We start from the raw sequence: 57,671 nt of genomic DNA on the forward strand, positions 1-57,671 counted from the left end.
CCAAGGATTCCGCGGGCGTTAGCAACGTGATGACGCATTTTGACAAGAAGGAACTGGAAAAGCAGATGGTATCCGCGGACGGGAAAACCGTGCTCGTGCTGGTGAATACGGCCAAAGACGGCCGGGAAGCCAAAGAAATCCGCGATGCGCTGTACGGCACGGTTTCCGACGTTAAGGTGGAGCACTATTTCACCGGAAACTGGCTGATCCAGGAGGATGTCATGGCAAGCTCGCAGGATGGGCTTAAGAAAACGGAGTACATCACCGTTATTTTCATTCTGGCCATCCTCTTTGTCGTATTCCGCTCGGCGGTAGCGCCTTTTATTCCGCTTTTGACGGTGGGCTTCAGCTACCTGGTCTCGCAATCCGTCGTGGCTTTTCTTGTGAAATATGCGGATTTTCCGCTGTCGAACTTTACGCAGATATTCCTGGTCGCCGTCTTATTCGGGATCGGGACCGACTATTGCATTCTGCTCATTTCCCGGTTTAAGGAAGAGCTTGCCCATTCGGGAGATAAAACGGAGGCGATTCTCGCCACGTACCGGACGGCGGGACGGACCGTATTTTTCTCGGGTCTGGCGGTCCTGGTCGGGTTCGCTTCCATCGGCCTCTCGACCTTCGTCCTGTACCGGTCGGCGGTTGCCGTTGCGGTCGGCGTAGCCGTGATGCTGCTTGCGCTGGTCACGCTCGTGCCGTTCTTTATGGCCGTTCTGGGCAAAGTGATTTTCTGGCCGGCCAAAGGCTCCCTGGAGCATAAACCGAGCCGCCTGTGGGGCGCCGTAGGTTCTTTTTCGTTAAAAAAACCGCTTTGGTCCCTAGTGATTCTCGCGGTCATTATCGTCCCTTTCCTGGTCGCGTACAAGGGATCGACCTCGTTTAACTCCCTGGATGAAATCGGGGAGAAATACGATTCGGTCAAAGCGTTTAACCTGATCTCCTCCAGCTTCGGCCCCGGAGATACGCTTCCTTCGACCGTCGTCGTGAAAACCGACAAGCCGCTCGACAACTCGGAAGGGCTGGCGGCCGTCGAGCAGATCACGCGCGAGCTGGCGAAGGTAGACGGCGTCAAGAACGTCCGCAGCGTAACCCGCCCGACGGGAGAAGCGCTTGACGATCTGCAGGTAGCCACCCAGGTCGACAAGCTTGAGGGCGGCATCGGCCAAAGCGGCGACGGCCTCGGAGAGATCGGCAAAGGTCTCTCCGAAGCGAGCGGCGCGCTAAGCGCCAATGCGCCTAAGCTCAACGAGGCCGTGAGCGGCGCGAAGCAGCTCGTGGACGGCACGAACGCCCTCAAGACGGGCGTTGTGCAGCTCGGCGACGGGCTGGAGCGTCTCGAGGCGGGCCTGCGCAGCGGTTCCGCCGGTGCGGGAGAGCTCCGCGCGGGGCTCGCGCAGGCCAAGGCAAGCGCGGATCAGCTCGCGGCGGCGAGCAGTGACCTGCTTGCTGGTTACAAGCAGGTCGGCGGCGGCCTCGGCCAGCTGACCCAAGCTTACGGCGACGTCGCCTCGCAGGCTTCCGGCCTGGCCCAAGGGCTCGGCGATGTCGGCCAGGGGCTGAGCGGTCTCGCGCAGAAGTACCCCGAGCTGAAGTCGGACCCCGACTTCCTCAAGACGCAGGGCGCGGTGACCCAGCTTCAGACGGGCGCGGCGCAGCTCGGCGAAGGGCTGAAGCAGCTGAACCAGCAGCTTGCCGGTGCCAGCCAGGGCCTTCAGCAGGCCAACGCGGGCTTCGAGAAAGCCGCCGCCGGGCAGGCCGCACTCGCGCAGGGGCTGGCTCAGCTCTCCGATGGCATCGCCAAGCTGCAGGCCGGCATCGATCAGGCGGCCGACGGCCAGGGCCAGATCGTCGCGAAGCTGCCCGAGCTGACCAAGGGCTTCGACAAGCTGAGCAGCGGGCAGAAAGAGCTTCAGCAGGGCTTCGCCCAACTGAACGGCCAGCTCGGCGAGCTGACGGGCGGCCTCGACAAGAGCGTAAACGGCTTGTCGCAGGTATCCGGCGGCCTGAAATCCGCTCAGGACTACCTGAAGGAGCTGTCGGCCGCGCCGAACAAGCAGATCAGCGGCTGGTTTATGCCGCAGGACGTCATCTCCGGAGCGGACTTCCAGCCTTCGCTGGATGCGTACATGTCCAAGGACCGCAAGATCGCGAAGTTCGAAGTCATCTTCGAAGGCAACCCGTACGAAGTCGAGACGCTGGAGCAGTCCGGCGAGCTTACGGCAGCCGTGGAACGCGCCGTTAAAGGCACTCCGCTCCAGAATGCGACTTATGCCGTAGACGGTGTTACGAGCATGAACAACGACTTGAAAAACATCTCCGCAGCGGATTACTCGCGTACCGCGATGCTCATGCTGATCGGGATTGCGCTTATATTGATCGTCTTGTTCCGTTCGATTGTCATTCCGATCTATCTGATTCTTTCGCTCCTGCTGACGTATTACACGTCCATGGCGATTACGGAAGTGATTTTCGTACGGATGCTCGGATACTCCGGGATTTCCTGGGCCGTTCCGTTCTTCGGTTTCGTGATGCTGATGGCGCTCGGAATCGACTACAGCATTTTCCTCATGGACCGGTTCAAAGAATACCGCCATCTGTCCCCGCAGCAGGCGATTCTGGAAGCGATGAAAAACATGGGGACGGTCATTATGTCCGCCGCCCTCATCCTGGGCGGAACCTTTGCGGCCATGCTGCCTTCGGGCGTCATGTCCCTGCTGCAGATCGCCACGATTGTGCTGTGCGGACTGTTCCTGTACGCGCTCATCATGCTGCCGCTGTTTATCCCGGTCATGGTGCGGATGTTCGGACCGGCCAACTGGTGGCCGTTTATGGGCCGCAAAGAACGCGGAGAAGACGCTTCTTACAGCGCCGATTCGGCTTCACACAGCTTGCATTAACCTAAGGAATGCAAAGAACCTCCGGATTCGCTTTATTGAAGCGAGCCGGAGGTTTTTTATAGATTTAAGATACGCACGACCAGCGCGTAGTCAATGCTCGATCCGTCATCGTTGTGCATATGCACCGTATAGACCCCGTGTACCGGCAGGTCCGGACTGCTTTTTTGATAAGTAAAAGAATGGGACTCTCCGGGTTGAAGAATCGTCTTTTCTACCTGATTTTGTCCGCTTGGATAGTTCACGCGATAAAACAGGCGTTGGGTGCCTTTGTTCTCCAGATAAAACTGAAAGCCGTCCCCGGCTTTAAAATCGAAGGCCGTCATACCATCGCCGGCAATAGATCCGCTCGCGTCTGCAAGTGTTCCGGACTTGCCCTTTTCCTCTTGAGTCGGAGGCTTCGCCGGGATAGAAGACACCGGGGTGACGGATGGAAGCTCCACGGGCGTTGGGGTGGGCGCAGAAGTGCCTGCAATGCGGGATGAGGGCGTAACGGGTGCAGACGTTTCGCCCGTCCCGGACGAGGACGTTACGGCTGTAGAAACCGGAGCCCCCGCGGTTTCAATTTTCTCTCCCGTGCCCGGGCTATCGCAGCCCGCAAGCAGAATAAGCGCAGAGGTCAGCATAAAAACCTGTTTTTTCATCTTTAAACCAATCCTTTATCGAAATAACGTTTCTCTATCTTGAAGTCATTCCTATTCATCCTATAACTTTCCAGAAGGTTTTGTCCAGCTTCCGGTCTTCAATATATTGGAGAAAAAAATCTGTTTTTTTAGGCCCGAGAAATGAAACCATAAGGCTGGAGTCCACGTAAGGAATGGTTATCTTTATATTAAGGGAGTAGATTACCGAAATGGAAAGTGACAGTTATTTGTTAAACCTTTTTATGATTGCCTTATTGATTGGACTCTCCGCGTTTTTCGTGGCAGTGGAATTCGCCGTCGTACGGCTCCGGGGCAGCCGGGTGGATCAGCTGATCGCCGAAGGCAAAAGCAACGCGAGGGCCGTGAAGCAGGTGCTTACCAATCTGGACGGATATTTGTCCGCGTGTCAGCTCGGCATTACCATTACGTCTCTGGGTTTAGGCTGGTTGGGTGAACCGACGGTGGAGAAAATTTTACATCCCGTTTTCGAATCCTTGCATCTGCACGAATCGTTAACCGGACTGCTTTCGTTTCTTATCGCCTTCATTATTATCACCTTCCTTCACGTCGTAATCGGCGAATTGGCTCCGAAAACAATTGCTATCCGCAAAACAGAGGCTGTGGCGCTGCTTACCGCACGTCCGATCATCTGGTTTAACAAAGTCATGTATCCTTTTATCTGGGTGCTGAACGGTTCCGCCAACCAGCTTGTCAAGCTATTCGGCATTAAGCCGGCAACGGAGCATGAAGAAGCGCACTCGGAAGAAGAGCTTCAGATTATTATTAACGAAAGTTTTGAAAGCGGTAAAATTAACCAGGCCGAGTACGGCTACGTCAGCCGGATCTTTGCTTTTGACAATATGCTCGCCAAAGATATTATGGTGCCCCGCACCGATATGATCTGTCTGTACGCGAATAAATCCCGGGAAGAGAACCTGGCGATTATCAAAGAACAGCAGTATACCCGTTTTCCCGTTGTCGAAGAGAGCAAGGATAACGTGATCGGGATTGTGAACACGAAGAAATTCTTCCTGGCTTACGAGGATGACGAGGAGCTTGATGTCACCACGCTGATTCAGCCGGTTATGGCGGTTTCCGAGGTCATTCCCGTCAATGCGCTCTTGAAAAGGATGCAGAAGGAAGGCACGCATATCGCGATTCTTATCGATGAATACGGCGGCACCTCGGGTATGGTTACCATCGAGGACATTCTGGAGGAAATCGTCGGCGAAATCCGTGACGAATTCGATATGAAGGAAGAGCCGGAGATTCTGGTAAAAGGCGAGGGGCACCTCGTATTGGACGGTAAAGTGTCCATTCCTATCGTGAACGACCGACTGCTTGTGGAGCTTGAAACCGAAAGATGGGATACTATCGGCGGATGGCTGTACGGTCACCGCGACGACCTTTCCGAAGGAGAATCCCTGACCTACGAGAACGTGAAGTTCACGGTGCTGGAGCGGGAGAAGAACCGGTACCTGAAGCTCGAAGTGGTGCGTATAGACGATTAACGGCAAGTCAGACTTTAACCGATACATGCCTGAAAGCATTCAGCTGCCGATTAAGGGCTTGCGTAAAGAGTTGGATTGCTGCATGGAAGCATAGACCGGCCTCCACGGCCGCCATCATTCCAGTACCCCATGAGGGGACGAGAATGACCGCGGCTGCGGGGGCTTTTTATTGTTTACATGGCCCCGCAAAAAACCTCCGGTCTCACTTCCATAAGTGAGCCGGAGGTTTTTTTGTCGTGCTTGCGGGTTACACCACGTCGCGGAATTGGCTGCTGTACAGCTCGTAATAGAACCCTCTGGCGGCCAAAAGCTCTTCGTGCGTTCCGCGTTCGAGAATCTTTCCTCCGTTCAGGACGAGGATAAGATCGGCGTCGCGTATCGTACTGAGACGGTGCGCAATGACGAAGCTGGTCCGCCCTTTCATCAGCAGGTTCATCGCCTCCTGGATATGCATCTCCGTCCGGGTATCGACGCTGCTGGTAGCTTCGTCCAGAACGAGCACGGCCGGATCGGCGAGAATGGCGCGGGCAATCGTGATCAGCTGCCGCTGGCCGTGGCTGAGATTGCCGCCCTCGGAGGACATCAGCGTGCCGTAGCCTTGAGGAAGCTTGCGGATGAAGCTGTCGGCGTTCGCCAGTCTGGCCGCAGCCTCTACTTCCTCGTCGGTGGCGTCCAGCCGCCCGTACCGGATGTTCTCGCGGAGTGTATCCGAGAACAGGTAGGCGTCCTGGAGAACGATACCGAGCTGGCCGCGGAGGCTGTCCTTGTCGAGCTCCCGGATATCGGTTCCGTCGATCCGGATCTCCCCTCCGTCAATCTCATAGAACCGGGTGAGCAGGTTGACGATGGTCGTTTTGCCGGCTCCGGTCGGTCCCACGAGAGCAATCGTATCCCCCGGCTTCGCGGTAAAAGAGATATCCGTAAGAATAGGGGAACCCGGCTTGTAAGAGAAGGAGACATCCTCGAAAACAACTTCTCCCGCCACATTCAAAGGCCGGCCGTCAGCGGAGTTGTCCTTTTTCTGCTGCGGGGTGTCCGGATACTCCGTTGTCGCATCGAGCACTTCGAATACCCGCTCGGCACCGGCAATCCCGGACTGGATCAGATTATACTGATTCGCCAGATCGTTGATCGGGCGCGTGAACTGCTTGGAATAATTCAGGAAGCTGACAATGACCCCGAGAGTCGTCCAGCCGCTGATCACGAGCCATCCGCCGATTGCAGCGATAAGAGCGAAGCTGAAGTTGTTGACCACGTTGTTGAAGGGGCCTACCATACCCGAATAGATCTGAGCCTTCGTCCCGGCTTCCCGCAGCTCGGCGTTGATCTCCTTGAACCGGGCGGCTGTCTGGCGTTCCCGGCGCAGCACTTGAACCACTTTCTGGCCCGATATCGTTTCCTGGATAAATCCGTTCAGCTCGCCCAGGCTTTTCTGCTGGCCCTTGAAATGAGTGCGGGTCCGCCTGGAGATCTGTCCGGTTAAATAAATGGTCACCGGCACGGAAAGAAGCGTGACCAGCGTGAGCCAGATGTTCATGGTCAGCATAAGCACAAGCGAGCCTGCAATCGTAATCACGCTGGTCATGAGCTGAATGACACTTTGATTTAACGTGTTCGAGACGTTCTCGATATCGTTGGTCGTGCGGCTCATCAGCTCTCCGTGAGTCCGGCTGTCGAAGAAATTCAGCGGCAGCTTCTGCAGATGGGCGAATAAGTCATGGCGCAGATTCTGCACCGTGCGTTGAGAGACGGCGGCCATAACGTACGTCTGAAACCAGGTCATTACGGAGCTGAACAGATAAATGCCAAGCAGAAGAAGGCAGAGTTTCAGAAGGCCGCCGTAATCCCGCGGGAGAATGTAGTCATCGACGGCCCGTCCGAGCAGGTAAGGGGCGATCAGCCCGGCACCGGCACTGAGCACGGTCAGCAGGACGACCGCGGCCAGTCCCTTGCGCTGGCGTCCGAGGTACCGGCTCAGCCTGCCGAGCGTAGCGCCCGTGTTCTTGGCGCGTACTTTCTGCGTCATGCGCGGGCCCCCGGGACCCGGACCCCGGCCGGCAGGACCGCCTAAGCCCATCGGGGGTTCCGGTGCGGAGGAACCGTTGTCTTGGGGTTTATGCGCCATGGATGACTTCCTCCCTTCCCTGTTGGGATTTGTAAATGTCCCGGTAAACGGGGCTTCCCGCCAGAAGCTCGGCGTGCGTGCCCCTGGCGGCGATACGGCCGTCTTCCAGCACAAGAATCTGATCGGCGTCGACGACCGACGAGATGCGCTGTGCGATAAGCAGGCACGTACTGTGCGCCATCCGCTCTTTCAGCGCCTGCTGGATGCGGGCTTCGGTCGCCAGGTCCACCGCGCTCGTGGAATCGTCGAGGATGAGGACCGCCGGCCGGACCAGCAGGGCGCGGGCGATCGAGATGCGCTGCTTCTGGCCCCCGGAGAGATTGACGCCTCTCTGGCCGAGCAGGGTATCATAGCCTTCCGGCAGACCGGCGATAAACGCATGAATCTCGGCTGCGCGGGCTGCCGCTTCGATTTCCTCCTGTGTGGCATCCGGCCTGCCGTAGGAAATATTCTCGCGGATGGTGCCGCTGAACAGGATGGCCTGCTGGAGGACCATGCCTACACGGCTGCGCAGGTGCGCCAGAGCGATGTCCTTCACGTCAGTTCCGTCAATAAGGACACGTCCGGCCGCCGGGTCGTACAACCGCGGAATGAGATGGACGAGGGAGGTTTTGCCGGAACCCGTCGCGCCCAGAATGGCCAGCGTTTGGCCCGGTTCGACCGTGAAGCTGATGTCTCTCAGGGCAAGCTCTTTGCCGTCTTCGTCGTAAGCGAAAGAAACGCGGTCGAAGACGATACGGCCCGCACCGATGGCATTGGCGGAAGCGCCCGGTTTGTCCGCGATTTCCGGCTCTGCTTCGAGCACTTCATTGATACGCCCTGCGGAAGCTCTCGCTCTCGTAACAAACATCATCATCATGCCTACGGTAAGCAGGGAAGTGAGAACCTGGGTTACATAGTTGAGAAAGGCGATAAGGTCTCCCACGGGAAAAGAAAGATTCCAAGTCTGGGCGCCGCCGTACCAGAGCACGGCTACCAGACTGACGTTCATGATGAACGTCATAATAGGGGCGTTCAAAGCGATCGTCCGCGCCGCCTTCAGGGCGATATCCGTGAAATCCCGGTTTGCTTCGCCGAAGCGTTTGCGCTCGAAATCGGAACGTACGAAAGCCTTCACCACACGGATTCCGCTCAGATTTTCCTGGAGGACCGTATTCACCCGGTCGAGTTTTTCCTGAACCTTTAAGAAGAGGGGCTGGGACACGCGGATGAGCAAATACAGCACGAGAAAAAGAACGGGAATGGCCGCGGCCAGAATCAAAGCAAGCCGCGGATTCAGCATAAACGACATAATGACGCCGCCTATGGCGAGAAAAGGCGCCCTGACGAGGACCCGCAGGGTCATCTGAACCAGGGTCTGGACCTGCACGATGTCTCCGGTCAGCCGCGTAATGAGCGACCCCGATTTGAACTTGTCCAGATTCCGGAAAGAGAATGTCTGGGTTTTCCGGAAAAGATCGTCCCGCAGATCGGCGCCGAAATTTTGCGAGGCGATGCTGGAGTATACGGTGCATCCGGCCCCGCCGATCAGTCCGATCAACGCCACGCCGAGCATAAGCAGCCCGGTGTTTCGTATCGTGGCGAGATCCCCGTCCGCTACGCCTTGATTTACGATGTCGGCCATCAGCTTGGGCTGGAGCAGGTCCATGTAGACTTCAAGAAGCATCAGAAGCGGAGCGAGAACGGCCGCTTTCCAGTAAGGTTTTAAATATCGGCTCAAAGCTAACAGAGCGGTCACCTCCTTTTAATTTGCCGGCTAATCGAATTGTTCCTCGATATCTTTCAAGTTTTCATACATTTGGAGCAGAAGGCGGCGGAAAAGAAGCTTCTCTTCCGTCAGAAAGCCCTTCAGGCACGTTTCCTCGATTTCGCGGAGGGCTTTTTTCACGGCGGTCGTTGCCTGATGCCCTTTATCGGTCAGATAGACACGCGATACCCGTTGGTCCTTGCTGTCGGCTCCGCGCCGGAGAAGTCCGGTTTTCTCCATCCGGGTAATCATGACGGTAAGCGTGGCGGGCTTTACGCGCATTTGAGCGGCCAGTTCGTGCTGGCTCTGGCCGTCTCTCTCGGACAAGCGGATCAGCAGAGGCGGCTGCCCCGGGTAAACCTCGTAATTCTGCAGCAGCTCGTGCAGGTGACGGCGGTGAAGCTTGAATACCCGAGACAAGATCTGCATGATGGAATCCGATTGGTAAATATCCATGATGGCTTCTGTTCCTTCCTTTATTAGTTAGTCGGCTAATGATTAGTGTACGGCCATTTCCGAAACGGGTCAATGGACAGAATCCTTGAAAATGAACTGTCGCGGGTATACATGTGAAAAAAGACCTGCCCGAAGGCAGGTCCCGCTTCTAATGAATAAGCTTGCTTTCTTTGGCGCGGCTCACGAATTTGGCGCTGGATTTGTTGATCACTTTTTTAAGCGCAAGTCCGATCAGCAGGGTAATTCCGATGTAGATAGCCATCATGATCAGGTCTTCCATAATGATGTCCCAAAGGATGCCTCCGACGGCTTCCCGCATCATGCTGATCCCGTACGTGAAGGGCAGATAAGGGTGGATCGCCTGGAAGAACGGAGGGGTCACCTGGATCGGGAACGTACCCCCGGAACCTGCCAGCTGCAGCACGAGAAGCACGATGGCCATCGCTTTGCCGACATTGCCGAATACGGAGACGAGCGTGTATACGATCAGCATAAAGACCGCGCTGAGCACCATTCCGAACAGGACAAACCACAGTTTGTCAACGACATAGGTTTTCAGGATGAACATATCACCCAGCGTGACCATCAGCGACTGCATAACGGCCAGCGTACCGAACGTCAAATAGCGGCCGAAAAATACCTGGTAGCTCTTGTAGCCCGGCTCGTGCACGTCTACCGTCAGCAGCGACACGAGAAGCAGAGCGCCTACCCACAGGGAAAGCGTCGTAAAGAACGGCGACATGGCCGAACCGTAATTCGGAATCGGGAACAGCTTGTTTTCTTTGAGCTGTACCGGCTCCGAGAAGAACTCGCTTTCCTTCTCGAAGTTGTTCTTCAGAAGGTCGATCAGCTCCGTCAGGTTGCCTTCCTTCTCGAAGGCGCGGATTTTATCGGCCAGATCCTTGATTCTCGTCTCTACCTCCGGCAGGCGGGCCTGGATCTCTTTGAGCTCCTTGTCCCCGACGGCCAGTCCTTTCGCCGCATCCCCGAGAATTTTCTGCAGATCGGGGATGCTTTTGACGGCTTCGCTCAGCACGGTATGGGCGTTCTGGGCGGTCTTCTTCGCCTTGGCGATTCCCTGGAGAATCTGGGGCTGAATTTCGCTGTCGTACCGGCCCAGAATGTCGCCGATGAAGCCGGCTGTTTCCTTCGAGAGACGGTTCAGGTTGTCGACCAGCTCTTGCGCCGGTTTCTCGCCTTTATCGATCGCGTCCCTGATCTTGCCGACCGTGGTCAGCTGCTGCTGGAAGCGGTCCTTGACCGACTTCAGCCGGTCGATCACCAGCGGCATCACCTTGCCGCCGGTGTACTTGTTCAGCTGTTCGAACAAGCCGATCATCCGGTCCGTCACATCGACCGCAACCGTGAGACGCTGCGAAACCCGGTCGATCGCGGCCTTGGCGACGGCTGGGTCGAAGTTGGCGTCCTTCAGAATGCCGGTCAGCTCCTGCGTGGCCGTTGCTGTCTGCTGGAGCAGCAGGAGGTCCTGCTTGATGTTCGGACCGAGCGCTTCGACGGCTTCCGAGCCTTTGCCGAGGAAGTCGCCCAGCTTGTTGGTGAATGCTTCCCCGTCTTTGGCAAGCTGGGTCACGATCGGCAGGTTATCCTGCGCTTTTTTTACAATGTCATTCGACTTATGTACATCTTCAAGTGCAACGCCGACAGCCTGATTGAGCTCCGGGAACATCGTTTCGAGTTTGAAAACGAGCGTTTTCACTTTCTCGATTGTCGGCAATTCATTTTGGAGCTCGACGCCGATCTCATTGAAGATCTGAAAGATCGTTCCGTTTGCCACTTTGATAAAGTTGCGGCTGACCTCGTCAATGACGCCCGTGGCCCCTTTGGACGTGATTTTTGGCGAGACGGCGTTGATTTTCTCGTTCACGTAGTAGAGAATGTCCGCTTTTTGCGGATCATCGGTCAACACGGTAGCGATTTTGGCGGAAAAATCGGCGGGAATGATAATGCTGGCGTAATACTCCCCGTGGTTAACGCCTTGCATCGCTTCTTTCTCGTCGACGAAGGTCCAGCCGATCTTTTCGTTTTTTTTGAGCGAGGCTACGATTTCGTTCCCCAGATTCAACTGCTTGCCGCGCAGTGTGGCCCCCTCGTCGTTGTTGGCGACCGCGATGGCAATGCCCCCGGTCTGACCGTACGGATCCCAAGAAGCTTCGATATTAAACCACGCGTAAAGCGAGGGCAGAAATACAAGTCCCAAAATAATGACAGCGGCCACCCAATTGGTCGCGATGTTTCGGATGTCACGGGCGTAGATGGACCCAATTTTTCTCATAAGCGTTTCTGTGTCTCCTGTCTCTATACAGAGTTGATGTTAGTATTGCTTAGCTGCCTCCCAGACATACCCATTATCGGTCGAAGGCCCCCTCTTTTGTATATTTAAACAGGGAATTACGATGTTAACAACACCGGGGGGGTTTTGCAAGCAGCCAAGAGGAACACAGGGGGACAAAAAAGAACCGGGCGGAGGCCGTCCTCTCTCGATTTCATGCGCTATGGGCAAATAAAAAAAGAGCAGACCGGAGTCTGCCCTTCATTAACGTCCCGCTTAAGCGGGATTCAATTCCAATTCGTCTTCTTCATCGCGGTCAAAGGACGCGCGGTCGAATTCGCCTTCGGAGTTGGCCACGATCAGCGTGGATACCGTAGTACCCGTCGCGTTCACAGCCGTGCGGCCCATGTCGACGATGGCGTCGATAGCCAGGGTCAGGCCCAGACCTTCGAGCGGCAGACCGAGAGCGGTCAGAACGACCGTCGTCGAGATGGCAGCCGGTCCGGGTACGCCGGCAACGCCGACGGAGGAGATCATGCTGACGAGCACGATCAGAATGTAATCGGACACGGTCAGCGGAATGTGGTAGACGCCTGCGACGAAGATCGCAACGACAGCGGGCCATACGCCGCCGCAGCCGTTCATGTTGATCGTCGCGCCGAGCGGTGCCACGAAGCTGGCGATACGCGGAGATACGCGCAGTCTTTTCGTCAGGACTTCCAGGTTAACCGGGAGTGTCGCGTAGCTGCTGCGGGTCGTGAAAGCAACGGCGATCGTCGGGTAAGCCTTGCGGAAGAACTTGAACGGGTTGACCTTGGCTACGAACGTAACCAGACCGCCGAACGTAATGATGAAGTGAAGCAGAAGCGCCGTGTACGTGGCCAGAATGAGCATGATCATCGGCTTGAGGGTATCCACGCCGTATTTGGCGGCCATAGCTGCGATCAGCGCATATACGCCGTATGGAGTCAGGCGGATGACGTACTTGATCACCTGGTGAAGCACTTGAGCCAGAGAAGCGATCAGGTCCTTCACGGGCTTGACGGCGTCGGGCTTCTTGGAACCGATATGGACGATGGCAACGGCGACGAAGATCGCGAAGACCAGAACCGGAACGACTTTGCCGGTCGCCATTTCATTGAAAGGATTCGACGGGACGAGATCCAGGATAACCTGGGAGAACGTCGGGATTTCTTTCGGTTTGAAATCTTTAAGCGTGCCTTGCGGAATGCCGGAACCCGGATCGAACACGAGTGCGACAAGCAGCCCGATCAAGGCGGCGATACCGGTGGTCGCCAGGAACAGCCCGATCGTTTTCAGCCCGATTTTGCGGAGCTGTCCGAGGTTGGAAAGACCGGCGATGCTGTTGATGACGAGCACGACTACGAGCGGAATCACCATCATTTTGATGAGATTGACGTAGATCGTACCGATCGTGCTGACGCTTTTCGCGTCGAGTTTGTAGGTGTTGAAAATGAACCCTACGATAAGACCGATACCAAGACCGATCAGGACGCGGTAGCCGAAGCTGACGCGTTTTTTGGCCAAGAAATAAAGGAAGCCGATAATAACAAGAGAAACAACCAGGGAAATCCAGTTGGTCTCGAAAGCTTTGATCAAGTTGTTATTCATGGAGCCTGTTCCCCCTTAATGCTCATAAGTTTAGTCGGGATTAATGATATGTATCGTACTACCGGATCTTCTAAACGTCAAGCGTCAATTTTCAAGCTGTTTTTCACATCTATGTAAAGGTTCATCGGAATAGAAGAGGGTAGAGAGCGTCGGGCGGGGGAAAATATTTTGTGGGGTTTAAGGTAATGCGGAGCCAATGCCAAAAAAGGCTAGATTTCATTTCATCTTTTGTAAATAAATTCTAGTATCCATTATAATGAAGAAAAGAGTTCAAAGGAGACCGCGAACATGTCCTTCTTATCTAGCGATAAATGGAGACAAAGTGCGCTGCTGGGCCTGCTGGTTCTGACGTTGGGAGTGTCCGCGTGTGAGTCGGCCGGTTCTTCCGAGCCGACTGCCAAGCAGGCGGGGAAAGAGGTTGGGAGCAATAAATCCGCAGCCGGACAGAAGGCCGCAAAGAACGCCGCGATCGTGACGCCCGAAGGCGTTACTTTACAGGAACGGTTCAAAGCGCCGAAGGGATTTGAACGCACGGCGGCCGAGCGGGGAAGCTTTGCGGCGTTTTTACGCGGACTGAAGCTGAAGCCGGCCGGTTCGGTCGTTCATCTTTTCGACGGGCGTGAGAAAAACAAGCCGGGGGTCTACGAGGCCGTGGTCGATATCCCGATCGGCAGCCGCGATCTTCATCAGTGCGCCGATGCGGTCATGCTGCTGCGGGCTCAATATTTCTTCGACCGGAAGCAGTACGGGAAGATTCATTTTAACTTTGTGAACGGGTTCAAGGCCGAATATTCAAAATGGATGAACGGATATCGAATTAAGATGAATGGAAATCAGGCATCGTGGGTAAAAAATGCTGGAGCCGATAACAGCCAGGAGGGATTCCGCAAGTTTATGGATGTGGTTTTCGCCTATGCGGGAACGTTGTCGTTGGAAAAAGAGCTGATGCCGGTCAAAAAAAGCGAAGTGAAGCCGGGAGATGTGTTCATTATCGGGGGATCGCCGGGACATGCGGTCATTGTCGTGGATACAGCGGTGAATAAGTCGACGGGGGAGACCTTGTTTATGCTGGCGCAAAGCTACACGCCCGCCCAGGAGACGCAAATTCTGGCGAATCCGGCAAATCCCGCTCAAAGCCCGTGGTACACGCTTAAAGAAGGAGGCGGTCTGAAAACGCCGGAGTGGGAATTCGGTGAAAATAGCTTAAGGAGATTTCAGGAGAATTAGGAACTTAAAACCGTTTTCAGGTCTGAATTACTCAATAAAATGAAATTTTATCCTTAAAGGTTGTAAATTAGAACCTTTATTAAGTAAGATAGACGTAAATCCATCCATTATGCGACATAGGGAGCGCTTTTCATGCAAAACTTTTGTTCGAAATGCTTCGTTGGGGAGCGCGGCTACACGGTCTATTTTGGCGGAAGCGAAACTTCCTCGTTTCTGGATGCCTATTTGCCGGAATACCCGGCGGATCAGTGGGATAAAATCGATTCACGGCTGTACTGGATGCACGAATCTCTGTTCAACGCCATGCTCGATTATGTGACCGCGCATCTGGAATATGCCAATATCCGGGCCGTGCGGGCGGACAAGCATGATCCCTTGCAGGGGCTGGACAAGCTCAAGCCCGTCCAATTTTTCAAGGAAGAACGAGACGCCCATTGGATTGACGATGTCATTACGAACCGCTCTATCCGGACTTTTTACCAGCCGATCGTTTCTTTTGACGGCGTGGATAGCTCCATCATCGGTTACGAGCTGCTGTCGCGGGGAGCCGGGCGGGACGGCGGGCTGATTCCGCCGGTTCAACTGTTTCAGGCCGCTAAAGCGAGAGACCGCCTGTTCGCGCTGGACCGCACATGCCGTCTGGAAGCTGTCCGGAACGCCGGCGGTCTGGATGACGGGCTGATTTTCATCAACTTCCTCCCGACGTCCATCTATAATCCCGTTCATTGTCTTAAATCGACGGTTGAGATGGTGGAGAGAACGGGCGTAAACCCCGAATCGATCGTTTTCGAAGTGGTGGAGAGCGAAGAAATCAACAATATGGACCACATGAGAAGCATCTTGGCTTTTTACAAAAAACATGGCTTCCGCTATGCACTGGATGATGTCGGAACGGGTTTTAACAGCTTGCAGGTTCTTTCCGAGCTGGAACCCGACGTCGTGAAACTGGCGCTTGAATTTTGCCGGGGCGTCAGTAAGGACAAAAGAAAACAGCGCGTGGCACGCGCTGTGGCAAGAATGACCCAGGAGCTCAATTCCCGTGCGCTCGCGGAAGGAATCGAAGACCGCGACGATCTGGAATGTCTCCGGGATCTCGGTTATGAATGGTTTCAGGGCTACTACTTCGGCAAGCCGGAGCCGCAGCCGCTGAGGGTTCTGCCGTCTTGGCCTGCATAAATATACAGGCTTTCTTCTAAAAAACAGGCATCCCGCCTTAGTCCATCTCGTAGATCGAGCCGGACTTGCTCGCGTAAAGCTCGGCGGCGACTTTCTCCGCGTACGCGTCGGTCATGCCGGAGATATAATCGGCGACCAGACGGGGCCAAGACCATACGGAGCGATGCCGCTCGTAGTTCTCGATCCAGTCCGGCGGAATAATGAGCTGTCCGTGATCCGGCACTTTAAAGCTGTCCCACAACCGGCGGATGATGATTTCGCTGCGCTTTTGAAGCCGCTGGACGCGGAAGTCCTTGACGAGCGTAACCCAGGCCAGCTTCTTGATAATCTCCATCGTACGGAGAAGATCCAGGTCCTGGCGGCCTTCGCGCACGAACGTGACGCGCTTCCAGCCTTTGTCCGGGTCGTCGATGATGCCGACTTTGCCGGCGAAGGAACTGACCCAGCGGGCTTTCATCTCTCTGCGCGTGCGCGAGGCTTCCCGGTCGCACTGGGCGTAGATGAGCTCCCACTGCTCGAGGTAAGAGGCAAGCACCTGCTTTACCATCGCAGCGATGTCCACCTGCTCCCAGCCGACCTCGAGGTTGCCCTGATCGTTCACGATTTCCTGAACGAGGTGCCCGATCAGCCGGTCGTCTTCGAAGAAGGAGCGGTTCATCTGGATTTTGCCGGCGCGGATGCCGTCCTCGATATCGTGCGTGGAGTAGGCGATGTCGTCGCACAAATCCATCAGTTGGGCTTCCAGCGTCGGACAGCTTTCCGGCATGTTCCACATGTCCCGGAGCTGCCGGATGCCCTCCCATTCCATCCCGTACACGCCTTTGAGCCGTCCCGGCTCTTCGAGGCTGTACGGGTATTTGTTGATGGCCAGAAGCACGGCGGCCGTCAAATCCAGGCCGCTGTCGCTGCCGGCGCGTTTCTCCAGAAACGTCAGAATCCTGAAATTCTGCGCGTTTCCTTCGTAGGAGAGGCCGTGCTCTTCCCCGAGAAGATGATTGAGCACTTCCTCGCCTTTGTGGCCGAACGGAGGATGCCCCAAATCGTGCGCGAGCGATGCGCACTCCACGACGGCAGGGTCGATCATCAAGCCGGGATGCTCCCCGCCGATGCAAAACGTGTATTGTTTTCTCATACGCCGGGCAACCTCGCGGGCAATCTGCGAAACCTCTATGGAATGGGTAAGCCGCGTCCGGTAATAATCCCCGGTCCCCGCACCGAACACCTGCGATTTGCCCTGCAGCCGGCGGAACACCGGAGACTGAATAAGACGGGCGTAATCGCGCTCGTATTCGTCCCGTTCCTCGCTGAATGTACCCAGTGCGGGTTCATCCAAACGGTACTTGCGCATATCCATCCGTTTCCCCCCCTTCTACCTTCTCTATATGTGAGTAATCCTAACACGTGAAGACGTTTTGCAAATTGTAGCACATCCGGTCCCCGCGGGAAAAGAGGACAAAGATTCAGGAGAACATTTGTCCAAGCCGGCGGGCGGGGCAAAGGCAGTTGCTGACGGGACTCCCGGGGGAAAATGTCCGTATCCGTTTTTATTTATAAAGGATATCGCCCCTCAGGGATTCCACCTTCTCCGTGATTTGACGAATATCGTCTCCCGTGACTCCGAAATGCGCCAAGGAGGCTTCCAAATGGTTGACGATGCTGTCGAAATGCTCGGGCTGCAGGTTCAGTCCCGTATGGGCCGCAGCCATCGACCTGCCGGTGTAGGGAGCGCCGCCGAGCGCATAGCTGATGAAAGCCGTCTGATGACGCAGCTGTTTCGCCATATCCGTATCCCGGAAGAAATGATTGACCGATTCGTCCTCTATGACACGCTTGTAAAACTCCTCTACGACTTTTCCGATTGCGTTTTTTCCGCCAAGTTTTTCGTATAAGCTGGTTTCCATGGTTTATCGGCCTCCTAGGTATGGGGTCCTGCTCTTTTATATTACCCTCCGGAACGCTAAAATCTCAAAAAATCCCTGTCCGCTAATCAGGGACAGGGATTAAAGTCGTGCAGACCCGGCGTTCTTCCCGATTGTAACGGAAACAGAGAAAAGCAGCCTCCATTTGAGAGGCTGCCGCTTCGTCCGATAACCGGCCGGGGGCTTACTAGCTGACGTCTACCGCAAGGATGTCTAGGGGACCTCCTTCTGCCGCGATGGGAAGCAGATCGTACACCGAGATCGGAAACATGGGAAATCCGACGTAATAGGGAGTGATTTCAAGAAGATCGAAATACAGCACCAGCGCTTTGTCCGCCAGATAGAAGTTCTGATCGGGCCAGACGGATTTGAACGGAGGGTTCAGCAGGGGCAGTTTCCGCCGGTGAAGCTGTGCCCTTACGTGCTGCGAAAGCAGTTCCACGTAGCCGCTTCCGGACTTGAAAAGCTGTGAAAGGGTGAAAAAATTCCCGGAATTCACATCGCATGTAAGAGATTCTGCAACGGTATACCCGTGGGCCATGGGGGCCGAATAGGCATAGTTGGTGGCGATCAGACTGAGCAGCCCTCTTTGGTTCGTTTTCACCTCATAATGACCCGTCATCTCACGGAGAGTGCCGGTCTGGTATTTCTTCTGTTCGTTAACGAGCGAAGCCGTAAGGCCGGAGAATGCTGCGTTTAGCTCTTTCTGAACCGCAGGGCTCTGAAGACCCGAAAGTCTCGGCGTATAGATCGTCACACCCGGAGATGTGACGGTTTCGGTTTCCACCTGCACGGGAAGCTGAAATAAGGAGGTCATGCTCTTCTTCCTTTCCGGATGTCGTCTCATGCTTAACCTATTGCGGGAAAAAGGTTTTTAGACGTCCGGTCCGGCAAACCGGCTCTATAGTCCGGCATCCCGGCATTCTGTCAGCGGGCAAGCCGGCGGATAAGAGCGGAGAGCCTCTGCAGCCCATTTTCCAAATCCTCGAGCGAAGCGTAGGAGTACGAAAGTCTGAGATAAGGACCGGGGAGAGGGTCGTACAGGCTTCCCGGATTCAGAAGGATGCCTGCCTGGAGCCCTTTCTCAAACAATTCTCTCATGGAGAGAGAACGGGTAAGCTTCAGCCAGATGTAAAAGCCCCCGGACGGGACTCTCCAGGAGGCGATATCCTTGAACCCGCTGTCCAGCAGCTCCAGGGTCCGGTCGCGGCGCCTCCGCATCTCCGTACGGACCGTCTCCAGATGCCGCAGGTACAACCCGCCGGAGAGAAGTTCGGTGGCCGCCCACTGCGACAGCGAGCTGGAGCCGTAATCCGTCTGCATCTTGAGGTCGGCCAGCCGGTCGATGACGGCTTCGGGTCCGACCACCCAGCCGATGCGCAGGCCGGGGCTCCATGTCTTGGACAAGCTTCCGAGGTGCAGGACAAGCCCGTTCTTGTCCATCGCTTTCAGCGGCGGAGGCGGGGGCTCGTCGAGCCACAGCTCGCGGTACACGTCATCCTCGATGACGGGAAGCTGCGCTGTCTCGCACACCTCCAGCAGCTCTTTTCTCCGGTCCTCCGGCATCAGGATGCCGGTCGGGTTATGAAAAGAGGGGATCGTGTAGAGCATGGCTCCCTTGGCGCGCTTGGCCAGCTCCGGAATGCGTCCGGTCACCACTCCGCGCTCATCCATCGGAATACCGCACAGGCGGACCCCGGCGGATTGGAACATATGGAGCGAGAACAAGTAAGACGGCTTCTCCAGCAGCAGGGTGGAGCCAGGCTGCGCCAGGCCGAGGGAAATGAGCTGGAGCGCCTGCAGCGCTCCCGAGACGATCATAATGGACGAAGGTGAGGCATGGATGCCGCTTGTGCTCAGATAGGCGCTAATCCTCTCCCGGAGAGGGAGAAGCCCCTTCGGCTCCTCGTAGCCGAGCGAAGTCATGCGGCCCGGCAGCCTCTCGAGCACTTCTCTCGTCATTTCATGGGGGTGAAGAGCGGGAGAAAGCTCTCCGGTTCCCAGCCTGATCATGCCCGGGGTGAACTCCGCCCGGTTGATCTCCTGGATCATCGCCTGGTTGGGCCGGTGGACGCCCGACTGCACGTAAGAGGTCCAGTCCGGAGCGGCCGACGGCGTGAGCAGCGTCCAGGAATTGTTGACGACCCGTGTGCCGCTTCCGCTGCGGCCCTCCAGGATTCCGTCGGCGATCAGCTCGTCAACGGCGGCTACGACGGTGCTGCGGTTGACTTCGAAGACGGCGGCCATAGCGCGCTGGGGAGGGATTTTCGTGCCTACGGGCCACTCGCCGTTTTCGATTTTGCTTTTGATATACTGTTTGATTTGAACGGATAAGGGGATGGAGGAAGCCTTGTCGGGTTTCCAGCTGCTGTCCTGCATGGAGGGTTCCTGCTTTCTTGGAGTATGTCCGGCTTTCTGAACGGTCCTCTGCATTTAGCCGGTCCTGGGTCGCTTGTTTCAGTATAACGTTTGGTTGGCCCACGATCCATCCAAATGGATGGAGACAAACGGTTATCTTTCTATATCATGAGGAAGTAAGACAAGAGACTAACGGCAGAGAGATGGAGGAACCTGCATGATGTTAACGGCTGCGGCCGCCCTGCACGGCCTAATTCTGGCTATGGGGCTTATTTTGCCTCTCGGGGTGCAGAACGTATTTATTTTCAATCAAGGGGCTTTGCACAAAACATATACCCGGGCGCTTCCGGCCGTTCTGACGGCTTCGTTTTGCGACACGCTTCTGATCGGTTTGGCGGTTTTCGGCGTTTCCGTTCTCGTACTGAAAATCTGGTGGATCAAAACCGTGCTCATGACGGCAGGCGTAATTTTTCTCGCTTATATGGGCTGGACAACGTGGAAGAGCGCTTCACGCAAGGACGCGGACGAACCCGCAACGGGTGATGAAACACGTTACCCCGCACACAAACAGATCGCATTCGCCGCTTCGGTTTCCCTGCTGAATCCTCATGCCATCCTGGATACGGTCGGTGTAATCGGCACGAGCTCCTTGCAGTACAGCGGAACGCATAAATGGGTGTTCGCCCTGGCGTGCATCCTTGTTTCCTGGCTTTGGTTCTTCGGTTTGGCCGCGCTGGGCTGGCTGACGTGCCGGATAAGCGGGTCCGCCCGGTTTACGGCGGTTCTGGGCAAGGTGTCGGCGATTGTGATGTGGCTGTCGGCTGGCTATATCGCGTTTTCCCTTTAATGTTCGTGTTTTGGTGGATAAAACGCTTGATTTTTATATAAATTCTTCTTTTACAAAAAATAAACCGAATATTTAATGGGGTTTAGGTTGACTTCGAACATAATTTTCGTTAACCTGTTTAAGGGGCGAACGTCTCCGTTAACAACTAAATTTGCGTTTTACCTATTCGTATATCTTTGGCAATACGGGCCAGAGGTCTCTACAAGGAACCGAAAATTCCTGGCTACGAATGGACGGTTTTACCGTACCATTCGAAGGCCGGGATTTTTTTGCGTGCCCGGCTCAAGCCTGATACCTTTCATAACTGACTGGGGGATACGATCATGAGCAACCGTTACGATGTCATTATTGTGGGGGCCGGACCGGCCGGGATATTCGCTGCCTATGAATTTTCGTTAAAATCACCGCACCTTAAAGTGCTGCTTGTAGATAAAGGGCATGACATCGACAGCCGCCGCTGTCCGATTCTGGAAGAGAAAATCAAGCTGTGTCCGCCTGCCGCGGGACGCAAGGAATTTGCGGGCTGCCTGCCCGCCTGCTCGATAACCGCCGGTTTCGGCGGAGCGGGAGCTTACAGTGACGGCAAGTTCAACATCACGACGGAATTCGGAGGCTGGCTGACGGACTATCTGCCGCCTTCGCGCGTGCTGGATCTCATCCGGTATGTGGATGACATCAACTTGAAGCACGGTGCCCAGCAGACGCTGACGGATCCGCTGACGGACGTCGTGTCCTCCATTGAAAACCGCGCTTACGCGGCGGGACTCAAGCTATTAAGGGCGCAGGTCCGCCATCTGGGGACGGAGCAGAATCTTGAAATTCTCCGCTCGATCAACACGTACCTGAAAACGAAAGTGGACATGCGTTTCAAAACGGAAGTAGCCGACCTGCTGACAAGCAAAACGGCCGAGGGCCATAAAATCCGGGGCATTGTGCTAAACAGCGGGGAAGAGATCGAAGCCGATTCCGTAATCGTGGCGCCCGGCCGCGACGGTTCCGCTTGGTTGACGAGCGTTCTGCGCAAACGCCGCCTGAAAATGTACAACAACCAGGTCGACGTTGGGGTCCGCGTGGAAACATCCGATGTCGTGATGCAGGAAATCAACAAGCATCTGTACGAAGGCAAGTTTATTTTCAACACGTCGGTCGGCACCCGCGTCCGCACCTTCTGCAGCAATCCTTCGGGACATGTTGTCGTGGAAAATCACAGCGGCGTCATGGCGGCCAACGGCCATGCGTACAAAGACCCGGCGCTCGGTTCGCGGAACACGAACTTCGCCCTGCTTGTCTCGCACCAGTTTACGGAGCCGTTCGATAAACCGAACGAATACGCCCGCGAGATTTGCAAACGCGCCAACGATCTCTCAAACGGCGGCGTCATCGTTCAGAAATACGGCGACATCATCCGCGGACGCCGCTCTACGGAAGGCCGGATCAAGGAAGGATTTCTTGAGCCTACATTGAAAGAAGCCGTTCCCGGCGATCTGGGGCTCGTTCTCCCTTACAACACGATGAAGAGCCTAGTGGAGATGGTGGAGGCGCTGGAAAAAGTAACGCCGGGCATCGCTTCCGAGCACACGCTGTTTTACGGCGTGGAAGCGAAGTTCTACTCCGCCCGTCCCAAGCTCACCGAGCAGCTTGAAACCGAAATCGCGGGCCTGTACTGCGGCGGGGACGGCGCCGGCGTAACGCGTGGACTGGCCCAGGCGGGGGCGGCGGGCGTATGGATCGCCCGCGCTGTGGCGGAACGGGCTCAGGGCTAGCCGAGCTTTATGCCGACCGAAGCTGCTGGGCCGGCCGTAATCGAGCCGCTTCAACCGGGAAGCATCGTGCTCCGCTAAACTGCTGGGGCGCACGACGCGCGAATCGCACGATCCGGGGCTGGACTTGGCGCGTGCGTTCTCCAGATTGTGCGGCTTTCTGTGTTTAACGAAGTAAGCCCTGCAGACGGAACATCGTCTGCAGGGCTTTTTGGTGCGCCCGCTGCCGGGCTATTGGTCCGGGGATGGCTGCCGCCGGCAACGCCGCGCACACTGGACGCACCGCCGAAAACCGCCGGTTCTCGGGGAATAAGCGGAGGCAGACAGCTTCAAGCGTGGGACGCGACGGTTTACGTTCCCGTTATGCTCCCACCGGCATATGCAGCCACCAGACCCCGGCGCACTCCGGCAGGGTGACCCAGTTGTTCCGCGTTGTTTTGGCCGCCAGATCTTCTCCGAAGAAGAAGCGTGCCATTTCCTCGGCTTCCTTCAGCGACGCGAAGGTGTAATCCAGGCGGAACGTCTCGTGGGCAAAGCCGTATTTTTGCGTCAGCAGCGCGTAGTAAGGCTTCAGGAACGCGGGAGGGTCCGGAACCTCCGTGCCGGTGCCCATCGTTTCCAGCAGGATGAGAGTTCCGCCGGGACGCAGAATCCGTCTCATCTCGGCAAGAGCTTGCGCCACATTGGCTTCCCAGCCCGGGACGTCCGAGCCGGCGAGGTAGCAGAGGCTCCAGCCGCAGACGAGAAGATCGGCGGAGTCATCCGCCAGAGGGAGGCTGCGGTGGTCGGCAGCTGTGCAGCGCCAGTTCGTCAGCCCCGCCTGCCGGAGCTTGGAGACGGTGACCTCCAGCATGCCGGACGAGGCGTCCAGGGCGGTGACCGATGCGGCCTTCGGCGCCAAAACGGCCGTCAGGCGGCCCGTCCCCGCTCCAAGGTCCACGATATCCAGCCCTTCATGCGGGCGGATGCGGTCAATCCTTTCCGCCAGACCGGGTTGTCTGGAGATCATCCGGTCGTACAGATGAGTCTGATTGCGGTAAATATCGGTATGGTCGGGCATGCGGATCTTACCTCCATTTTGCGGAATTAAAATGTGAAATCGGTTCTCCCTCCATACCCTAAGCGTTAACGCAGCGGCAAGGTCAAGCGGATTTTAAGTTTCCTGATCAAGCGAAAAACTCATCGGGCGTTCTCACGCGAACAGTCCTGTCCGTAGTCCACGCAATGCTTTTTCTGCCGTTCCGCAAAACCGGTCCATACCTTCTCCTCTTCATTCTCTAGCAATTCATTTCAGGCAAAGCTCTCTAAGCAAAGCTCTCCAAGCAAAGCTCTCTAAACAAAACCTTCTCCGCTTCGGCAAACCGAAGGCCGCTAATTGCACTCCCAGGTATGCTGATGCAAGATACCGGTATCCCGGTACAGGCCGGGAAGATGCTGGATCGTACAGCGTTTCCGGCGAAGCCCCTGTTTTACGGAAGCCCGCGCCGGGCGGCAGCCAGATAAAGCTCGGGCGAAAGCCTAAGGCACTTGCTTTCAAACCCGTTTGGACCAAACCAGTCCAAAAAATCCAACACACCGGCCGGTGAATCCGAACGATGCTTGTCGGCCGGGGCTCTTTCATCGGCATTCCGGTTTATAAAACCCGCAATCGCGATGCGGCCCTGCGGTTTCAGCACCCGTGCCATTTCGTTCAGCGCCAATTTCTGCTGCCTGCCGGATAAATGGTGAAACGCAAAGCTGGTCACCACGAAATCGAACTGTCCGTCCGTATAGGGAACGGCAAGGAAGTTGCCGATTTTGGCCGTCATGCCCGGGAATTTGGACCGGCAGATACGGAGCATCTCCTTGGACTGGTCGACTCCGTTCATAACCGCTCCGCGTTCCATAAACAAACCGGCCAGATTGCCGGTCCCGGTGCCCAGATCAAGTCCCGTTTCTCCGGGTGCCGGATTTATTTCCTCCACGGTCCGCTCAAGCGCTTCGCGGTAACCGGGATAGGCCGAATCCCCGCTCCATACCCGCTCGTCATGAGAAGAAGCCAGCTCGTCGAAGTTCCAGCGGTCCTCCCAGTTGCGGAGCTCCCGGACCTCTCTGGAATCCTGCGCAAGCCGGTAAAAGTCCTCCAAGGGAAGCCCGCGGCTCCCCTGCAAAAGTCCGATCATATGGTCGGTCGTTTGCAGCGTTTGCCTGGTCTCCAGCATACGGGCGTAGAGGACAGAACGCTGCAGCTCCAGATAATGGAGCAGTTCATCGTGCTCGCCCCGTTCCACTTGCTCCAGGGCGGCCTGAATACCGCTGACGGACATGCCGGATTCGCGCAGGGCGACGATCGTCCGCAGCCTCCAGATTTCTTGTTCGGTAAAAGAGCGGTACCCGCTGGAGAGTTCCTTACCCGGTGCGATCAGCCCTTTTTCTTCGTAAAAGCGGATAGCCCGGGCCGATATTCCCAGCCGTTTGGCTGCTTCTTTAATGTGCATAGCGGCCTTCCTCCCGTAATTCAGCCGGCAGCGCGCCGGAATTTCGTCTTTCTCCGCTTCTAGCTTAAACCTTTCCGTAACGGAAAGGTAAACCCTTCTTTTTGCCGGGCAGTCCGTTGCTCTGGTCCAAAAGTTTAATTCTGCGGTTCAGCCTCTTATACTGGTTAGTAGAGGGTTAAATAGAATAAGAGAGTAAGACCGGATTTTTCTTCCGAACCGAACCCACCGTTTAAGGAGGTCCAAACGATGCGAATCGTATCAGGCGAAGACATGTACGAAATCGACCGCCAAACCGTGAACCTCATCGGAATAAGCGCCGACACGCCGATGGAAAGCGCGGGGAGGGCGGCCGCATCCCTTCTGCTGGAGCGGATTCCGCCGGAGGCGGAGGTTGTCGTGCTTTCCGGTGCGGGAAGCAACGGCGGGGACGGAATCGTGCTCGCCCGAGTCCTGAAAGCGTACGGCCGACGGGTTTCGCTGTGGCTGATTCCGCCGCGGGACAAAATCAGGGGCGCCGCCGCGGCCGCGTTGTCCGTCTATGAAAAGTCGGGCTATGCCGCCGCCGATTACATAGGTTCGGAGGCTGAGCTGGAACGCCGGCTTGAGCGGGCGGACGCGATTGTCGATGCGCTTCTCGGCATCGGAGTGAAGGGCCCTCTCCGCGAGCCGTACCGGAACCTGATCGGGAAGATCAACGGGCAGCGTGCGGCCGTTTACGCGATCGATCTTCCGAGCGGAGTTCCCGCGGACGGGGGCCCAGTCGAAGCGGCCGTCCGGGCGGATGTCACCGTGACGATCCAGTACCCGAAGCTCGGTACGTTCACGCACCCGGCCGCTTCTTACTGCGGCGAGCTGCTCGTCGCCGATATCGGCATCCCGCCTGCCGCCGCCGCGGGCTTGTCCCGCCGCTCCCTGTGGACGCTGCCGGATGTGCGGAGGACGCTGTCGCGCCGGAAAGCGTCCTCGCACAAGGGGACGCACGGCAGGCTGCTGGTGGCCGGCGGGTCCCTGCGGATGCCCGGAGCCGTCGTCCTCGCGTCCCGTGCGGCGCTCCGAAGCGGAGCCGGGCTCGTGACGGCGGTGGTGCCGGACTGCATCCACGCGATTGCGGCGGGCCATTACCCGGAGGCGATGTACCTGCCTTCACCGTCGGAGGCGGGTCACTTCCGGGGCGAGCTGCCTCTGGAAGGCGCCTCCTTCGGCGCCATCGCCGCAGGGCCCGGCCTGGGCCGCACGCCGGGCGGCCGGGCTGTCGTGGAACAAGTGCTGCGCCAGGACGTGCCCGTCCTGCTTGATGCGGACGCCTTGTTCCACGCCGCAGAGCTTCTGCCGCTGCTGCGGAAGCGCCGCAAGCCGACGGTGCTGACGCCGCATCCGGGCGAGATGGCCCGGCTTACGGGAAGCACCGCCGCGGCGGTAGAGGACGACAGGTTCGGCGTGTCCGCCCGCTTTGCGGCCGAGACCGGCGCCTATGTCGTCCTGAAGGGGCCGCATACGATCGTCGCGGCCCCGGACGGCACGCAGCACGTCAACACGACGGGCAGCGCCGCATTGGCCAAGGGCGGCTCCGGCGACGTGCTGACAGGCATCGCGGCGGCGTTTCTCCTGCAGCACGAGGACGTTCTGCAGGCGGTCAGCAATGCCGTGTACATCCATGGCCTGGCTGCAAGTCTGCTGACGGAGGAACGCCACTCCCTTGCGGATGTTCTGGCCAGCGACGTAATCGAAAGCATCCCGGCATATTTATGGAGATGAGGGAGGCGCGGAAGGGAAGGCGCCGAAGCCCGACGACCGTTTCTTTTAACCGTTATCCCGCAGCTTTCAGAAACTTTGTTGCGGATTGTCGGCCTCAGGTCCGGATGAGACGGCTGAGACACTCGGCATACCGTTATCTGTACTTCGCGAGCTGTCCGCGCGCGGTGCGGCGCTGTATGGCGATAGCCGGCACATGCCGGCCGTGTACCAAAGGCTGAGGAAGAGCGGAAGAACTTTTTATGCAAAACAGGATGTAACTTCTGGAGAATATCCCCATAATGATGTCTCTATAGAGAGATTGCATGGTTTTCAGCAAGATTCAGGGAGGATTCTTTTTTAAATATTCCGTTTATTTACAAAAGTGGGTATGCGGCAGGAATTCGGGAACCGGAAGCGAATGCCTAATAAGGATCGCGATGTGAGGTTTGGAGGTTTTTTGTATGCGAAAAATAAGTCTGCTGGTGCTGGCCGCGCTATTGGCCTTGAGTCTGTCTGTCCCGGCGTTCGGAGCGGAGCCTTCGCTTTTTTTGAAGAAAAACGGTTCGACTCCCCGATATGAAAGACCGCAGGCTTTGAAAGACGCGCTGCCCGGACAGGTTATCGTCAAATACAAAGAAAAAGCGGATACGATGAGTATGCAGGGACTGATGGGTCCCGAGAAGAAAGCGGACCTTCCCGATCCGCCGAGTTCGAAATACAAACAGCGTGTAGGATCGAAGGGTCTGGTCACGATGGAATTTCCCAAGTCCGAGCCGGTTTCGGACGTGCTTGAGGAACTGGAGAACGACCCCGACGTGGATTTCGTCGAACCCGTTTATCCCGTATGGGCCGCCGAGACGAAGGCTGCCGTACGGAACGGTCGCGCCGGGCAGGGAGCGGCGGCGCGGTCAACGACCGGCGCCGCAGGCGCGGCGGATTCGCCCGCTAAAGCGGCCTCCTTGCCGAACGACCCTTATGTGGAGCAGCAGTGGTGGTACCGGGCGATCCAGTCGGATCTTGCGGATACGAGTACGGTGGACGCCAAACTGCCCGGTGTTGTGATCGCCGTTGTCGATACGGGCGTGGATTCTTCCCATGACGATCTGAAAGGGAGCATTGTGGACGGGTACAATTTCGTCAGCAACACGCCGAACACCCGGGATGACAACGGCCACGGTACGAATGTGGCGGGCATTGCGGCGGCACGGAAAGACAACGGAGTCGGTATCGCCGGAGTGGCCAGCGGAGCCAAAATTATGCCCGTTAAGGTACTCGACAGCGAAGGCTACGGAAGAACGGACGTGATAACCGAAGGCATCTATTGGGCCGTAGATCACGGAGCGGATGTGTTAAATCTCAGCCTGACGTCGGCAAGCTCCTCCCGGGTCATGGAGGAAGCGGTCCAATACGCCCTGCAAAGAGGCGTGATCGTCGTTTCCGCCGCAGGCAACGAAAGCAACCACTGGACGGGCAACGATACGGGAGAACTGGACCAGGTAAAAGGCAGCGAAGATCCGTTGGCCCACCGGTTCGTGAAGGATGTGGCCTTTCCGGCCAAGCTGCCGGGAGTCCTTGCGGTAGGCGCCGTCGACTGGTATCCGCAAACGGGATTTATCGTAGCGGATTTCTCCAATTCCGGCAGCAGCCTGAGCGTAGTCGCACCGGGCGTGGACATATACAGCACGGACAAAGGCAACGGATATACGAGACGCAACGGCACTTCGATGGCGGCCCCGATGGTGTCCGGCCTTGCCGCTCTAATTCTCGCGGGGGATGCCGGTCTGGATGATCTTTCTACTTCCGAAAGGGTGGAGCGAGTAGGCCGTATCATTTCCGAAACCGCCCAGGACCTGGGTCCTTCCGGCTTTGACGATGAATACGGGTCCGGGCTGATCGATGTCAAGAAAGCCATGGAAACACCGCGTGTAAGTATCCAAGCGGCTAACGGCAGCACGAATTTGACCGGAACGGGCGAGCTTCAGGCTGACATTCGGCTTCTTGACAAAGACGGTTCTCTCGCATCGGGCGCCGGCGGTGCCGGTAAGGCGGATTTGTTCGCTTACACGTCGAACGGCACGGAGCCCCAGTTCGTTAAAACGTTAACGTTTCAAGCCAGTCAGGGAAAAGCTTTTCTTACATACAAACCGGATAAAGCCGGTAAATACATATTGGTTGCCTACAACGATGAGAAAAGTCCGCTTTGGGTGAGCGGCGAGCTTGCGTTCCAGATGAAGCCTCAAGCTCCTCAGGCCAGCCTCCGGAGCGGAAGCTACACGGGTACACAGAAAGTCACGCTGACCGCATCCGACCCCGGCGCCAAAATGTACTACACCTTAACCGGAGCGGTGCCTACCGTACAGTCCGCCGTCTATACCGGCCCTATCGAGATCTCCCGGACACAAACGCTGAGAGTTATCTCGGCCGCAGGCGGAGCCGTCAGCGAAGTCCAGACCTACCGCTATGAAATCGCGGCAAGCGGCGGGAATACCGGAGGCGGGGACGGCACCGGGCAGCCCTCGGAAGAAACCGTTACCCCCGTTAAGGCGGACTCAACCGTAATCAAGGAAAAAGGCTATGCCATGCTGGATGTGAAGGTTGCCGACGAGAATTTGCAGCCGCTGCTTAAAAATCCGGATGTGACCCTGATCGGGGTACAGGCCGTTTCTTCCGGAAAAGACAACACCGCAGGAGCGAAAGTTCATCTTCCGGCATCCTTCTTCGGCGGGGGCCAGTCCAAAGGGCTGCTCATTACGACGAGTGAAGGCACCTTAAGGCTGGAACCGGGCTCTCTTCAAGTGGACGGCAGCGAGGAAGCGGTTATTTCTCTCCGCCGGACGCATGCCACCGAGAGCCTGACGTCGGCTTATCCTGAAGGCGCGTCGCCTATGTCTTCTATCCTGGAGATTAAAATAATGGCCGGAAGCCGGATGATCGGCAATCTCCAAAAGCCCGCGACCGTGACTCTCACTCACGCTGCGGCGTCCGATTTGGGAGTCGACCCGGAGAAAATGGGCGCCTTCGTTTACTCGGAGGACGATTCTGAGTGGGAGTATGTGAAGGGCGCCCAAAACGAGGGCAGCATGACGTTTGCCGTCGGCGGCTCCTCGTACGCGGCTGTCTTCGCGGTCGCCCGCACGTTCGCCGATATGAGCACCCACTGGGCGAAACGACCCGTGGAAGTTCTCGCCGCCCGGCAGATCGTGGACGGCATGGCCGCCAGCCGCTTCGTTCCTCAGGCGGGCGTGACACGGGCCCAGTTCGCGGCGATGCTGGCCCGCCTGCTGCAGCTTCCGGCGGCTGCGGACGGCAAGCAGCAGTTCCGTGACGTCGCGAAGGGCGCTTGGTACGCCGATGTCGTCGCCCGCTCCTACAGCGCGGGGCTCGTCTCCGGCGTCACGGACGACCGCTTCATGCCGGAGGAGCCCATCACGCGTGAGCAGATGGCCGCCATGCTGGTTCGCGCCTTCGCTTACGGCAGCGGCATAGCGCCGGACGAGCTTCCCGTGCCGAAGACGGCTTCTTTCGCCGACGAAGGCACGGCGGGGACCTGGGCGGTGCCGTTTATGCGGAAGGCCGCCGGGCTCGGTCTGATCGACGGCTATGAAGACGGCACCTTTAAGCCGTTGAACGGCGCCACGAGGGCGGAATCGGCAAGCGTGATTTACAAGCTGAGCGCGCGCGAGTACTGATTTTTCACATGCTGAACGTTGAATGTGCTGTTAATAACCCCCTGTAACTTTCTTTTAGAACCGTCTCGGGCTTCGGCCCGTGGCGGTTTTTTGGTTCTTGGACACTGTGGGAAGCCGGGGCGGCACCGGCGGTATTTTTAAGGGGAAGCGATATTTAAAGCGCAGTCAGGTTATACGGGTTGGCAAAAGAAAAACGGGGAATTTACGCGGGAACGGTCCTAAGAGGGAATAAAGAGCGAGGAAGACGCAAAGGGCAGGAAAAAGGCTGGGGGCTTTTCGGGGCGCCGATCGTCTTTTGCAGGTTGAACTCTCCGTTTGTTATGGGTATGATGGAATACAAATACCGAATTGGACTGCGGCAACGATTTCCGATAAGAAAGAAAGGTTGATCCGGATGGAGAACAAAAGCGCCACAACAAATACAACCAACACCAATTTCATTAAAAACATCGTGATCGAAGATCTTAACGAAGGCCGTGTAGATACGGTCGTCACGCGTTTTCCGCCCGAACCGAACGGGTATCTGCATATCGGGCACGCCAAGTCGATCTGCCTGAATTTCGAGCTTGCGGACGAATTCAACGGTAAGACGAACCTGCGTTTCGACGATACGAATCCGGCCAAGGAAGACGAGGAGTTCGTCAGAGCGATCAAGGAAGACGTGCAGTGGCTGGGCTTCGAATGGGACGGCCTCTTTTTCGCTTCCGATTATTTCGACTATATGTATGAAAAAGCGCAGCTTCTGATCCGCAAAGGAAAAGCGTACGTGTGCCAGCTTAATGCGGATCAAATCCGCGAAGGCCGCGGAACGCTTACGGAGCCGGGCAAGGAGAGCCCGCACCGGGACCGTCCGGCGGAAGAAAGCCTGGATTTGTTCGAGCGCATGCGCAAAGGCGAGTTTAAGGACGGGGAAATGGTCCTCCGTGCGAAAATCAACATGGCTTCGCCGAATATCAACCTGCGCGATCCGGTCATTTACCGCATTTCGCACGCGCACCATCACCGTACGGGAGATGCCTGGTGCATCTATCCGATGTATGCTTTCGCGCATCCGCTGGAGGATGCCTACGAAGCGGTTACCCACTCCATCTGTACCCTGGAGTTCGAGGATCAGCGTCCGCTGTACGACTGGGTCATCCAGGAATGCGAAACGGAACATGTGCCGCATCAATACGAATTCGCCAAGCTGAAGCTGACGGATACGATCATGGGCAAACGCTACCTGAAGCAGATGGTGGACGAAGGGGTTGTGGACGGCTGGGACGATCCCCGTATGCCGACGGTGTCGGGCTTGCGCCGCCGGGGTTTTACGCCGGAATCTATCCGCAATTTCTGCCGCGAAATCGGCGTGACGAAGAGCGACAGTACGGTCGATGTGAAATACCTGGATCATTTTATCCGGGAAGATTTGAAATTAAAGGCTCCGCGCACGATGGGTATTCTGAAACCGCTCAAGGTGGTCATTACGAATTATCCCGAAGGCCAGGTGGAGATGCTGGATGCGGAAATCAACTCGGAGAACCCGGAGATGGGCATCCGCCAAATTCCGTTTTCACGGGAGATTTATATCGAGCAGGACGATTTCATGGAAAATCCGCCGAGCAAATATTTCCGCTTATTTCCCGGCAACGAAGTGCGTCTGAAGCACGCCTACTTCATCAAATGCGAAGAAGCGGTTAAGGATGAAGCGGGCAACGTGATCGAGCTCCGCTGCACTTACGATCCCGAAACGAAGAGCGGAAGCGGGTTTACCGGCCGTAAAGTGAAGGGAACGATCCACTGGGTGGAAGCGAGCCGCGCCGTGCCGGCGGAGTTCCGGCTCTACGAGCCTCTAGTCCTTCCCGAGCGGGAGGAGAAGGAAGAAGGAAGCACGTTCCTCGACCGGATCAATCCGAATTCTCTGGAGGTTCTGAGCGGATTTGTGGAGGAGAACATGAAGGATGCCGAGGGTAACGACAAGTTCCAATTTTTCCGCCACGGGTACTTCAATGTAGACCCTAAAGCGTCCACGAAAGATCATCTGGTCTTCAATCTGACCGTATCGCTGAAAAGCTCTTTCGATATCAAGCAAGCTTAAAAATCGGGAACAACAGGCGGTCCCGGGTTTGCCGGGCTTGGCCCCTCGAGCGGGCTCTGTCCGTCCGAGTTCGTCGCTTAACACACAAAAAAGCAGGTCCAGGAGAAATTCCTGACCTGCTTTTTTGTGTGGGCTTCAAGCGCCTAGCTCTTCGCGGCCGCCGCTTGAAGCCGGGCCGCGAGCAGCTCCCCGAAGGCGTCGGCGCTCCTCGGAGGGTCGATGCCTTCCCGCAGCGCACGGGGAAGGGAGCGCCACAGCCGGAGGAGCATGGGCAGCTCCAGACCGATGCGTTCGATGGTGTCCGTCTCCGCGAAAACCCGCTCGGGCGTCCCCTGCAGCAGACAGGCGCCCTGGGCCATGACCAGGACTTCGTCCGCCCACGTGTAGGCCAGGTCCATGTCGTGGGTCGCCATGACCACGGTGACGCCGCTCTGCCGGATGTCCGCCAGCTCATCCAGCAGAAGCCGCTCCGACGCACGGTCGAGATACGCCGTCGGCTCGTCGAGCAGCAGCAGGCTCGGCTCCAGCACGAGAACGCCGGCCAGGGTGACGCGCTTCTTCTGCCCGAGGCTCAGGTGATGGATAGGGGTATGGGCGAGCTGCTCCAGGCCCATTCTCTCCAGTACCGCTTCGGTCCGGGCGCGGATTTCGGGCTCGGAAACGCCGGCGTTCCGCAAGCCGTAGGAGACGTCCTCATACGGCGTACCGAGAATGAGCTGCTGCTCGGGGTCCTGGAACACGAGTCCTACCTGCCTGCGCAGTTCCTGCAGATCCTGGCGCTTGTAGGACACAGGGGCGCCCTTCCAGTACACGGTCCCCGATTGCGGCCGGTGAATGCCGACGGCATGCAGGAAAAACGTCGATTTTCCGGAGCCGTTTTGTCCGCAAAGCGCAATGTTCCGGCCGGACGGAAGCGTGAGACTGAGTCCGGCCAGGGCCTTTTTTCCGGTACCGGGATAGCTGTAGACGACGTCCGCCAGTTCCATGATCGGATTCATGCGAATCCCCTCCATTTCAGCCAAATCTGTGCTGCCGTCAGCATAAAGATCCCGGTCACGCCTTCGGCTTTGTAGCGAGGCGGGACGGGGGCCGCTTCATAGGGGGCAAGTTCGATCCGTTCCGTGAAGCCGCGGGAGGTTAGCCCGTAGGCCAGACCGCGGTAACGCTGCATCGTCCGGCCGAACAGATGAACGATCAGCAGAGCGGTATCGCGCAGCCCGCCTGCGAATCCGTTCTGTCCGCCCCGGCAGCGCTGGGCGGTCCGCATGGCGTGAGCCGTATCGGCGAGCAAAAAAATAAAGCGGTACATAATCAGGGTCAGCTCAATCACGATCTGAGGAATGCGGATTTTTTTCATCACCTGAAGAATTTCCAGCAAGGGCGTCGTGAACAACACAAATTGTAGACAAGCGAGGCAGGCGGAGACCCGCATAAACAGCTCTGCTGTACGGGATAAAGATTCTCCCGTGACATAAACGGTCCATGGACCGGCCGTTCCGATGATCCATCCCGAAGAAAGGGGAACCCCGGTCCCTGTATTTCTTCCGAATTCCAGCAGGAGAGCAGGCAGGCTGGCCGCGAAGAACAGCAGCGAGCCGCCGTATACGAGCCAGTAAAGTTTGCCCGGGACACGTGCGTAAAGCAGGGTCCAAAGCGTCATCCATCCGAAAACGGCCGCTTGAACGGGCGGAGCGCCGGCATAGGACAGGATAAAGAGACAGCCGGCAAATCCGCATTTCCAGACGGGGGAGATTCCCCGGAAAGCATTGGCATAGGAAATCGTGTCGATCCGCTTGAGCATCATGCTTTGGGCTTCGGTTTGGAGGCTTTCCCCTTATACAGGCCGATCACATACCCGATAAAACCGGCACCGAGCGCGGCTTGCAGCGCGAAAAGCATGCTTTCGGTTTCAGCCGGAGGCTCCATCAGCGACGCGAACCAAGGCTCGTAAGTCGGAGCGATTTCCTGAATCGCTTCCTCCGCGGCTCCGTCCGCTCCTCCGAACTCTCCTTTAACGAAAATGAGCGGCAGCACGGCAAGCAGGACGACCGCGACCAGAATCCAGACATTCTTCTTCCACGTTTTCACGAACGGTCAGCTCCCTTCAAATTGCGCTGCAGAGCGGAAATTTCATGCGGCGTATAGGCTTGCAGCCAGCCTAGAACCAGAACGGTTAGCAGCCCTTCGCTGATCGCGAGCGGAATTTGGGTGACGGCGAAAATACCCGCAAATTTGGCAAAAGACGCGAGCATGCCCCCGTCGGCTGCGGGAAATGCCACCGCCAGCTGTACGGAGGTGACCAGATAGGTGGTCAGATCGGCGAGCGCGGCGCCCGTAAAGACGGAGAGCTTCTGCCTGCCCGTCGATTTGATCATGAGTTTGTACACGGCATAGCCGACAAACGGTCCCGCAACGGCCATCGAGAATGCGTTGGCGCCTAGTGTCGTAAGCCCGCCGTGGGCGAGGAGAAGAGCCTGAAAGAGAAGGACAACGGAGCCGAGGACGCTCATGGGAAGCGGTCCGAACAGGATGGCTCCGAGTCCGGTACCCGTCGGGTGGGAGCTGCTTCCCGTAACCGAAGGAATTTTCAGGGCGGACAGGACGAACGTAAAGGCTCCGGCCAGACCCAGCATAAGCTTGAGCTCCGGCGTTTCTTTTGTAATTCGGATCAGAGCGCGGACGCCCAGGATGAAGAATGGCAGGAAGACCACCCACCAGAATAAGGCCCAGAAGGGCGGCAAAAAGCCCTCCATGATATGCATGGCGTAAGCCGACTCCGGCTCGTTTACCAGAAAGAAGCAGACGATTCCGGCTATAAGCAGAAAAGACGCCAGGGTTTTACGGATATTCATCGGAAATCCTCCTTCATAAATGTGGGTCCGCCGTAAGCGGCGGCCAGTGCGGCAGAACGGGGCCATGCCCCTGCTGTGCTTTCGGACGCGGATTCGTTAAACCGGCCGCCCGGCTGCCAGTTCCGCAAGCTCTTTCCGATGATTCCGATGCCGCAATTCCCGGCTCCGAACCTCTTCTCCGCACACAAAAAAAGACATCCTTCCCTTCGCACGGGAACACGATGTCTTATGCACGCAACAAAAAAAGTTTGCGATCTCAAACACCTCCCTATTCCTCGTAGGTCGTATCAGTGCTGTCAAAACAGGCAGGTCTCCTGGCTCGGGGCGTCCATACCGGCTCCTTCCCGGAACGTCTTAGTTCCAGTGGCTTCGTGCCGGATGTGAATGAGAGTGTTTCCCCTTACAGTGGCGGGACCGCGACGGCATTTCACCGTTCTTCCCTTTTAAATTTTAGAGTGGCTCTAAAATACCTGTTTCCACAAATATGCAGTTTTCCGTGATAATACTACAGGATGTCCCAAACCTTGTCAATTGCGGAAAAGGCATGAATTTCAAGGCTGAAATACTGCCGGAATCGGTTTCGGAATCTCTTTTTCCCTTGCCTTTGACATCGCTTTCTTTTGTTTGCGGAAAAGAAAAACGAGAGGGGTATCGGCCCTCTCGCTGAAATTTTATTTTATAGACTAAACCCGAACCCAAACTCTGAACTTATAGGACGAAAATGCCGACCACGCCGGTTACGATTCCTGTCAGGGCAACCATACCGGCTGTGAACCAGAGCACTCGCGCTGGAAAAGCCTTGCGCACCATAATGAGGGACGGCAGGCTGACCGCAGGTAGTGTCATGATTAGCGTGGCGGCCGGTCCCGTGCCCAGGCCCAGGGCCATCATCGTTTTGGCGATCGGAATTTCCGCGGCGGTCGGGATGACGAACAGGGTTCCGGCCAAAGCGAGCCCGATCAAGGCGACGAGGCTGTTGCCGATCGCGGGATCGAGGGCCGGGAACAGCCAAGCGCGTGCGGCGCCGAGAATGAATACGGCGATGAAATAGACGGGAACCACGGTCCAGAACATCGTCCAGAGCGCTTTCAGCCAGCGGACGACGACCGGCCCGGACTGCGGCTGCATAATCGGCGTCTGCGGAAGCTCGCCGGTCACTGCATCGTCCTTCTTGACGAGGCGCTCCGCCCAGTACGAGACGCCGAACACGAGCACGATCCCCGCGGCGATTCTCAGAATGGCGAATTTCCAGCCAAGCACGAAGCCCATGAAAATGATCGTCGCCGGGTTCAGTACCGGGTTGCCGATCCAGAAGGCGAGAGCGGAGCCGATGGAGCCCGACTGCTTGCGCATGCCGACCGCTACCGGAGCGGCGCAGCAGGAGCACATCATGCCGGGCATGGCGCTAAGTCCGCCGGCTACCGTGCTGCCGAAAGTTCGCTTGCCGAACACCCGCTTCAGCCAGTCTTGCGGGATCAGCACCTGAAGCAGAGAGCCGAGGACGATGCCGAGAATCGCGGCTTTCCAGACGGCTTTGAAATAGACGACGGAGTAGTCCCAAGCCGCGGCCAGCGAAGGCTCGGCGGAGCCTGCGAGAATCGACTTCCCGATGTCGTGCTTGGCCGCCGCGGTAAGCGCTTTGTGGAAGTAGGGCTCCCACTTTACGTAAAACAACCCGCCTATGAGAATGGCGATAAATATAAAAGGCTTCCAGTAAGCAGTGCGCGGTCTGCTTTTGGTGGAAGCCGGAGTTGGAGATGTATTCACGTGATGTCCCACCTTTCTAAATCCACTTGCAACTATACCATAGTCACCGGGGAAAAAGAACGGCCTACTTCTGTCAGAAATCCCTGTTCCAAGTAGAGAACTAAGGATTCAGTAAGTCGTAAATCCGAGCATGTCCTGCAGATGATAGACGATTCGCTTGAAGCCGACCAGCTTATCCTCATAGGCCGGATACTCCAGGGAATACTCCGCATCCCGGTTATTCCACAGGCGGTCCCAGTAGCGGTCGAGGTCCCGTGTAATTTTGCTGCCTGCCGGTGCCGTTATCTCCACGTTCGTTTCCAGATTAAGATCGTCAAGATTACGGGGCGTGAAATTGGCGGAGCCGCCGTTAATGACGGCGTTGCCGTCCGGATGACGGATGTAGATCAGCTTCGTATGAAACTGCTCCTGGGCGGTGTTGTACCATTTAACGGCGATTTTACCGCCCGTTTTCTTCCTCAGCTCCGCGGCGACCGGACGATTCGGAATCCCGGTCTTGCTGTGCCCGAACGCATTCTGGTTCGGATCGAGCAGCAGCTGGATGGATACGCCCCGCGCGGAAGCATCCAGCAGAGCGGCGATGACCTTGCGGTCGGCGAGATAGAACATACCCATGCGGATCTCGCTGCCCTTGGGCGCTGCCGAGATACTGTCAAGCAGGCGGGAATAGATTTTCCCTTCCGTAAGCAGACGTACGGTCACGGCGTCCTTGGAGGATGCCGCAGGTTCTGGCGTTCCGTTTCCGGACGCCGCTTCCGGACGTGCGGGTTCCCCCTGCTTATCGGCCGCCTTCGGCTGAAGGTGCGCGGGTCCGCCTGACATAACGGAAGCGGCCTGCTCCGTTCCGACGACTTCGGAGATGAAGTCCTTGCTGCCGGTTATCTGAAACCCGATATTCGAGTTGTTGAAGCTGGCGTCATGCGGGTTGGCGGACAGCACCAGCGCCGTATTTTCGGTGGCGACGACTTTGCGGTGATTCGCTTTGACATTGAAAAGCTTCAAATAAGAGCGCAGCGTCACTTTGGGGGCGGAATCCGCCAGAGGGTTGGGCAGCCAGCCCTTGCCCGACTGTCCGAACCACTGGAACCCCATCCGCCAGACGGCGGAGTACAGCGGGACGGAGTCTCTCAGCGGGTTCGTGTCCGTGAGTACGACCCCGATACCGGCCGCTTTGAGCCGCTCAAGCTCCGGAGACGGGTGCGAGCCGTAGGTCGTGTTCACCTCATCGGAAACGACCGTGATCGGCATGTCAGGATGTCTCCGCCTGGCGTCCAGGAGGCTTTCCGTCAGCTGTCCGCTCAGAGGCGGGAAGGCCTGGTCGTTGTCGTAGTACCCGCTGTACAGGAACATGTCGACCACGATAAATTCCTTCGCTTCCGCGATAGCTTGGTTGACCCGGTCGAAAATCATCTGTTCCTGATGATAGCCGCCGTCTTTTTTATAGGAAAGATCATAGAGAAAATCCACGCTCTCCGCCCGGTAGGCTTTTCCTTCGAACGACAGGCCCGGAGGCAAAGCTTTGTGTGTATGAACGGCGGCCACGATACCTGCCCAGATGAAAAAGACAAGAAGCAGGATACCGCCCTTCAGCCAATTCGAGGAGAGCCAGCTTTGTTCGGTTTGCTTCCGTGTATCTTCCGAAGAGCGGACCGGGGGCAAAGGGTTTCGTTCGGTTCGTTTTAAGGGCTCCATGAGCATTCTCCCCGTACTTGTAGTGGACGTAACGGAGCCTGTCTGTCCGCCGGTGCGGGGAGTCTATAGACTCCCGCAGGGGTTAGGGGCAGGCCGTTACAGGCTACCGACTATTTAACGCCGGGAAGGGGCATGTGAAGCAGGGGAGTTTTGGAACAGGAAGAAGAACGGAAGCGAAGACAGCGGCAGTCGTGCCGCGCAAGGAAACGGAACGGAGACCGATCAGGGTGCGGGGGGGCCCGGAACCTGCATCGCCTCATGAGCGCCGCGAACTTTCTGGACGAATACTTCCAGCGCCTTCGAGTTTTCACCCGCGGCTCTGCGCACCATCGTCAGCGTCCGGGTCAGACGGCGGCCGCCGGCTCCCAGATGGACGATTTCTCCCGATTCCAGCTCCTTGCGCACGATCCATCTCGACAAAAGAGCGATCCCGAGGCCCGCGGACACCGCTTCCTTCACGCTCTGGGAGCTGCTGAACATAAAGGAGCGCTTCACGTTCAGCTGCCATTCGGCGATCAGCCTATCGCTGTAATCGCGGGTTCCCGACCCGGGCTCCCGCCAAACCCACGTCTGGTTCTGCAAGGATTGGAGCTTGAACGGTTCCCGTGTCAGAGGATGATCGCGGGGAGCAATGAGAATCATTTCATCTTCCATAAAAGGTTCGATCTCTACGTCCGGGGCGTCCGCGATCCCCTCGATCAGCCCGATGTGGAAATGATCGCGGCGCACACCTTGAACCACTTCGACGGTGTTCGCGATCGTGGACTGGATGTCCACCTTCGGGTAATGCTTGGCGTAATCGGCCAGCAGGCGGGGGAGGATATATTCGCCTATCGTAAAGCTGGCGCCGATTTTAAGCGATCCCGTCACGACGTGCTGCAAAGCGTTGATTTCCTGACGGGCTTCTTCATAGAGGCGCAAAATTTTTTTGGCTCTCGCATAAAGAAGCTCTCCGGCTTCCGTCAGCTTGACTTGTTTGGGAGAGCGGATCATCAGCTTGGCGCCGAATTCCTGCTCCAGATTCCGGATATGCTGGCTGACGCCGGGCTGGGAAATATTCAGGGCCTCGGCGGCCCGGGAAAAATGGCGCTGCTCCGCCACGGCGGCAAACACGCGCAAATGATCGACGATCATCGTAAATCCCTCCGCAACGATTGAGTGTAGGAAGACAGCCGGAAAGCGGCTGCATGCGGCTGAAAACCTGGCGGTTCAAAAGCCCTTTTGTAGAAGCGAAAAGAGCGTCCGGCCGTTGCCTCCATTGTATCATAAGTTTTTGTAATGATTGGCATCGCGTATTCGTATTTCCGTTCCCCCGCGCGTCCTCTTATAGTGAAAATAAAGAACGCGTTCGATAGCCGTGTGAACACGAGCCAGAAACGAACTGGAGGGGTCGACAGATGAAAACTTTCACGCAGCGGTTAGGAACCCCGGCTTTACATGAAACGGGACAAGAAAAGACGGATTCGAATGAAAGCCGCACTCCAATAAAACAACGGTTAAGCACCGTTTCTCAAGACAGAACAGGATCTCCTGTTATAAAAGAAGAAACACGGCCGGAAGAGACACACCCGGCTGTGTCGGCAAGAAAAACCAATACGCTTGCCGCCTCGGATTTCGCAGCCGGGCCCGGGCTCGGCAAAGCCGCCGCCCGCCTCGCCACAGGCCTCGGAATGACGCTTGCGCTGGCCCTCGCGGCCAAAGCGCTCGCCCTCATTCCGGGCCTGAATGTCATCGGGCAGCTCGTGCTCGCCCTGCTGCTCGGCATCGCCTGGCGTGCCGCCGCTCCCGTGCCGGCATCCGCCCCGGCCGGGCTGGCCTTCGCCAGCAAGAAGCTGCTCCGCGCGGGCATCATCCTGCTCGGCATGCGCCTCAGCCTGCTGGATGTGGTACATGCGGGGCCGGCCGTGTTCGCCGCGGCGGCGGGCAACATCCTCTTCGCGACCGTCGTCGTATACGCCATCGCCCGGAGGATGAACGTAGGCCCGCGCCTCGCGATGCTGAGCGCCTGCGGCACCGGGATTTGCGGGGCGGCGGCTATCGCCGGCATCTCTCCGCAAATCAAGGCGGACGACGACGAAACGGCCGTCGGCGTCACGGTTATCGCGCTGCTCGGCACGCTGTTCACCGTGGCCTACACGCTGGTGTATCCGCTGCTCGGCTTCTCGTCCGCCGAGTACGGCTTCTTCTCGGGTGCGACGCTGCACGAGATTGCCCACGTCATCGCGGCCGCCGCTCCGGGCGGCAGTGCCGCGGTAGACAGCGCGCTCGTCGCGAAGCTGACGCGCGTGGCCCTTCTCGCGCCGGTCGCTCTGGCGCTCGGCGTCTGGGCGGCGCGGCGGGAACGTCGGGGCGCCGGCGAAGGCGCCGCGGGCACCGCGGCTTCCGGCGCAGCCGGGGACGCCGCTCCCCGCAAGGCGGGCGTGCCGATCCCGTGGTTCATCGTGGGCTTCCTGGCGGCAGCAGCTCTGAACACGATCGGGATCGTACCGCAGCCCGCCGCGGCAGCCGCCGTTCAAGGCGCCTACCTGCTTATCGCGATGGCGATGGCGGGGCTCGGCTTGAACGTGAACCTGGCCGTGTTCCGGCGTCACGGCCTCCGGGCTTCCGCAGCCGTGCTGCTGGGCTCGGTGCTGCTCTCGCTGCTCGGCATCGCGGAGGTCTATGTCCTGCGTCTGCTTGGCTGAGAGATGAACAATAGACCATGAACCCGCGATTTAAATGAAGCCCTTTGAAGTGGACAGATGCTTGGCGATTACCGCCGCCTGTCCATGCAAGAGGGCTTTTTGCGTACCCGAAAAGTTGTATTTGCCTTCCAGTTTGGGGTTTAATAGAGACAGGGAACCGAAAGATCCTGTTTGAACCGGCGTTCCGCTGGGCACACTTCCATTGAAAGGTCTGTTTGCAGGCCGCATTTTATACATACACCTACCGGTTATAATGGATGTTTCGGAAGCCCGTCAACGGGGTAATGAACGAGTTGAAACTTGAAGGAGGCGCTCATATGCAAATTACTTATCACGGACATTCGTGTTTTTTGGTAGAAAACGAAGGATACCGGGTACTCTTGGACCCTTTTCTAAGCGGAAATGCACTGGCTGTAGCCGATCCGGGAGAAATTCAAGTGAACGCCATCCTGCTTACACACGGCCATAGTGACCACATCGTGGATGCCGAGGAAATCGCCCGCAAAAATGACTGCGTCATTATCGCAAATTTTGAAATTGCTTCTTATTTCGCATCGAAGGGACTCAAAACCTTTGCCATGAACATCGGCGGCAGCGCCACGTTCGAATGGGGCACCGTCAAATATACGCTCGCTTTCCATTCCTCCAGCATTGAGGTAGAGCCGGGCAAATTCGTGGATGGGGGACAACCCGGGGGCATTCTGCTGACCATGGGCGGCAAAACGTTCTATCACGCGGGCGACACGGCCCTTTTCGGAGATATGAAGCTGTACGGAGAAATGTACAACATCGATGTGGCGGCCTTGCCGATCGGAGATGTTTTTACGATGGGACCGGATGAAGCGGTGCTTGCGGCTACATGGCTGCGCGCCAAGAAATACATTCCGACCCACTACAATACGTTCGACGTGATCAAGCAGGATGCAAGCGAATGGATTCAAAAGCTGAAGCAGGCGTATCAGGAAGGCGTCCGGCTCGCACCGGGCGAGACCTTGGACGTCTAGGACCTGCCGGGGTAACGATAAGGGAACCAAAAACGAGGGGGCTGTCTGTGTACATACGTACAAAGGCAGCCCCGCTTCGGTATCCCGGGCGGCGGAGTACGCACCCTCTGGAGTTCATAGGAAAAATCGGCGATAATGCTGTTAACGATAAAAACCAGGAAACCGGCGGCATCCGTTTGCCCAGCCGGTTATGCCCTGTCGGAGGGATTCATCTATGCAGGAACTTCAATCGAGAGAGAAAAAACCTAAAGAGACCAAACATATCGCGACGGTCTCGCTCGGTGTGATGGGAGCGGGCTTCCTGGCCACGCTTCCTTTCGCTCCGCATACTGCGGGAGCCTTTCTGCAGAGCGGCTTCGAAGCGGGCCTTGTCGGGGGACTCGCGGACTGGTTTGCGGTCACGGCTCTTTTCCGACACCCTCTGGGGATCAAGATCCCGCATACGGCGCTGCTGCCGAACAACCGCGCCCAGATGACGAAGGCGGTCGTTTCCGCGGTGGAAGACAACCTGCTGGGCAAGGAAAGCATCGCGCTGCGGATCGGCCAGATGCGCCTTGTCGAGACGATGCTCGTCAAAGCGGAAGAAGCGCTCCGCTCGGAAGGTGCGCGCGAGGCGGTGCGCAACGCCTGCCGCTACGCGCTGGAGCGTCTGCCCGCCGAGCAGATCGCCGCTTTTGCCTCGCAGCAAATCCGGCAGGCGGCGGGCAAAATGGACCCGGCCGCGGCCGTGGGGCTGGCGGTCGATCAGGTGCTGTCGCACGGCTACGAAGAGCCGGCAATTGATTTCCTGATCGACCGTGCCGAACGCTGGGCCGTGCGGGCCGAGACGCGCCGCCTCCTCGGGGAGATCGCCGAGGGGGTTATTCAGGGAATCGAGATGAACGGGCTGATGGCCTTCGCCAAGAATGCATTCCTCGGATTTCTGTCCGGGGACAAGCTTGGCGGCATGCTTCAGCATGCGCTGCTCGATAACCTGGCGGCCCTGCGGCTTCCCGGCCACCGCAACCGCGCCGGCCTGCTCGACATCGTCCGCCGGGAGCTGAGCGGCCTCAAAGACAACGAGCGGCTGCACGAAGCCGTCGGTAACCTGGCAGGACAGCTGCCGGACCGGCTCCGGCTGGAGGAGCGGCTTACCGCTATGATCGAAAGCTGGCGCGACCGGCTCCTGGAGCAGCTGCAGGAAGGGCCGCTGCTGGACGAGACCGTCATGCCGCTGCTTGAAGAAGGCGTCCGCCGCCTGCGCAGCGATGAGGATACCGTGCGCAAGCTTGAGGAATGGCTGAAGGCGCAGATCACCGAGTTTGTGGAGCGCAACCATTCCAAAATCGGCGCTCTTGTCCGCGAGAATATCGACAAGATGGACAATGCCACCTTGATCGAGTTCATTGAGAACAAGGTCGGCAAAGACCTACAGTGGATTCGGGTCAACGGCGCCGTCTGCGGATTTATTATCGGGCTCGCTCTCGAAGGGGTGCGTATGCTCTTCGGACAATAACGCCGACTGCTCCAGACGGCAGTCTCCTCATAGCGCCGGGTGAGCGCACTGCCCTGTGCCTGCTGCACGTTAAGGGGCCGTGTCATCTGTCCGATAAGGGCCGCCGGCGCCTACGGGCATGCCCTTGGGACAAGAGCGGAAAAAAGTCTCCGCGCAATAGGCAAGTGAACAGGCATAAACGTCTCTCCCTTCGTATGCTGAATTAGAAATATTCGAGAGGAGAGGTTCAATATGAGTCATCATCATCACCACCATCATAATCACTGTCTTTGCCCGGAGAAGCAGGTATTCGATCCGCCTACGAGAGTATACAGAGATTTTTATCACCCGCAAATCGTAGAAGTCGTTCATCCGATCGAAATCGTCAACCGTCATCACTGTGTGCCCGTGCCTAAACACGTTCACTGCTACACGGTGAAAGACGAATTCTGCCCTTCTCCAGTCCGTTAACGGTCCAGCCGATACTAGCGAAAGCGCCGGGGAATTGTTCTCCGGCGTTTTTTGTGCAGTCTCGTTATGGGGATTATTGGCCCGGAACCTTGAGCCGGGTGGGACAAACGGCGAGGATTCGGGTAATCGTATGTGTTAAAATGGAACAAAAAGCGGTTGATTACAGCCGCATAAAGGACGCTGCCGGAGGAGGGATTGGCATGATACGAATCGGATTGGCAGGCTGGGGAGATCATGACGATCTCTATACGACTCCTGCGGACAAGAAAGAAAAGCTGAGAGTGTATTCCTCGCATTTTCCGGTTGTGGAGCTGGACAGCTCCTTTTACGCCGTCCAGCCCCTGCGCAATACCCGGAAGTGGGTGAAGGAGACGCCGCCCGGTTTCGGGTTCGTCGTCAAAGCGTACCAGGGCATGACGGGACACCTGCGCGGGAAAAATCCTTTCGAAAGCACGGAGCAGATGTTCCGGGCTTTCGCGGAGTCCATCGAGCCGATGCGTGAGGCGGGAAAGCTGACTGCGGTGCTGATGCAGTATCCGCCCTGGTTTGACTGTATCCGCGAAAATGTGGACGCGCTCCGTGAAGCGAAGAGCCTCCTGGACGGGCTGCCGCTCGCGGTGGAGTTCCGGCACCGCAGCTGGTATGCCCCGGAAGTGCGGGAACGCACGCTCGGCTTCCTGGAACAGGAGGGCTGGATTCACACGGTCTGCGACGAGCCCCAGGTCGGCAGCGGATCGGTGCCGATCGTGCTCCGCGCAGCCAATCCGGACCTGACGCTGGTCCGGTTCCACGGCCGCAACGACGGCGGCTGGGTCGGTGCGCCTCCGGGCAAGAGCTGGCGCGACGTGCGGTACCTGTACCGCTACAGCCGGGCCGAGCTCCTGGAGTGGAAGGAGCGTCTTAAGGCGCTGGAACGGAGCAGCCGCGAAGTCGTGGTTATTTTCAACAATAACTCCGGCGGGGATGCAGCCGCCAACGCCAAAGAGATGATGGAGCTGCTCGGCATCGGGGACGAGCAGGGACTCGCTCCGAGACAGCTGGACCTCTTCTGATCTCTGCTCCGAAATGAAAAGCCAATATGCCTTTTATGGGCAAATGGCTTTTTTTGTCGTTTAAAAGAGGAGTCGGCAACCCTCGGAAAGAATCAAACTCGTGATATTTAGAAGGGTCGGATAAGCCGGGTCATTCAAGCAAAGAAAATTCAACCAAAGCGGAGATGAAAGATGAGAAAGAAACGTAAGATTCCACAGGTTTTATCTGTTTTGATGGCAGGCGCTCTGGCAGCTTCCGCCGGAACGGCGGGAGGCTCGGCCGTAAGTGCCGCCCCCGCAACCCAGAAAGCCGGCTTTGCCGATCTTTCGGGGATAACCGGAAATCCGCTGCAAAGTATTCAACGGGCGGTCGAGTTGGGGCTTTTCGATGGTGCTGCGGAAGCTTTCCGGCCGAAAGATCCGCTGACCCGGGTGGAGATGGCGGTTCTCCTTACACATGCACTGGAGCTTCCGCTTGACGCATCGTCTGCGTCCTTTAAGGATGTTTCCGCAAGCAGCTGGGGAAGTCCGTATATTGAGGCGATCCGCAAGGCCGGTATCGTCCAAGGCGACGGAGAGGGGAACTACCGCCCTCAAGCTCCCGTAACCCGCCAGGAAATGGCGGCCATGCTGATGCGCGCCGCCGAGCTTTCTTCCGAAGGCGGCAGCGAGCCTGTTTTGCCCGGAGACTGGGATCGGACCGCTCCGTGGGCGCAATCTTACGTCCGGGCCAGTCTGGAACAAGGTTCCATGAAGCTTGCCGGAGGCTCATTTCTTCCGACAGGGTCCGTTTCCCGCGGCGAAGCGGCTGAAATGCTGCTGGCCACCTTTTTTTCCGTCGAACATGACATGATTCTCCAGGAAATCAGAGATTCCCGCCACATCAAACTGAACGGTGTCGTATATGAGCTGTCCGAAGAGACGGCGGCCCTTTTTACGGAGAAGAACAAGGCGGTTCTTTCCAAAGCCAAGCTGAAATTTCATGCGAATGGCCGCAAGATCGACGCGATCCGTTCACTTGAACTGCGCACATCCGGAAGTCCGGCCGGAGACGGGGAAGAGGAGTTTTCCCGCAATCTGGTACTGGATGGTAACGGGGCCGTCCTGCCCGGGGATCTGATCGTATCCAATGATTATTTGTCCGTGACTGGTCTGCAAATCAACGGCGATTTGACCGTTGCGAAGGGGCTGGAAAACGACTTTTACGCAGAAGGTATCAAAGTTAAAGGGCAGACGAGAGTAGCCGGAGGCGACGACAATACGGTCGTTTTCGAAAATTCCGAGCTGAACGGCTTGACTGTTCTTAAAGAAAATGTGCGGATCGTGGCCTCGGGCAAAACCGTCGTCCAGCAGATGGACATCCAGTCTTCGGCCCAAGTGGAAGTCGGCGTGGAAGCTCGGGTGCCGGAGCTTACTCTTTCGGACGGTTCCGCCAAGGTGGATCTGCACGGATCGCTTGGGCAAGTTACGGTACAGAGCTCGCAGCCCGCGCAGATTACAGGAAGCGCTTCGATCCGGCAGCTGAACGTAACAGGTTCCGCTTCCATAAGCATCGAAGGCACGGGAACGATTGACCAGCTGCAGGTCTCGAATGCGGCTTCCCAGGTGGCAATCGGATCGTCGGCCCAGGTGGCGGCGGTTTCACTGGGACAGGGTGTGCCTGCTTCGGCCGTTACGAGAAGCCAAGCTCCTTCCGGCGGCACCGCGGGCTCCTCCTCTTCCGGTTCATCCAACGGCGCACCGGTTCAGGTAACTCCTTTCCCTGAATATATTTTCATGGAGAGGGGCACGGGGGCCTCGATCGACCTATCGGCATTCTTTACAGATCCCGATGGAGACACGCTGAAAATTTCGGCCATCTCCAGCAGCAACAGGGTCGTGAGCGTATCCACGAGCGGGTACACGGCAACTTTGACGCCTTCGGCAAGCGGGACTGCAACGATTAAAGTATCCGTCGACGACCAGCACGGCAATAAAATCAGCGGTTCCGTCAAGGTCACCGTTTACGCGCTGCCGGTTGCCCAGCCTATTCCCGATCAGCTTGTCCAGTTGAACGGCGGGTCCGGTACAGTGCGGCTGAGTGATTATTTCAGCGACAAGGCGCTGCGGAATTTGACCTATTCCGCTTCCTTGGCAGATCCGGCAATCGCGGATGTGTGGGTAAACGGGGATGGGCTGAGTCTGACCCCTCTTCGCTCCGGGCACACGTCCGTAACGGTGACGGCTCAGAACGATATCGTGGCGAATGACGGGTCTCGCGGTGAAACGTCGATCACGTTCGAGCTCACGGTAAATACGGCTCCGGCGGCATCGCAAAATCCGGCTGACGTGTATCTGGCTCCGGGAGCCGCCCATTCGTCTCTCGATCTTTCGCGGCTGTTCACGGATGCGGATGGGGACACGCTCACTTACGAAGCCGAGTCAGGCGACCCGTCGGTTGCGACCGCAAGCGTCCAGTCCGGCCTGTTGACCATCCAGGCTAACCAGCCCGGAACGGCCGTGATCAGACTGCGGGCAAAGGACGGAAAAGGCGGGGAAGGCACCGCGGATCTGACCGTTCACGTCAGCCCCTTTAACCAATCTCCGGTTGTGAGCCGGCAGCCTGCGGACAGGCTGCTTGCCGTAGGCCAGACGGATACCGCTCTGGACCTGGCGCAAGTATTTACCGATCCGGACCAGGATGCGCTTGTTTACGAATATACCGTATCGGATCCTTCCGTCGTTGGGGCAGTCCGGCAGGGCGACTCCCTGCTGCTGACGGCGCTCCAAGGCGGACAGGCCGTGATTAAACTGACGGCCAAGGACGGCAAGGGCGGAGAGGTGAGCGCCTCTTTCACCGTGTCCGTTAACCGTGCGCCGGCGGCTGTCCGCAATCCGGACGATGTTTACCTCGTGACGGGCAGAGAGGACGGCGAACTGGATCTTTCACAGCTGTTTACGGATGCGGACCAGGACCCTCTGACCTATGAAGTCCTGTCATCGGTTCCGGGTACGGTGTCCTGGGAGGTAGCCGGACAGAAGCTGAGGCTGCACGCCCTTCAGGTAGGCACCTCCGCTTTCCGGGTCACCGCCAAAGACGGATGGGGCGGCGAGGCCGCCGTGACCTTTACCGTCAACGTGCGTATGCCGAATACGCTGGGTACGATCCCGGATCAGACGGTGGAGCTCGGAATGCCTAAACTGCTGGATCTGACCGCCCTTCTGGCGGGCTTTGATGCCGCTGCTACGGTAACGGCCAATACGTACGATACTTCTGTTGCGACGATTCTTTTGGCGGACAGAAAACTGACCATGACGCCGATAAGCGAAGGTACGGCTACGGTCACCCTAAGCGTGTACCACCCGGTCGAGGGCGATCAGAGTACACAATTCGCCATCCGTGTCGTTCAGCGTCTGAACAGCGCGCCGACGGTGGTGAAGAACATCCCCGATCAGCTCCTTACACCGGGCGTTACGAATGTGCGGACGTTCGATCTCGCTTCGTACTTCACGGATGCGGACGGAGATGCTCTGTCGTACACGGTGTCGGGTTTTTCTCCGGCCGTCGTTTCGGCTGCCGTGTCGGGCAATATCTTAACGCTGAACCCGGGCACGGGAAGCGCGGACGGACAGGTGACGGTTACGGCAGACGACGGCAAGGGCGGGACCGCCGAGTTCCAGATTAACGTGCGCACGGCTCAGCTCGTGAACAATGAGATCGTTACCGTACGGACCAAACAGGGCATAAGAGACCCGCTCACTTACGATTTGGCCGAGCTGTTTCCCGGCGAAACCTCGTTCCGCGTGTACAAAGGCACGCCGGATGCCATCATCAGCGGTCCTACCGTATTGAACGGAAAAACGCTTGCGCTGGCTAACGAAATGTCTTATTTGTGGGTAATCGGCGCTCAAGGCAAAGCGGCCGTATTCCGGGTCGTCGCCGAAGCCCAGGGCGCTCCGCAAATTTTCTTCTCGGAATATTTGGACGGAGGGGACGGACGAATCGCGTTTGAGCTCTATTACAGCGGGGATATGGATCCGGGCAAGAAACCGACCGGTTATACCGTTGAGGCGCATCAATATATGAAAAAAACCGGGAAAATGAACGTGATCAGCAAGGCACTTCTTGATCAGGGGCCGGGCAAACCGCTTATTGTTCCTTATATTTTCATCGACTCGATCTTTTACGATTTCTTTGATATAACCACAGCCGTCTATTATAACGAGGACGGGATCAGGTTCTACAATCCGGCTGAATGGAACACGGTGGCCCTGGTACTGAAAAAAGACGGCCAGGTTGTCGATGTGCTCGGAGATCCTTCTTCGACGGCGCAGTTCCTGCCTAACGGCGGAACGCTGGTTAGAAAGTCCGGCGTTTCTACCGGATCGAAGCAGTTCTCCAAGTACGGAGAATGGAATGTGTACCCCAAAGGAAGCTATCAATTTATGGGCCGTCACACGCCGTAGGAACGAAAAGGACTTTGGAGACGAATAGTCTCCAAAGTCCTTTTTTTGCCGCTTCCGGAACACCCTTTTTAACGTTCCAGCCTGGTAACCCGCTGCTCCAGACGGTCGAGCCGCTGATCGAGCCGGTTGACTTCCCGGGTGAGTCTGCCCAGTTCCCGGTTCAACTGGTTGAATTCGCGCTCCAGCCGGTTTACGCGCTGATCCAGGTTTCCGAAGCCAGGGCCTTGGCCGGGACCAGGCCCCGGTGCAGGTCCAGGCCCTGGGCCAGGGCCCGGCCCCGGCCCAGGCACCGGTCCAGGGGCGGGAATATACAGCGTCTGCCCCACATAGACATAAGGGGTGGACAAGTTGTTGGCGCGGAGCAGAGCTTCCACCGTGGTGTTGTAGCGGTTTGCGATCAGATACAGCGTGTCGCCGGGCTGCACGACATAAGTATTCATAAAGGTTCCTCCCATGAACGGAGTTAGGATAGTAGCTGCCGTATTGTATGTGCCGGCTGGGCACTTGGTGCCCGGCAAACGCCCGGTGCGAGATGCTTTGACATGAAAAAATTCCATTGCCGACCTTGGGAGGAATGTGCTAGATTTGAAGCGGAATATATAGATTACCAAAATTTTCATGGGGAATGGGGTCTACCAATGCTAAACCGCAATACCTTCCGGTTGTGCGGAATTGTGCTGGCAATCATGCTGGCAGCCGCTTCCGGATTCGGATTCGGCACGCCTGTGCGGGCCGCGGCCGACTCGGACGAGCTGCCACAGATTATCGCGCGCACATCGCCGTCCGTAGTCGCCATCATCGGCAAGCCTACCGGCGGCAAAACCGATAAAGGCACAGATAAAGACCGCTACGATCTGGCGCACGGCACGGGAGTGATCATTAAATCGAACGGGGTCATCGTGACCAACGCGCATGTGGTGAAAAGCATGAGCAACCTGGTCATCGTGACCTCGGACGGAAAGTCTCATACCGGCAAGGTGACCAATCTGGACGAACAGAGCGATCTGGCTCTGGTCAAAATTGAAGCGACCGGCCTTCAGACGGCATCGTTCGCCGATCCGAAGAGCCTCCGCGTGGGTGAAACCGTCGTCGCCATCGGTACGCCGGTTTCCTTCGCGCTGCGGAACTCCGTTACCGTAGGGATCGTGAGCGGCATCGACCGCTCGGTGAACGATCAATACCGGCTCATCCAGACGGATGCCGCCATCAACCCGGGCAACAGCGGGGGCGCTCTCGTGAACATGAAGGGCGAAGTCGTCGGCATCAATACGCTCAAATACTCGGAGTACGGAGTCGACAATCTCGGATTTGCCATTCCCGTGGATACCGTGGACTATGTGCTTAAGCATTTCGAAGCTTACGGCAAAGTGAAACGCCCGTTTCTGGGGCTGAAACTGGAAGAGAGCTGGGAAGCGGCTGTCGGCCTTCCTTCCGATGACGGCCTGACGGTTTCACACGTGGAACCGGGATCGCCGGCCGAGAAGGCGGGCATTGAAGAGGGAGACACCCTGGTGTCTATCGGTGACAAGGCGGTGGACACGACCGTCCAGTACAACGAAGTATTAAAGCAGTATTTGCCCGGACAGAGCGTGAAGCTGACCGTGCAGGCGGGAGGGAAGACGGTAACCCGCGAGGTCGCGCTGGGAGAAGAGAAGTCCGAGGATGCCCGTCAGACAGACAATACCGACAATACGGGACTGAATACGGACCGGGGCAAGACGAAAATCGGAGACAGCAACCAGAATTGGTCGATGAAATATCCGAGCGGGCTGATCAAGCAGTTCCAGAGCGCGGACGGCACGGTGGTGCGGTTTGCCGACGCCAAAGGTGACTTTACGTTGTCCGTCTCCGTCGAAGATCAGGGCGACGAGCTTTCTCCGGCCATGCTGCTCAAGACGGCTGCGGAGCTGAAAATGGGCACCATTCTGGAAAAGCAGTACGTGAAGAGCGGCGCGCAGCCGTACGCTAAAGTAACCGGCAAGCTGGGAGGCATGGTCTACCAGATCCGGCTTTATCAGGACCATGACAAGCTGTACTCGCTGGCTTTGACCTACAGCCAGGACAAAGATAACGGCACGAAAGCGGGGCCGAACAGCTACGCCGATCTGCTGGACAGCTTCCGGACCGTTTTCGACCGGCAGGATGCCAAGCTCAAGGACATTGCCAAGACGAAAAGCGGCAGCGGGGACGAGGTATCGAACGAATACGGGCTTACCTTTGCCCTGCCCGATAAATGGAACGAGTCGCCTTACCGGACCGATGTCCAATATTCGAACGATACCATGAGCCAGGGAATTTCCATCGAAGTGACTTCCCAAACGACCGGGGATACGCTCGATGCCTGGGTGAAACGGGACAAAACGGATTTCGAAGAAACCTTCGCCGCGTCCTACAGAGAGACTTCGGAAGTTAAGCGAGGAACGCTGGACGGTACGGAGTCCCGGGAGGTTACGTTCTCCGCGACGATGGGCGACAAATGGGAAAGCATCCACCAGGTTTATCTGGTGAAAGAAGGGTATAAATACAAGTTTTCGATCCATTATCCGAAAGACCTGAAGGCCGGCGAGGCCGACAAGCTGCTCGGAACCGTTATTTCCTCCATCCGGCTGGATGTGAAAAAAATGGACGCCGGCGTAGGCTTCATTCAGGACGAACAGGAAATTTTGGACAAAAACCGGACGATCCGGTATGCCGATGAGGACTACGGGTATACGGTGAAAATACCGGAAACGTGGACCCGCGAATACGCGGAAGATTACGGCGATCCGGATTTCGAAAAAGGCGGCGCTTCCTTCTATACCTTCACCGGCGGATACTTTGCCGTAGACGCGGAGGAGGGAACCGACTGGCAGGAGAAAGCCGCTGAAATCAACGACGGCCACGAGAAAAGCGCCGAGGCCGATGCGGACTACAAGGTCAAAGCGGAAGACGTCAGCCTGCTGGGTACGACAGTCCGTAAATTTACCGTTCATTACTCGGTGAAAAAAGTCGGCTACGAAGAAACCGAGTATGTGCTTTCCAGAAACGGGAAAGTCTACGTGATTACGACAAGGCTGAACGACGCGGTGCATACCGAAGCGAATGCCGAGCGTCTGAACAAGGCCGTCCGGTCGATGGTTTTCGGAAAATAGTCGGATTTGTGTGACTGGAACGATTGCATGTCCATCCGGCATCTCTTACAATGGGCATAACAGGAACAGACGGCCGGGAGACGCGTTCTCCTGCCCGTCTGTTTTCGTAACCGGAAGAGGAGAGGACACAGCAGATGCGTACATTAGGAGCAATTGAAGCAGGAGGAACCAAGTTTGTCTGTGCGATAGGCAGCGAGGACGGAACGGTACTGGAACGGGTAAGTTTCCCGACGACCACTCCGGAAGAAACGATGGGCAGCGTCCTTTCATTTTTTGAGGGCAAAGGGATCGAAGCGCTTGGCGTAGGCTCGTTCGGGCCGGTAGATCCCAATAAGAAGAGCCCGACTTACGGGTATATTACAACGACCCCCAAACCGCATTGGGGCAACTATAATATTTTGGGCGAACTGAAAAAGCATTTCGACGTACCGATGGAGTTCGACACGGACGTGAACGGGGCGGCGCTAGGGGAAGCGACCTGGGGCGCGGCCAAAGGGCTGGAGAGCTGCCTTTATATTACGGTGGGAACCGGCATCGGAGCCGGAGCCGTTGTGGGCGGCAAACTCGTGCACGGGCTCACGCATCCGGAGATGGGCCACATCTTCGTACGTCGCAATGCGGAAGACACTTATGAAGGAAAATGTCCTTACCATAAAGACTGCCTGGAAGGACTGGCGGCAGGCCCGGCCATCGAGGCGCGCTGGGGAGTGAAGGGAACCGAGCTGGGCACGGACCACAAAGCCTGGGAACTCGAAGCCGATTACCTGGCCCAGGCGCTGATGAGCTACATTCTGATCCTGTCGCCGGAGAAGATCATCATGGGCGGGGGCGTGATGAAACAGCAGCAGCTGTTTCCGCTGATTCACGCCCGCCTGCAAGAACTTTTGAACGGCTACGTTCAGAAAGAGGAAGTTGCGGCGGGGATCGCCGACTACGTCGTATACCCGCAGCTTGGCGACAACGCCGGAATCTGCGGCGCTCTGGCGCTGGCCGCCCGCGCGCTCGGATCGGAAATCCGATAGCGGGTCTGCAAAGCCGTACCCATTCTCCCGAACCCGGGCGGATGGGTATTTTTTCTTAGATAAGAATAAGTATAAACGTCCCGGATTTTGTCACGTTCACCTGTGATAATGATTATCAACTTCATTGACAATGGGCGGGGTGTATTTTACACTAAGGGAAGAATAGGGAGAGGGCGTATAGGGTTTGTCCGGTATGCCCGGTACTCGCAAAGGGGTTTGCCGATTTGCCTCTAAGATCAAACACTTTCAAAACCATAGGACTTCTGACCGGTGTCGCCCTTCTTATACTTGCTATGGGATGCAGCATCGTTTACGGATATACGGGCACCAGCTGGCATACCGCCTGGGATGCCTACCGTGCTTTTAACGGCTCCAACGAGCATCTGATCATCCGAGAAGCGCGGATGCCCAGAGCGCTGATCGCGGCCGCCGTCGGTTCGAGCCTGGCCATTGCGGGCGTGCTCATGCAGGCGCTTACGAAGAATCCGCTCGCTTCGCCGGGGCTTCTCGGCATTAATGCGGGAGCGGGCCTGCTCATCGTGATCGCGATGTCCCTGCTGTCGGTCAGCTCGCTGTCCACGCTGGCGTGGATCGCCTTTCTGGGCGCGGCCATCGCTTCGACGGTCGTGTACATGCTCGGCTCCGTCGGCCGGGAAGGGCTCACGCCCATGAAGCTGACGCTCGCCGGCGCAGCGGTCGCGGCCTTGGCCAACTCGCTCACGCAGGGTGTGCTGCTCTCCAACGAGACACGCATCCAGGACGTCCTGTACTGGCTGGCCGGATCGGTCGAGGGGCGCAAGCTGGACATTCTGATCCCGGTGCTGCCGTATCTGGGCGCAGCCTGGCTCGTCGCCCTGCTGCTGTCCAGCCAGATCAACGTCCTGATGATGGGTGAGGATGTGGCCGTCGGGCTGGGACAGCGCACGGTCTACATCAAGCTGATCGCGGCCGTCGTCGTTGTCTTCCTGGCGGGAGGTTCCGTCGCCGTGGCGGGCCCGATCGGATTCGTCGGCATTATCGTGCCGCACCTTGTCCGGTCGCTCGTCGGCGTCGATCACCGCTGGGTCATCCCGTACGCGGGAATCTGCGGCGCGCTGCTGCTGGTGGCGGCCGACACGCTTTCGCGTTTCATCATCATGCCGCAGGAAGTTCCCGTCGGTGTGATGACGGCCTTTATCGGAACGCCGTTTTTCGTCTATATCGCGCGGAGGGGGTTTAAGACTTCCTCATGAGCCGCTACAAGCATATTCGTCTAAAATGGCCGTCCATTTCATTTGTACTGGATAAACGGGCGCTGCTCGTCACCGCGGTTCTCGCGGTGCTGCTCTTCCTCCTCATGCTCGTCTCGACGGGCACGGGAGAGATCAAAATCAGCCCGCTGCAGGTGCTCCGCACGCTGCTGGGGATGGGCACGCCGCAGGATGCGCTCGTCATTCACACGTTCCGGCTGCCGCGGGTTCTCGTGGCGGTCATGGTAGGGGCGGCGCTGGCTATGGCCGGAGCGATCCTGCAGGGCGTCAGCCGCAATCCGCTGGCGTCCCCGGATATCATCGGCATCACCGACGGTGCCGGCGTTTTCGTCGTCGCCTTCATCGTGATAACGACCGGCACGAGCAGCACGTTCCTTTCCCAGGCCCAGTGGCTGCCGCTTGCGGCCTTCGTCGGCGCCTCGCTGACGGCGCTGGTCATCATGGCCCTGGCCTGGAAGAACGGGCTGCCGCCGGTAAGGCTCGTGCTGATCGGCATCGGAATCGCGGCTTCCTTGTCCGCGGTGAACACGATGCTGATCCTGCTCGCCCCGCCGGTACTGACTACCCAGGCCGTTACCTGGAAGGTGGGGAGCGTGTACGGCTCGAATTGGAGCCATGTCGGAGCGCTGGCCTTATGGCTGGCGGTGCTGATTCCGATTCTCGCGTACATGGCTCGCAGCCTTAACGTTCAGGCGCTGGGCGATTCGGTCGCCACTAGCGTGGGCAGCCGGGTGAACCGCCAGCGCGTCGTGCTGATTCTGCTCAGCACCGCTCTTGCCGGTTCGGCCGTAGCCTTCGGCGGAGGCATCACCTTCGTCGGGCTGATCGCGCCGCATATGGCGCGGCGGCTTGTCGGAAGCGCGTACGGCGCTTTGCTGCCGGCGTCGGGGCTGTTCGGCGCCCTGGTCGTGCTGGTGTCCGATTATATCGGCCGCACGGCGTTTCCGCCGCACGATTATCCGGCCGGGATTTTTACGGCCTGCGTCGGGGCCCCGTATTTTATTTATCTGCTGTACAAATCCCGGAACTCATAAAGATTGTTCCGGGATATAGATAGTTAGACGCGCTGCGCCCAGAGACGGCTGCTGTCATCCGCATTTTCGACGGGCAGCGATATCACACGGGAGATAAGCAGCGCCGACTGCCGCCCGGAACGATTAGCCGCCTCTCGTCATCTGGATGAACACCACTTTTCTTGGCAAAGGAGATTGAGCGTATGTATGGGATCGAAACCAAGTCGCTGACGCTTTCTTACAATCAAACGGATATTATCGAGGATCTCGATCTTGAGATTCCGAAAGGTGAGATTACCGTGTTGATCGGCTGCAACGGCTGCGGTAAATCGACGCTGCTGCGCTCCATGGCCCGGCTGATGAAGCCCAAGAACGGTGCCGTGCTTCTGAACGGCCAGGAAATCGCGAAGCAGTCCACCAAGGAAGTGGCCCGTCAGATGGCGATTCTGCCGCAGGGTCCTACCGCTCCGGAAGGGATGACCGTCTTTGAACTCGTGAAGCAGGGGCGCTATCCGCACCAGAACTGGCTGAAGCAGTGGACCCGGGAAGACGAGGATGCGGTAACCAAGGCGCTGGAAGCGACGGGGATGGCTCCGCTGGCCGAGCGTCAAGTGGATTCGCTGTCGGGCGGACAGAGACAGCGGGCCTGGATCGCCATGACTCTCGCGCAGGGGACCAACACGATCCTGCTCGACGAACCGACGACCTATCTCGACATGACGCATCAGATCGAAATTCTCGATCTCCTGTGGGAGCTCAACGAGAAGGAGAACACGACGATCGTCATGGTTCTCCACGACCTCAACCTGGCCTGCCGTTACGCGCACCATATCGTCGCTATTTGCGACAAGAAGGTCTATGCCGCGGGCAAGCCCGAGGAAATCGTAACGGAAGAGCTGGTGCGCCACGTGTTCGGCCTGAACTGCCGCCTCGTCCGCGATCCTATTTTCGGAACGCCTACGTGCGTGCCTTTCGGTAAAGGACGGAGACTTCCGGGCTGCGAGGAGATGGTGAACTTCGTAAACGCCAAATCGGTCTCGTCTCCGGATTCTCCTTTGTCCGAACCGACGCCTTTGCCGGTTTAATCGAATAGATCGTAACGCGGCAGCCCCTTGCGGGCGGCCGTTTTTTATTTGGCCGCTATAGTCCTCAAGGACTTATAGTGATTTATTGAACACAGGTTAATAATAACTGGACACACCCTCGGCTTTCCGATAGAATAAACCTCTGTTTATATACAGACCGTTAAAATCCTAGACCAATACAAGCAGGTG

Annotated in this window: 40 protein-coding genes and 2 riboswitches (1 of these 42 only partly in view); of the genes, 20 read left to right on the plus strand and 20 right to left on the minus strand. The window is 57.4% G+C overall.

Features of this window, described 5'->3' with window-relative positions; translation table 11 throughout:
- On the plus strand, positions 1-2,894 hold the 3' portion of the coding sequence (locus AC2TF6_RS01680) for an efflux RND transporter permease subunit (protein WP_491309709.1). Its footprint begins 292 nt before the window's first position; only the last 2,894 of its 3,186 coding nucleotides appear in the window; its start codon lies beyond the left edge, outside the window; the stop codon is at positions 2,892-2,894.
- 56 nt (positions 2,895-2,950) lie between these two features.
- Here AC2TF6_RS01680 and AC2TF6_RS01685 read toward each other — a convergent pair whose 3' ends face one another.
- Positions 2,951-3,535: a hypothetical protein gene (locus AC2TF6_RS01685; protein ID WP_491309710.1), complete on the minus strand. Its 585-nt coding sequence runs from the start codon at positions 3,533-3,535 to the stop codon at positions 2,951-2,953.
- A 209-nt stretch (positions 3,536-3,744) separates the two neighbouring features.
- Between AC2TF6_RS01685 and AC2TF6_RS01690 the strand changes: the two genes are divergently transcribed.
- On the plus strand, positions 3,745-5,046 hold the full coding sequence (locus AC2TF6_RS01690; protein WP_491309711.1) for a hemolysin family protein: 1,302 nt from the start codon (positions 3,745-3,747) through the stop codon (positions 5,044-5,046).
- 247 nt (positions 5,047-5,293) lie between these two features.
- Here AC2TF6_RS01690 and AC2TF6_RS01695 read toward each other — a convergent pair whose 3' ends face one another.
- The 5 genes from AC2TF6_RS01695 to AC2TF6_RS01715 all read right to left on the minus strand — a co-directional run bounded on the left by AC2TF6_RS01695 (position 5,294) and on the right by AC2TF6_RS01715 (position 13,296).
- Positions 5,294-7,123, minus strand: a complete 1,830-nt coding sequence (locus tag AC2TF6_RS01695) for an ABC transporter ATP-binding protein (protein ID WP_491311735.1) — start codon at positions 7,121-7,123, stop codon at positions 5,294-5,296.
- Positions 7,124-7,160: 37 nt separating this feature from the next.
- Entirely contained in the window at positions 7,161-8,837 is a 1,677-nt protein-coding gene (locus AC2TF6_RS01700; RefSeq protein ID WP_491311736.1) for an ABC transporter ATP-binding protein, read from the minus strand.
- A 90-nt stretch (positions 8,838-8,927) separates the two neighbouring features.
- Positions 8,928-9,374, minus strand: a complete 447-nt coding sequence (locus tag AC2TF6_RS01705) for a MarR family winged helix-turn-helix transcriptional regulator (RefSeq protein WP_491309712.1) — start codon at positions 9,372-9,374, stop codon at positions 8,928-8,930.
- 148 nt (positions 9,375-9,522) lie between these two features.
- Complete coding sequence (locus tag AC2TF6_RS01710) at positions 9,523-11,667, minus strand: YhgE/Pip domain-containing protein (protein ID WP_491309713.1); 2,145 nt, start codon at positions 11,665-11,667, stop codon at positions 9,523-9,525.
- Between the two features lie 273 nt (positions 11,668-11,940).
- The gene (locus AC2TF6_RS01715) at positions 11,941-13,296 is read right to left on the minus strand and encodes a dicarboxylate/amino acid:cation symporter (RefSeq protein ID WP_491309714.1); all 1,356 of its coding nucleotides are present in this window, start codon (positions 13,294-13,296) and stop codon (positions 11,941-11,943) included.
- Between the two features lie 288 nt (positions 13,297-13,584).
- Here AC2TF6_RS01715 and AC2TF6_RS01720 point away from each other — a divergent pair, with 288 nt between their 5' ends.
- Both AC2TF6_RS01720 and AC2TF6_RS01725 read left to right on the plus strand, forming a co-directional pair.
- On the plus strand, positions 13,585-14,523 hold the full coding sequence (locus AC2TF6_RS01720) for a DUF4846 domain-containing protein (RefSeq protein ID WP_491309715.1): 939 nt from the start codon (positions 13,585-13,587) through the stop codon (positions 14,521-14,523).
- 132 nt (positions 14,524-14,655) lie between these two features.
- The gene (locus AC2TF6_RS01725) at positions 14,656-15,699 is read left to right on the plus strand and encodes an EAL domain-containing protein (protein WP_491309716.1); all 1,044 of its coding nucleotides are present in this window, start codon (positions 14,656-14,658) and stop codon (positions 15,697-15,699) included.
- A 37-nt stretch (positions 15,700-15,736) separates the two neighbouring features.
- Here AC2TF6_RS01725 and AC2TF6_RS01730 read toward each other — a convergent pair whose 3' ends face one another.
- The 4 genes from AC2TF6_RS01730 to AC2TF6_RS01745 form a co-directional block, all read right to left on the minus strand.
- Complete coding sequence (locus tag AC2TF6_RS01730) at positions 15,737-17,053, minus strand: deoxyguanosinetriphosphate triphosphohydrolase family protein (RefSeq protein WP_491309717.1); 1,317 nt, start codon at positions 17,051-17,053, stop codon at positions 15,737-15,739.
- 190 nt (positions 17,054-17,243) lie between these two features.
- The gene (locus tag AC2TF6_RS01735; protein WP_491309718.1) at positions 17,244-17,600 is read right to left on the minus strand and encodes a group I truncated hemoglobin; all 357 of its coding nucleotides are present in this window, start codon (positions 17,598-17,600) and stop codon (positions 17,244-17,246) included.
- Positions 17,601-17,805: 205 nt separating this feature from the next.
- Positions 17,806-18,435 carry a DUF3298 and DUF4163 domain-containing protein gene (locus AC2TF6_RS01740; protein WP_491309719.1) on the minus strand — a complete coding sequence of 210 codons (630 nt, stop codon included), beginning with the start codon at positions 18,433-18,435 and terminating at the stop codon, positions 17,806-17,808.
- A gap of 110 nt (positions 18,436-18,545) precedes the next feature.
- On the minus strand, positions 18,546-19,997 hold the full coding sequence (locus tag AC2TF6_RS01745) for an aminotransferase-like domain-containing protein (protein WP_491309720.1): 1,452 nt from the start codon (positions 19,995-19,997) through the stop codon (positions 18,546-18,548).
- 196 nt (positions 19,998-20,193) lie between these two features.
- Between AC2TF6_RS01745 and AC2TF6_RS01750 the strand changes: the two genes are divergently transcribed.
- Both AC2TF6_RS01750 and AC2TF6_RS01755 read left to right on the plus strand, forming a co-directional pair.
- Positions 20,194-20,823 (plus strand): LysE/ArgO family amino acid transporter, encoded by a 630-nt coding sequence (locus AC2TF6_RS01750; protein WP_491309721.1) that lies wholly within the window; start codon positions 20,194-20,196, stop codon positions 20,821-20,823.
- A 146-nt stretch (positions 20,824-20,969) separates the two neighbouring features.
- Positions 20,970-21,069: riboswitch (purine riboswitch) on the plus strand.
- Between the two features lie 77 nt (positions 21,070-21,146).
- Entirely contained in the window at positions 21,147-22,586 is a 1,440-nt protein-coding gene (locus AC2TF6_RS01755) for an NAD(P)/FAD-dependent oxidoreductase (RefSeq protein WP_491309722.1), read from the plus strand.
- Positions 22,587-22,944: 358 nt separating this feature from the next.
- Here the strand turns inward: AC2TF6_RS01755 and AC2TF6_RS01760 are convergent, their stop codons facing one another.
- Positions 22,945-23,643 carry a class I SAM-dependent methyltransferase gene (locus AC2TF6_RS01760; RefSeq protein WP_491309723.1) on the minus strand — a complete coding sequence of 233 codons (699 nt, stop codon included), beginning with the start codon at positions 23,641-23,643 and terminating at the stop codon, positions 22,945-22,947.
- Positions 23,644-24,052: 409 nt separating this feature from the next.
- The gene (locus AC2TF6_RS01765; RefSeq protein WP_491309724.1) at positions 24,053-25,060 is read right to left on the minus strand and encodes a MerR family transcriptional regulator; all 1,008 of its coding nucleotides are present in this window, start codon (positions 25,058-25,060) and stop codon (positions 24,053-24,055) included.
- A gap of 246 nt (positions 25,061-25,306) precedes the next feature.
- Here AC2TF6_RS01765 and AC2TF6_RS01770 point away from each other — a divergent pair, with 246 nt between their 5' ends.
- The 3 genes from AC2TF6_RS01770 (at position 25,307) to AC2TF6_RS01780 (ending at position 32,560) form a co-directional block, all read left to right on the plus strand.
- The gene (locus tag AC2TF6_RS01770) at positions 25,307-26,815 is read left to right on the plus strand and encodes an NAD(P)H-hydrate dehydratase (protein ID WP_491309725.1); all 1,509 of its coding nucleotides are present in this window, start codon (positions 25,307-25,309) and stop codon (positions 26,813-26,815) included.
- 440 nt (positions 26,816-27,255) lie between these two features.
- Positions 27,256-30,483, plus strand: a complete 3,228-nt coding sequence (locus AC2TF6_RS01775; RefSeq protein ID WP_491309726.1) for a S8 family serine peptidase — start codon at positions 27,256-27,258, stop codon at positions 30,481-30,483.
- Between the two features lie 394 nt (positions 30,484-30,877).
- Entirely contained in the window at positions 30,878-32,560 is a 1,683-nt protein-coding gene (locus AC2TF6_RS01780; RefSeq protein ID WP_491309727.1) for a glutamine--tRNA ligase/YqeY domain fusion protein, read from the plus strand.
- A 143-nt stretch (positions 32,561-32,703) separates the two neighbouring features.
- Here AC2TF6_RS01780 and AC2TF6_RS01785 read toward each other — a convergent pair whose 3' ends face one another.
- The 7 genes from AC2TF6_RS01785 to AC2TF6_RS01815 all read right to left on the minus strand — a co-directional run bounded on the left by AC2TF6_RS01785 (position 32,704) and on the right by AC2TF6_RS01815 (position 40,005).
- The gene (locus AC2TF6_RS01785) at positions 32,704-33,558 is read right to left on the minus strand and encodes an energy-coupling factor ABC transporter ATP-binding protein (protein ID WP_491309728.1); all 855 of its coding nucleotides are present in this window, start codon (positions 33,556-33,558) and stop codon (positions 32,704-32,706) included.
- A complete protein-coding gene (cbiQ, locus tag AC2TF6_RS01790; RefSeq protein WP_491309729.1) occupies positions 33,555-34,364 on the minus strand; it encodes a cobalt ECF transporter T component CbiQ in 810 nt (269 codons plus the stop codon). Before cbiQ ends, AC2TF6_RS01785 begins: the two co-directional genes overlap by 4 nt.
- Entirely contained in the window at positions 34,361-34,648 is a 288-nt protein-coding gene (locus AC2TF6_RS01795; protein WP_217560808.1) for an energy-coupling factor ABC transporter substrate-binding protein, read from the minus strand. The genes cbiQ and AC2TF6_RS01795 overlap by 4 nt, the downstream gene beginning before the upstream one ends.
- Positions 34,645-35,412: an energy-coupling factor ABC transporter permease gene (locus tag AC2TF6_RS01800; RefSeq protein ID WP_042231271.1), complete on the minus strand. Its 768-nt coding sequence runs from the start codon at positions 35,410-35,412 to the stop codon at positions 34,645-34,647. The genes AC2TF6_RS01795 and AC2TF6_RS01800 overlap by 4 nt, the downstream gene beginning before the upstream one ends.
- 287 nt (positions 35,413-35,699) lie before the next feature.
- A riboswitch (cobalamin riboswitch) is annotated at positions 35,700-35,901 on the minus strand.
- Between the two features lie 219 nt (positions 35,902-36,120).
- Complete coding sequence (locus AC2TF6_RS01805) at positions 36,121-37,179, minus strand: permease (RefSeq protein ID WP_491309730.1); 1,059 nt, start codon at positions 37,177-37,179, stop codon at positions 36,121-36,123.
- A gap of 108 nt (positions 37,180-37,287) precedes the next feature.
- Positions 37,288-38,871, minus strand: a complete 1,584-nt coding sequence (locus tag AC2TF6_RS01810) for a phospholipase D family protein (RefSeq protein WP_491309731.1) — start codon at positions 38,869-38,871, stop codon at positions 37,288-37,290.
- Between the two features lie 222 nt (positions 38,872-39,093).
- On the minus strand, positions 39,094-40,005 hold the full coding sequence (locus AC2TF6_RS01815) for a LysR family transcriptional regulator (protein ID WP_491309732.1): 912 nt from the start codon (positions 40,003-40,005) through the stop codon (positions 39,094-39,096).
- 536 nt (positions 40,006-40,541) lie between these two features.
- Here AC2TF6_RS01815 and AC2TF6_RS01820 point away from each other — a divergent pair.
- From AC2TF6_RS01820 to AC2TF6_RS01845, 6 genes are all read left to right on the plus strand, one after another.
- Complete coding sequence (locus AC2TF6_RS01820) at positions 40,542-41,555, plus strand: YeiH family protein (protein WP_491311580.1); 1,014 nt, start codon at positions 40,542-40,544, stop codon at positions 41,553-41,555.
- A 317-nt stretch (positions 41,556-41,872) separates the two neighbouring features.
- Positions 41,873-42,559 (plus strand): metal-dependent hydrolase, encoded by a 687-nt coding sequence (locus AC2TF6_RS01825; protein ID WP_491309733.1) that lies wholly within the window; start codon positions 41,873-41,875, stop codon positions 42,557-42,559.
- A 214-nt stretch (positions 42,560-42,773) separates the two neighbouring features.
- Complete coding sequence (locus tag AC2TF6_RS01830) at positions 42,774-44,054, plus strand: DUF445 domain-containing protein (RefSeq protein ID WP_491309734.1); 1,281 nt, start codon at positions 42,774-42,776, stop codon at positions 44,052-44,054.
- 231 nt (positions 44,055-44,285) lie between these two features.
- The gene (locus AC2TF6_RS01835) at positions 44,286-44,504 is read left to right on the plus strand and encodes a hypothetical protein (protein ID WP_491309735.1); all 219 of its coding nucleotides are present in this window, start codon (positions 44,286-44,288) and stop codon (positions 44,502-44,504) included.
- 200 nt (positions 44,505-44,704) lie between these two features.
- On the plus strand, positions 44,705-45,556 hold the full coding sequence (locus AC2TF6_RS01840) for a DUF72 domain-containing protein (RefSeq protein WP_491309736.1): 852 nt from the start codon (positions 44,705-44,707) through the stop codon (positions 45,554-45,556).
- Positions 45,557-45,727: 171 nt separating this feature from the next.
- Entirely contained in the window at positions 45,728-49,981 is a 4,254-nt protein-coding gene (locus tag AC2TF6_RS01845) for an Ig-like domain-containing protein (RefSeq protein ID WP_491309737.1), read from the plus strand.
- A gap of 68 nt (positions 49,982-50,049) precedes the next feature.
- Here AC2TF6_RS01845 and AC2TF6_RS01850 read toward each other — a convergent pair whose 3' ends face one another.
- A complete protein-coding gene (locus tag AC2TF6_RS01850; protein ID WP_491309738.1) occupies positions 50,050-50,421 on the minus strand; it encodes a LysM peptidoglycan-binding domain-containing protein in 372 nt (123 codons plus the stop codon).
- A gap of 198 nt (positions 50,422-50,619) precedes the next feature.
- Between AC2TF6_RS01850 and AC2TF6_RS01855 the strand changes: the two genes are divergently transcribed.
- The 5 genes from AC2TF6_RS01855 to AC2TF6_RS01875 all read left to right on the plus strand — a co-directional run bounded on the left by AC2TF6_RS01855 (position 50,620) and on the right by AC2TF6_RS01875 (position 57,482).
- Positions 50,620-53,112, plus strand: coding sequence for a S1C family serine protease (locus tag AC2TF6_RS01855; protein ID WP_491309739.1), 2,493 nt, complete (start codon positions 50,620-50,622; stop codon positions 53,110-53,112).
- A gap of 134 nt (positions 53,113-53,246) precedes the next feature.
- Positions 53,247-54,134: an ROK family protein gene (locus AC2TF6_RS01860; protein WP_218230516.1), complete on the plus strand. Its 888-nt coding sequence runs from the start codon at positions 53,247-53,249 to the stop codon at positions 54,132-54,134.
- Between the two features lie 224 nt (positions 54,135-54,358).
- Positions 54,359-55,366, plus strand: a complete 1,008-nt coding sequence (locus tag AC2TF6_RS01865; protein ID WP_491309740.1) for a FecCD family ABC transporter permease — start codon at positions 54,359-54,361, stop codon at positions 55,364-55,366.
- The gene (locus AC2TF6_RS01870) at positions 55,363-56,418 is read left to right on the plus strand and encodes a FecCD family ABC transporter permease (RefSeq protein ID WP_491309741.1); all 1,056 of its coding nucleotides are present in this window, start codon (positions 55,363-55,365) and stop codon (positions 56,416-56,418) included. The genes AC2TF6_RS01865 and AC2TF6_RS01870 overlap by 4 nt, the downstream gene beginning before the upstream one ends.
- 182 nt (positions 56,419-56,600) lie before the next feature.
- The gene (locus AC2TF6_RS01875; RefSeq protein ID WP_491309742.1) at positions 56,601-57,482 is read left to right on the plus strand and encodes an ABC transporter ATP-binding protein; all 882 of its coding nucleotides are present in this window, start codon (positions 56,601-56,603) and stop codon (positions 57,480-57,482) included.
- The last annotated feature ends 189 nt before the right edge of the window (positions 57,483-57,671 follow it).

Source organism: Paenibacillus sp. JNUCC 35 (assembly GCF_058269095.1).

Excerpts from the sequence above, each read along its gene's own strand:
- AC2TF6_RS01685 (WP_491309710.1), bottom strand. The coding sequence starts at position 3,535 with ATGAAAAAACAGGTTTTTATGCTGACCTCTGCGCTTATTCTGCTTGCG.
- AC2TF6_RS01690 (WP_491309711.1), top strand. The coding sequence starts at position 3,745 with ATGGAAAGTGACAGTTATTTGTTAAACCTTTTTATGATTGCCTTATTG.
- AC2TF6_RS01695 (WP_491311735.1), bottom strand. The coding sequence starts at position 7,123 with ATGGGCTTAGGCGGTCCTGCCGGCCGGGGTCCGGGTCCCGGGGGCCCG.
- AC2TF6_RS01700 (WP_491311736.1), bottom strand. The coding sequence starts at position 8,837 with ATGCTTCTTGAAGTCTACATGGACCTGCTCCAGCCCAAGCTGATGGCC.
- AC2TF6_RS01705 (WP_491309712.1), bottom strand. The coding sequence starts at position 9,374 with ATGGATATTTACCAATCGGATTCCATCATGCAGATCTTGTCTCGGGTA.
- AC2TF6_RS01710 (WP_491309713.1), bottom strand. The coding sequence starts at position 11,667 with ATGAGAAAAATTGGGTCCATCTACGCCCGTGACATCCGAAACATCGCG.
- AC2TF6_RS01715 (WP_491309714.1), bottom strand. The coding sequence starts at position 13,296 with ATGAATAACAACTTGATCAAAGCTTTCGAGACCAACTGGATTTCCCTG.
- AC2TF6_RS01720 (WP_491309715.1), top strand. The coding sequence starts at position 13,585 with ATGTCCTTCTTATCTAGCGATAAATGGAGACAAAGTGCGCTGCTGGGC.
- AC2TF6_RS01725 (WP_491309716.1), top strand. The coding sequence starts at position 14,656 with ATGCAAAACTTTTGTTCGAAATGCTTCGTTGGGGAGCGCGGCTACACG.
- AC2TF6_RS01730 (WP_491309717.1), bottom strand. The coding sequence starts at position 17,053 with ATGGATATGCGCAAGTACCGTTTGGATGAACCCGCACTGGGTACATTC.
- AC2TF6_RS01735 (WP_491309718.1), bottom strand. The coding sequence starts at position 17,600 with ATGGAAACCAGCTTATACGAAAAACTTGGCGGAAAAAACGCAATCGGA.
- AC2TF6_RS01740 (WP_491309719.1), bottom strand. The coding sequence starts at position 18,435 with ATGACCTCCTTATTTCAGCTTCCCGTGCAGGTGGAAACCGAAACCGTC.
- AC2TF6_RS01745 (WP_491309720.1), bottom strand. The coding sequence starts at position 19,997 with ATGCAGGACAGCAGCTGGAAACCCGACAAGGCTTCCTCCATCCCCTTA.
- AC2TF6_RS01750 (WP_491309721.1), top strand. The coding sequence starts at position 20,194 with ATGATGTTAACGGCTGCGGCCGCCCTGCACGGCCTAATTCTGGCTATG.
- AC2TF6_RS01755 (WP_491309722.1), top strand. The coding sequence starts at position 21,147 with ATGAGCAACCGTTACGATGTCATTATTGTGGGGGCCGGACCGGCCGGG.
- AC2TF6_RS01760 (WP_491309723.1), bottom strand. The coding sequence starts at position 23,643 with ATGCCCGACCATACCGATATTTACCGCAATCAGACTCATCTGTACGAC.
- AC2TF6_RS01765 (WP_491309724.1), bottom strand. The coding sequence starts at position 25,060 with ATGCACATTAAAGAAGCAGCCAAACGGCTGGGAATATCGGCCCGGGCT.
- AC2TF6_RS01770 (WP_491309725.1), top strand. The coding sequence starts at position 25,307 with ATGCGAATCGTATCAGGCGAAGACATGTACGAAATCGACCGCCAAACC.
- AC2TF6_RS01775 (WP_491309726.1), top strand. The coding sequence starts at position 27,256 with ATGCGAAAAATAAGTCTGCTGGTGCTGGCCGCGCTATTGGCCTTGAGT.
- AC2TF6_RS01780 (WP_491309727.1), top strand. The coding sequence starts at position 30,878 with ATGGAGAACAAAAGCGCCACAACAAATACAACCAACACCAATTTCATT.
- AC2TF6_RS01785 (WP_491309728.1), bottom strand. The coding sequence starts at position 33,558 with ATGAATCCGATCATGGAACTGGCGGACGTCGTCTACAGCTATCCCGGT.
- cbiQ (WP_491309729.1), bottom strand. The coding sequence starts at position 34,364 with ATGATGCTCAAGCGGATCGACACGATTTCCTATGCCAATGCTTTCCGG.
- AC2TF6_RS01800 (WP_042231271.1), bottom strand. The coding sequence starts at position 35,412 with ATGAATATCCGTAAAACCCTGGCGTCTTTTCTGCTTATAGCCGGAATC.
- AC2TF6_RS01810 (WP_491309731.1), bottom strand. The coding sequence starts at position 38,871 with ATGGAGCCCTTAAAACGAACCGAACGAAACCCTTTGCCCCCGGTCCGC.
- AC2TF6_RS01815 (WP_491309732.1), bottom strand. The coding sequence starts at position 40,005 with ATGATCGTCGATCATTTGCGCGTGTTTGCCGCCGTGGCGGAGCAGCGC.
- AC2TF6_RS01820 (WP_491311580.1), top strand. The coding sequence starts at position 40,542 with ATGACGCTTGCGCTGGCCCTCGCGGCCAAAGCGCTCGCCCTCATTCCG.
- AC2TF6_RS01825 (WP_491309733.1), top strand. The coding sequence starts at position 41,873 with ATGCAAATTACTTATCACGGACATTCGTGTTTTTTGGTAGAAAACGAA.
- AC2TF6_RS01830 (WP_491309734.1), top strand. The coding sequence starts at position 42,774 with ATGCAGGAACTTCAATCGAGAGAGAAAAAACCTAAAGAGACCAAACAT.
- AC2TF6_RS01835 (WP_491309735.1), top strand. The coding sequence starts at position 44,286 with ATGAGTCATCATCATCACCACCATCATAATCACTGTCTTTGCCCGGAG.
- AC2TF6_RS01840 (WP_491309736.1), top strand. The coding sequence starts at position 44,705 with ATGATACGAATCGGATTGGCAGGCTGGGGAGATCATGACGATCTCTAT.
- AC2TF6_RS01845 (WP_491309737.1), top strand. The coding sequence starts at position 45,728 with ATGAGAAAGAAACGTAAGATTCCACAGGTTTTATCTGTTTTGATGGCA.
- AC2TF6_RS01850 (WP_491309738.1), bottom strand. The coding sequence starts at position 50,421 with ATGAATACTTATGTCGTGCAGCCCGGCGACACGCTGTATCTGATCGCA.
- AC2TF6_RS01855 (WP_491309739.1), top strand. The coding sequence starts at position 50,620 with ATGCTAAACCGCAATACCTTCCGGTTGTGCGGAATTGTGCTGGCAATC.
- AC2TF6_RS01860 (WP_218230516.1), top strand. The coding sequence starts at position 53,247 with ATGCGTACATTAGGAGCAATTGAAGCAGGAGGAACCAAGTTTGTCTGT.
- AC2TF6_RS01870 (WP_491309741.1), top strand. The coding sequence starts at position 55,363 with ATGAGCCGCTACAAGCATATTCGTCTAAAATGGCCGTCCATTTCATTT.
- AC2TF6_RS01875 (WP_491309742.1), top strand. The coding sequence starts at position 56,601 with ATGTATGGGATCGAAACCAAGTCGCTGACGCTTTCTTACAATCAAACG.